The sequence below is a fragment of the Pedobacter sp. Bi27 genome (assembly GCF_918698255.1).
Taxonomy (GTDB): domain Bacteria; phylum Bacteroidota; class Bacteroidia; order Sphingobacteriales; family Sphingobacteriaceae; genus Pedobacter.
Genome location: NZ_CAKKMW010000001.1, coordinates 634386 through 692056, shown reverse-complemented (window position 1 = coordinate 692056; position 57671 = coordinate 634386). Strand labels below are relative to the sequence as shown.

The following is a 57671-nucleotide window of genomic DNA, read 5'->3' as shown; positions in this document are numbered from 1 at the left end:
TGTGGATAACAACCTTAACTATGATAAATCTTTGCGTAGCACGGCGATCAATAAAATGCCGAATATGTCTGATTATGAGTATGATGAATATGGAAATAAAACTTCAGCATATTTCTCGCCAATTTCCAATATCCAGGGTCGTTATAGTGCAACCTATAATCCTTTGGCCATGGCAAATGAAGGTGCAAGCCATTTAATAGGCGAGCGTATTACACCAAAATTTAATCTTCAATACGATATTTCTCCGGTTTTATTTTCTACGGTAGATGTTCAGTTTGACATTAACAATACCAAATCCAAAACCTTTTTACCTCAAATTGCCACCGGGCAACCAAGTACGGAACCAACCGTAAACCGGGCTTCTGATGCCGATGGGGATTCGTACAACATTCAGTCGAAAATTAACCTGATTTACCGTCCGCATTTAAGCGAAAAGCATAATCTTCAGGGTTTGATTTCTTTTCAAACCAACGATACCAAATCGGCCTCTTATACAGTTGCCACAGCAAATACGGCTTCTTCTGAATTTCAAGACCCATCCAATCCATCCATTACCAATGGATCTGGTTTGGGCTTAAACTCCAGTCAGGCGCAATCCAGAAGTGTTGGGGTGTTGTTGCAGGCACAATATGAATTTTTAGACCGCTACATTATCAACATGAATGGCAGGGTAGATGGTAACTCCAAGTTCTCGCCAGATAACCGTTTTGGTCTTTTTCCGGGGATTTCTACCCGATGGAGAATTTCGGGTGAACCATTTATGAAAAACCTCAAATTCATTGACGATTTAAGTTTACGCTTAAGTTATGGTGCGAGTGGAAAAGCACCAGGGAGCAACTATGCTTATTTTAACAATTATACGCCATTTTCATGGTCGTATGCCGGTCGTGCAGCAGTTTATCCCTCAAACATCGAACTTTCCAGGTTAAAATGGGAAACTGTAGTAGGTAAGAACCTGGGTTTCAATTTATGGCTGTTCGATAGTCGTGTTAAAATCGACGCAGAGATTTATCAGAACACCACTAAAAACATGTTTTACAATGACCTGAGGATTGCTGCTACTACCGGTTACAATGCCATTGACATGAACATTGGTACCATGAACAACAATGGTTGGGAAATCGGCATCAATACTACGCCTGTTAAAACTAAAAAATGGATTATAAACTTTGATTTCAATATTTCGAGGAATATTAATTCCATCCAATCCATTTCAGAGTTCTATCCAAGAGAAAGCTCCGTAGGACTTCCGGCGCAGGGATCTTATAAATCTTTCCTGATTATTGGTAATCCATTTGGCTCGTATTATGGCTTTAAGTACAAAGGGGTGTATAAAGATGCTGATGCGACCATTGCCAGAGATCAGAACGGGAAAGAAATTATTGGACCAAACGGTCAGACCATTTACATGCGTTACAATTACCCCACAGTTGATTATGTATTCCAACCGGGTGATGCGATGTATGAAGACATTAACCACGATGGAAATATTGATGAAAAAGATATGGTTTACCTCGGCAATTCGGTGCCAAAATTTACCGGTGGTTTTGGGCCAAGCGTAATCTTTAATGGCAACCTGAAAGTACAGGCATTTTTTAGTTATCGCTATGGTTACGATATCGTAAACACCGCTAAAATTACCACCACCAATATGTATGGTGTTAACAACCAAAGTACTGCAGTTTTAAGGCGCTGGAGAAACCCTGGCGATGTGACCGATATGCCACGTGCCTTATACGGCGTAGGTTACAATTGGTTAGGCTCAGATCGCTATGTAGAAGATGCCTCCTTTATCCGTTTAAGCTCGGTTACTGTACGCTACAACTTTACCCAGAATATGCTGAAAAGGGTCGGTGTAAAAAGTGCCAGCATTTATGTAACCGGACAAAATTTATATACCTGGACGAAATATACCGGACAAGATCCTGATGTAACCTCGGTAGGGAGCAGTAATCCTTTTTCTTATGCAGCTGATGGTTCGCTTACACCACCCTCCAAAACCTTTACAATGGGCTTAACCCTTGGACTCTAAATGATTAACCATGAACAGAAAAATTAAATATACGCTACTGGTTTTCGTTACACTGCTGAGTGTTTTTGGAACTTCGTGCAAAAAATGGCTGGATTTAAAACCTCAGGATGGTTTAATCCGCGATGAATACTGGCAAACCAAAGAACAGCTTGATGCTGCGGTGATGGGCTGTTATGCCTCGCTTTTAGGCGGAAGCAATATACCATTGGCCAAGTATCTTTTTATTTGGGGCGAGCTCCGTGCCGATATGGTGGTGCCCGGTTTAGAAATCTCTTCTGATGATGACGAATCGAAACTGAGTGGATTGCTGAGGGATGAATATGATATTATGCGTACCCAGATTGCCTCTACCAACACGCTGGTAAACTGGGAGGCCATTTACAAAACCATCAATTATTGCAATACGGTAATCAAATTTGCGCCTGAGGTAATCAATAGGGATAAAACTTTAACACAAACGGCTTTAAATGGTTATTTAGCTGAAGCCCATGCTTTACGCGGATTAATGTATTTCTATCTGCTGCGCTCGTTTGGCGAAGTGCCACTTAAACTCGAACCTACTTATAACGACTCGCAGATTGGCGCTATTGCCAAAAACACCCAACAGGAAGTGTACCTGCAGGTGATTAAAGATTTGTTGTTTGGCAGCGAAAACGGACAGGTAACCTATGGCAGTATGGCCGAAGATCGGGGCAGAATGACTAAATTCTCTGCTTACACCGCATTGGCCGATGCTTATTTATGGAATGAGGAATATCAAAAAAGTATCGATGCCTGCAATAAAGTAATCGAATCCGGTAAATACAGATTATTGCCAAATGGAACACAACAAACCGATTTTTACAATACGGTATACCTTAACGGGAATTCGGTGGAAGGCATTTTTGAGTTTCAGTTTGATAACCAAAAGCTCAATCCCTTTGCACCCATGTTCGGCATAACCGGAAGAGAGTTTAGGGCAGCCGATTGGATTGCAGAAGGTGGATTGTTCGGAACAGATCTGGCTAACCTGAGCAATAAAGATATCCGCGGAAATGGTACCTCGATGTTCGAAGCCAATTCTGCCATCTGCAAGTTTACCAATTTCAGAACGGCAGCTACTTCTTTCACCCATTGGTTTGCCTATCGTTATTCGGATGTTTTATTAATGAAAGCCGAAGCGCTAACCTGGCTGGCACCTGGCAACAGTGCTAATGGAACCCAGGCCATTGAATTGGTTGGTCAAATCAGGGCAGCCCGCAATGCACAAACTTTTGTAGCTGATAAATTTATCGAAATACCTGATCCTGCACTAACGGCCAATGTTTCGCAATATGTATTTGAAGAACGGGCACGCGAATTTGCTTTCGAAGGCAAACGCTGGTACGATATTCTGCGCAATGCCAAAAGAGGCAACTACGCAAACGAAAAACTCCTGATCGATATTGTTTCTGCCAGTGCCCAACCAAGTAAACAGCAAACGGTAATCAATAAATACCGCGATCACAGAAGTCATTATTTCCCGATCTATTCGTATGAGTTACAAACAAACAAGGCGCTTGTTCAAAATCCATTTTATCAATAATTGCTAACCAAAAAAATAAAGCTATGAAACAGAATGTTAAAATAGTGCTGCTGGGATTATGCAGTTTATTTATGTGTCTTTGGGCTTGCCGTAAAGACTCGGTAGTACAGGGAACATCAAATGTGGTAAATATGACCCAATATTTAACAAATCACCCTGAGCAGTTTTCAGAATTGTCAAAGATTCTCGAAATCTCCGAAACCGCTTCTTTTTTGAATGCTTATGGATCTTACACACTTTTTGCACCAACAAACGATGCCATTAAAGCCTATTTGCAAACTAAGGGGAAAAGTGCGGTAGCCGATATTTCCGCTGCGGATTGGAAGAGTTTTATCCGTTTGCATCTACTTGAAGATTCTATACCCACATCGAGGTTTACTGATGGTAAGCTATTCGATTTAACGATGTATGGTCAATATTTAACCACTTCTTCCGAGCTGATTTCGGGGGTAACAAAAATCCGTATCAACAGGCAGGCAAGTGTAATCCAGCCTAATATTTCAGTAGGAAATGGTTTGATCCACAGTATCGATCATGTATTAACCCCTGCTACTTTAACCGTTGCGCAAACCGTTGCCGCAAATCCTGATTATTCGATTTTTACCGAAGCGCTACGGGAAAGTGGCCTTTATGATAAACTGAACATCCTTCCTGCCAATAATCCAGATGAAAAGCAGAAATTTTTGACGGTAATTCCCGAAAGTAATGCCACCCTCGCAGCCGCAGGCATTAACAATTATGCGGCTTTAAAAGCTAAATATTCGGCTACGGGAAATGTAACACAGCCAACAGATGGTTTACAGCTTTTTTTAAACTATCATATTTTATATGGTGCCAAATATTTAGCTGATATTATTACCGCCAGTGCGCACAATACTTTAGCACCTTTGGAGGTTTTAACCTCAAAGCTTTCTGGCGAAACCGTGTTGATGAACGATGATACCTTTAATGGTGTTTACGAACCTGGTTTTTCACTCCTTCGCGATAAAAGTGATGTTACGGCCAGTAATGGTGTAGTACATCAGGCTTCTGCACATTTCGATATTAAAGTACGCGCACCATTCAGGGTAGATTTTGATGTTTGTGCTTTTCCCGAAATGTTGAAGAATACACAGTATTATAAGAAGAGCAATTATTTCTTTACGGGTGATGAGGCTGCGGCTTTAACCGAAATTAAATTCTCAGGTAGGGAAGAGGGAAAAGACCCAACCAAATCGCTGATTTATAGATACGGCAGTGCCGGAACCTCGACCAACTCGTACAACAAAGATATTTTGGTTATCCCGCTGGCTACTGGAGGAACGTCAAATACTTCGGAATGGGTAGAGTTTAGAACACCGCTGCTGATTAAAGGGAAATATAAAATCTGGGTATGTATTTATGCACAGGCCGAATCGAATACCACTACCGAGGTGCAGGCGAGTATCGGTTTGGATGGTACTACCGATAGGGCTCCTTTATCCAATTCGCGCATCTTAAACTTTACTGTAAAACGCCCTGGGATAAATAAAGTAGTAAATGGGGTAACGGTGATTGATGCCGATGCAGAAGAGGCTGTAGGTTTTAAAACCTATATGGCGAGCACGGCAGGCGCACAGATTGGAAAGTTAATGGGCATTGCAGATTTACCACAAACAGGCCGTTATTGGTTGCGTTTAAAAGCCATAAACGGCTCGCAGGCCACCAACAATGTCGATATGATCCATATTATTCCGGTTAACGACGACCAGCAATACTGGAAATACAATGTTGATGGATCTAAAATACTAAGGCCATAATTAATAACTAACCACAGATAAAAAGGATAGACACAGATCCAGTATTGAAAATCTGTGTTTATCTGTGTGCATCTGTGGTAAAAAAAGCGTGCAGTTAATAACATCGCCTCTTATTTAGGAGTGACTTAAATAAAAAATATACCAAAATGATGATTGATTTTAAACCAAGATATTTTGTTTTGCTATTTCTATGTACCTGTTTGGCCTTTGCTGGCTGTAAGGATGCATGGAAAGACCATACCGAGATTAATATCGAAAGATTAGACCGGACCCTTTTTGAGCAGATCAGTAACGATGCCAACCTGAGTACTTTTACTTCTTATGTGGTAAAAACAGGTTACGATGCTGTACTGAAATCGTCTAAATCTTTTACCGTATGGGCACCCAGTAATGAAGCATTGAAAAGTATCGACGCCATAGTAGTAAACGATACAGCTGCATTAAAGCGTCTTGTGGGGAACTATATTGCCAATCAGAGCTATTTCACCACATCACCGAAACCTTCTATGGTCATCAGGATGCTGAATGGCAAGAATACCATTTTCACCAAAACTACCTTCGAAGAAGCAAATATTAGTCAGGCTGATGTTTACGTGAAAAATGGCGTTTTGCATACCATAAATGCCGCATCAATGCCCAAAGCCAATGCCTGGGAGTTTTTGCAGAGTCTTGGTACTGCCAGTTTACAGAAAGATTTCATCAAAAGCCAGGAGCAGGAAGAGGTAGATACGAGCAAAGGTGTTTTGCTGTATAAAGATCCGGTGACAACTAAAGGCGTTTACCAGGAAGGTACAACCTTTAAAGTAATCAGGAACAGGTATTTTCAACGCATTTCCAATATCAGCAGCGAAGATAGTTTGATGACGTATATCATTTTAAATAATACCGCTTTTACCGCCGAGCAAAATAAACTGGCTGCCTATAACAAACATGCCAATGCGCTTTATGCCGATACCTTAACCAAGTGGAGTGTAGTGAGAGATCTTGTTGTAAATAAGGTATATGGATTAAATGAATTACCCGATTCGATGACTACCGTTACCGGGGTGAAAATCCACTTAGATAAAAGTGCAATTGTAGAAACCCGTTTGTTAAGCAATGGTATTGCCTATGTGGTAAATAGCATTGGTTACAAACTGATGGAGAATAAAATCCCAACGGTTATCATTCAGGGTGAAATGCCCGATTCGTTACGTGTACCTGCCAACCCACTGGCGCGGATTAAAAACGATCCACAAGGTAAACGTTTCACCGATCTGCAAACAGGAAGTATTACTTCTAGTCCGAGCCCACTTTACTACTATCGCTACAAATCGACCGTTCATTCAGTAAAGTACGAAGTGTATTGGAGGGCGATAAACGACATCCTGGTGGCGCCAATCAGTATGAAAGTGGATTTTAATACCAGCAGAAGTTTTGGTAGCGTACTTTTCCCGCTGGCAACTGTAGGTTACCGTTCCGTGCCATCCATAATTGGTTTGGCGCAGGGCAGTGATGCTTACCGCGATGCCTATAAAGATGTCTATTTAGGTACTTATACTGCTGATACTTATGGAACGCTGTATACTTTTCTGGCTTCATCTTTAGCCGCATCGAGTACGGCACCAACTGCCCTTTCTTTAGATTATATCAAACTAAAACCAGTTAACTAAGCCCTTAAAGAATTTATGTACAACTATACAAAAACGGTTATCAAAGGAATTTTACCGTGTTTATTGTTCTTTGCACTGAACAACTCTTTGTTGGCTCAGGAAAAAGATTCGGTAAGCACCACGGTAATCAAATTTAAAAGGCCCATCGGACCGCAGGTGAGCGGTGTGGTAATCGGCGCATCGAGCAAAAAGCCATTGCCGGGTATCAGTGTTTCGGTAGCAGGTTATGCTGCTGCACTTACAGATGAAAAGGGAAATTTTAAAATCGGTGTACCCAATTACAATGCCGTACTGGTGATTTCGGGCCAAGGTTACCAATCTAAAGAAGAAGCATTGAAGGGACGTAAAACGATCAGCAAAATTGCCTTGTTCGAAGAACGTTACGCTTCGGTATATGATGCTGCAGTATTGCCATTTGGCGCTGCTTTAAAGAACCGCACACCTTTCTCGGTTAGCACAGTAAACCTGAACGGAAGCTGGGAGCGAAGCAACGAAACGCCAGATTCTTATTTGCAGGGAAAAATTGCCGGATTAGAGGCGCTTAGAAGATCAGGCACGCCAGATATTGGCGCTGATCTTTACCTGCGAGGGTATAATTCTTTATATGCGGCTAACCAACCCCTAATAGTGGTTGATGGCGTAATTTATGATGTAAATACGTATGGAAGCTCCATTATTGCTGGTCATCAGAATAACCGCTTAGCCAATATCGACCTTAAAGATATTGACAATATTACCCTCATTAAAGATGGTGCATCGATATATGGAACCAAAGGTGCCAACGGAGTATTAATGATTACCACAGGCCGGGCTAAAGATGTAGCCACGAGATTGGATTTTTCAGCATACGGAGGTTATAATGGTACAGTAAGTCGGTTACCTGTAATGGAAGCCGATAATTACCGCATTTTCTTGTCTGATCTGCTTAAAACCAAACCGGGCATGACCGATGCGCTGATTAAAGCAGAACCTTATATGAACGATAATCCGAATCCAGATTATTACAATTATCACCAGAATACCAACTGGCAGGATCAGGTAATGAGCAGTGGCATCAGTCAGAATTATTACCTGAAAGTAACCGGAGGCGATGATATTGCTACTTATGCTCTATCTTTAGGTTATCTAAACAACGATGGTTTAACTGATAGTACCAATTTAACCCGTTACCAAACCCGTTTTAATGCCAATCTGAATCTTTCGGCTAAATTAAAATCGCAGGTTAACCTCGCCTTTACCCGTAGCGAGCAGAACTTAAGAGATCAGGGACAGGCTTATGCCACCAATCCACTATACCTGGCCTTGGTTAAAGCACCTTTTCTTTCTCCTTTTGAGCTGTCGGAAACTGGTGTTCAATCGCCAAACCTTGCCGATACCGATATATTTGGTACAAGTAACCCCAGCGCAGCGATTAAAAACATCCAGGCACTTAACCGCAGTTACCGTTTTTCAGGTTCTGTTGGTTTTAATTATGATTTTAATAAAGCTTTCAAAGCCAATACACTCGTTGGTATTACTTATGATAAAGTACGCGAAAATTATTTTACGCCCATGTTGGGTATTGCCCCGGTTTTATTGCCCACTGCAGTTGGATATAATAAGGCAGCAGCAGGTGTACAGCGTTTGTTTACTGTAAATACCGATACCTGGGTATCATACAACAAGGATTTAAATGAGGTAAGTAAATTAAGCGCAAACCTGGGTTTCAGGTTGCAGCACAGCAGTGCCGAAGTAGATAACGGTGCTAGTTTTAATACGGCCAGTGATGATTTCGTAACGCTGGGCGGTGCACAAAGTACGCTACGTATAGTAGGCGGATCTTTAGGCAAGTGGAACTGGTTGAACAACTATTTTAATGTGAATTACGAAGCTTACAACAAGTACTTCATATCGTTCAATATTGCCGCCGATGCTTCTTCGCGTTTTGGCAAAGATATACCGGATGTGATGAACTTTAATGGCGTAAAAATGGCTTTGATGCCGTCTGTTGCAGCTTCCTGGCTGATCTCATCAGAAAGTTTTATGGCTAATAACAACTTTATAGAAAGCCTGAAACTGCGGGCCAGTTATGGCTTAACCGGTAATGATGATATTGGCAATTATACCGCCAAATCGTACTATGTATCGCAAAATTTTTTAGGCAGACAAGGATTGGTTAGGGGAAATATTGGCAATACTGCCCTAAAATGGGAGCGTAATGCCAAATTAAATATTGGAGTGGATGCTTCCTTTTTGAAGGAAAGATTAAACATCAGCCTAGACCTTTACCGGAACAAGATTAGCGATATGCTGATTTACGAACCACTGCTAACGGCAACAGGTTTCAGCTATGCCCTAAGTAATGGCGGTACCATGACCAATAGGGGGCTGGAACTTTCCATAAACGGCAGATTGATAAACCAGACCGATCTGAAATGGGATATGGGCCTTACCTATAGCTTAAATAGGAACAAAATTAGCCAGTTGGGTGGTAATGATCAGTTACTTACACAATATAGCGGTGCTACGATTATCACTCAGATCGGCGATGCGGCTAATTTTTTCTATGGTTATAAAAGTAATGGAGTATATGCGTCAGATGCTGAAGCTGTTTCTTCAGGCCTGAGCAATAAAACAACCGATGGTGCTTTTATTCCTTTTCAGGGTGGAGATATGAAATTTGCAGACCTGAATGGAGATAAAGTTATTGATGAGCGTGATCGCCAGGTGATCGGCAATCCAAATCCTGATTTTGTTGGCGCTTACAGCAATAAACTAAGCTACAAACGCTGGTCGTTAGATGCGCTTTTCACTTTTAGTTATGGCAACGAAATATATAATAGTACACGTGCCATTTTAGAAAGCATGAACGGTTACAACAACCAAAGTCTTGCGGCGGTAAACCGTTGGCGTGTTGATGGGCAGGTAACCGATGTGCCGCGTGCATCCTGGGCCGACCCATCGCGCAATAGCCGCTTTTCCGACCGTTGGATCGAAGACGGTTCATACCTGAAACTAAGAACGGTATCATTAAGCTACAATGTGCCTATAAAAGCCAATTTTATCCGTTCGGCAACCGTTTATGCCATCGCCAATAATGTATTTACCGCAACTAATTATCTGGGTTACGACCCTGAGTTTAGTGCCGGAAACAGCGTATTTGCCAGAGGTGTAGATATAGGTTTAGAACCCAGCTTTAGATCGATGTTCCTGGGTGTTAGAATCGGTTTGTAACCTTTAAAGAAAAATATTGAGATGAATAAGAATTTATATATCACCATTGCCAGCTGTTTATTGTTCGTGCTGGTATTGAGCAGCATCTTGTCCTGCAAAAAGGCATTCGATATTGAGCCAGAAGATGCCTTAGAAGCTTCGCAAACCTATAGAAATGTGTACGATGCCGATGCAGCCGTGCTGGGCATTTATGGTAAATTTGTTAAGCTGGCCGATAAATACATGCTCTTGAACGAGTTGCGTGGCGATTTGCTGGATGTAACCTCCAATGCCAACAACTATTTAAAACAGCTGGGCACGCAGACCGTTGCAGCCGATAATCCTTATGCCGATCCGAAGCCTTTTTACGAAGTAATTATCAACTGTAATGATGCCCTGAAGAACTTCAACATCATGCGGGAGAAAAAGCTGTTGGATAATACCCAGTATTACCAGCGTTATACCGATATCCTGTTTCTGCGCAGTTGGTTATACCTGCAACTGGGCATCCATTATGGCACTGTTCCTTACGTAACCGATGCCTTAACCACCATTGCCGACCTGCAGGATGAAAGCAAGTTTCCTAAACTCGCTTTTGAAGATCTGTTAAGCCGTTTGATCGCTGAAACAGAAGCCACGCCAAGAGAATATTTAAATCAGAATACTTCAGCTGCCAGTCCAACGCTCATTTTGCCAATGGATGTGTATACCGTTAAAGATGGTGTTTTTAAATTTTTTATCCAGCGCCGCTCATTTTTAGGCGACCTGAACCTTTGGAAAGGGAACTACCTAAAGGCTGCAGGTTATTATAAAGATGTGATGGAAACAGGTACCAATTCGAGTACCGGCAGCGACCAGCAGATCGATTTGTACGATACCTATCGCGTAGGTGACGACAACTCACAGGATCACTCTTTAAAAACCACGGCTGTACTCAATCCATGGACCAAGATTTTTTCTGCACCATTGGCCGATCGTATTGCCAACTGGGAACGGATGTGGACATTGCCTTTTAGCAGCAACTTTTCGCCTGGTAATCCATTGTTTGCACTGTTTTCTAAATCAGGCGATTATCTGGTGAAACCATCCAGCTTATCAATCCGCAACTGGAACAACCAAATACGTACAGATGGAAGTTTAACCGATAGAAGAGGCTTGGATATGTCTTACCGTTTGGTGAATGGCATTGAGCCTGAGGTATTAAAATATTCGCAAAATTATAGCTTGAGTACGCCTTTTGATAAAACAGGGGTTTGGGTGATTTACCGTGCTGCTGTTTTACATCTGCGTTATGCAGAGGCGGCCAACCGGTTAGATCGACGGGTTTTGGCTGGTGCTTTGGTAAACAGTGGGATTAAAGCTGCTTTTGGTACCAAAGCATTATATAATGGCGTACCTGATAGCTATCCTTTTGATTTTAATGGCGATGGAGGAACCATCAGGGGCAACTGGTACCGTAATTCGGGCATCAGGGGGCGTGCTGTAAACCAGGATTACCCAATCACCGTAGCCAGTACAGTTTTAGAAGTAGAAGACCGGATTATGCAGGAAGAAGCCTTAGAGACCGCATTCGAAGGTTATCGCTGGCAAGATTTGTTGCGCATCGCTTTGCGCAGGCAGGCTACCGATCCCAATTATCTGGCCGATAAAATCGCAGCCAAGTTTGAAGCCGCAGGCGATGGCGCATCGGCCGCTTTGGTACGCTCACGCCTGGCCAATAAGGAAAACTGGTACCTGCCTTTCAAATTAAAATAAAATCCTACATCATCCTATTATATAATAGCAATTAAAATCTACCAAATGTTAAATAGAAAGAAACCCGATCAATTGATGATCAACCATAGTGTGAAAAAATATTTTAAAAGTTTAGTATGTATATTGTTTTTAGGCTTAACGGCGCATATTGCCCAAGCGCAGCAACTGGCTTTTCCTGGTGCGGAGGGCTTTGGCCGTTTTGCCATTGGCGGTCGAGGAGGCACGGTGTACCATGTAACCAACCTGAATGATACCGGTGCTGGCTCTTTTAGGGATGCGGTAAGTAAACCGGGCAGAACGGTTGTGTTTGATGTTTCAGGTGTCATCAAAATAGGTGGCAAAATTGCCGTATCACCAAGAATCACTATTGCAGGCCAAACCGCTCCAAAAGAAGGAATCACCATTTACGGAAATAGTGTTTCTTTTAAAGATTCGACCATTGTGCGTTACATCCGCTTTAGGGGCAGCATTAACATGTCTAAAGGTTCTTGTACCGTAGTTGCCGATGACCTGAACGATATTATATTCGACCATGTTTCAATCGAATGGGGGCGTTGGGATAACCTGCACATCAAAAAAAGTAAAAATGTAACGCTACAATATTGTGTGGTTGCCGAAAGTATCGATCCACAACGTTTTGGCGCTCTTTTAGAAGTGCCAGAATACGTAACGATGCATCATTGTCTGTTTGCGGGAAACCAGAGCCGTAATCCCAAAGCAAAGGCCAAAATCGAATTTATAAACAATGTGGTGTACAACTGGGGTAAAAGTGGTTTTGTAGGTGGACATTCGAGCGCTGATCATTATCAGGATCTCGTGGCTAATTATTTTATCTCCGGACCAAGTTCTACCGATAGTTTTTTAAGCATGTTCAGCAAAACAGATCATGTTTACCACCGGGATAATTATACCGACCTCAATAAGGACGGAAAACTAAATGGCCGTCTCATTACTGATGAAGACTTTATCAAGGAAACAGCCACGCTTCTCAAAGAACCTTCGCTTCTGCCAAAAAGCAGCGTTAAAATAAGCACGGCAGCAAAGGCTTATCAAACAGTTTTGGCAGAAGCGGGTTCTTCATTAAAAAGAGATGCAGTAGACCTCCGTATTATGGGCTATTTAAAAAGTATCGGCACAAAAGGTGCTATATTTAAAACCGAGGCCGATGCCGGCGGACAACCAGAGGCTAAGCTGGTTAAATTAAGCGTAAAGGATGCAGACCAAGACGGGATTCCAGATGCTTGGGAAAAATCAAAACGCTTAAACCCGACAGATGCTATGGATGCGCAGAAAATTAATGTAAATGGCTATAGCAACCTAGAGCAATATTTAAATGATTTAGTAAAATAAGCGGTATGTGTAGAATCAAAAACCAATTTAAGTGCTTGATGCTTTTTGTAATGCTTTTCATCTGCAATACTGTTTTTGCACAGATTGATCGGGAGGCATTGGTAACACGGCATACCGTTATCGTAAAAAAAATAGACTCCCTATCTTCCTTATCGGTAGGCAATGGTCGCTTTGCCTTTACGGTTGATGCTACAGGACTGCAAAGTTTTCCTGATCGCTATGCGAAAGGCGTTCCACTTGGTGCCCAATCGCAATGGGGATGGGGATCGTACAAAAATGAAGGTAAGTTTAACATCACCGAAGCCTATAAATATTACGATCAATACGGCCGCAAAGTACCCTATACCGTACAGTTAAATACACCACTTAGAGCTAAAGAGGCTACTAATTATTTTCGCCAGAATGTACACCGTTTACAATTGGGGAATATTGGTTTCGATCTGATTAAAAAGAACGGACAGCTGGCCAAAGCCAACGATATCAAAAACATTAACCAAAACTTAAACCCCTGGACGGGTGAAATTAAGAGTAGCTTTACCTTAGAAGGGATTCCTGTTGAGGTAACTACGGTTGGGCATCAGGATCTTGACCTGATCAGTGCATCGGTTTCGTCGCCTTTAATTGCAGCTGGAAGATTAAAAATCAGGGTTAGGTACCCCGTAGCTACTGGCGAATGGGCAGATGTAGGTAATAATTGGAGCAACAGCAGCAAGCATCATTCACAGTTGGTAGCACAAAGTGCCGATGGTGGGGTAATTAAGCGCCAGATCGATTCTGCGGTTTATTATACTTCCTTTTCGTGGAAGGGTAAGGCTCAGTTGACGGAGAAACAGGCACATTATTTTACCATTACACCCAATAAATTTAGTCAACAGTTCAGCTTCAGTTGTCTTTTTTCGCAGCAGCGAAGCACACAGGCTGTTCCTTCTTTTGCATTGAGCCTAGAAAATAGCCAGGAGCAGTGGAAAGCCTTTTGGATGAGTGGTGCTGCGGTAGATTTTAGTGGAAGTACTGATAAACGTGCATTTGAACTCGAACGCAGGATTATCCTTTCCGAATACCTCACCAAAATACAATGTTCGGGCGATTTCCCCCCACAAGAAACTGGTTTAACCTACAACAGCTGGTTTGGCAAACCGCACCTCGAAATGCATTGGTGGCATGGGGTCCATTTTGCATTATGGGGCAGGCCTGAATTGTTAAACCGAAGCACCGATTGGTATTTCACAGTGGCCAATAAAGCCAAAAAAATTGCACAGATACAAGGATTTGATGGCTTACGCTGGCAGAAAATGACCGACAATAAAGGGAACGAAAGTCCATCATCAATCGGTGCCATGTTGATCTGGCAACAGCCACATTTCATTACCTTCGCCGAACTGGAATACCGTGCACAGACAGATGAAAAAGTATTGCAAAAATACAAAGACCTTGTATTTAAAACAGCCGATTTTATGGCTTCATTTGCCCATTTCGACGCTGCAAAAGGATGTTATGTACTCGGACCCGGGCTAATTCCTGCACAAGAACGTTTTAAGGCCGAAACAACCTTTAACCCCACTTATGAGCTGGCTTATTGGGAATGGGGATTGAAAACCGCTCAGGAATGGCGTTTGCGTTTAGGTTTGCCACGAAACCCAAAATGGGATGATGTGATGGCTAAATTATCACCCCTGCCGATACAAAATGGCGTGTATCTGGCTGCAGAAAGTGCACCTGATTCTTACACCAATCCCGAATATAAAACCGATCACCCTTCTGTATTAGGGGCATTTGGTATGTTGCCGGAAACAAAGTTATTGGATAAAGCAACCATGCGTAAAACCTTTGATCTGGTTTGGAAAGACTGGAGCTGGAATGATACCTGGGGATGGGATTTCCCGATGACAGCCATGACAGCCACACGCTTAGGCATGCCCGACAAAGCGATTGATGCCTTGCTAATGCCCGTACAAACCAATACTTACCTGATTAACGGTCATAACTACCAGGATGATCGTCTTCGCATTTATTTGCCTGGAAACGGAGGTTTACTTACCGCTGTGGCTTTAATGTGTGCTGGCTGGGACGGAAATAATACCACAAATCCTGGCTTCCCTAAAGACGGAACCTGGAAGGTGCAATGGGAGGGCTTTAAGAAGATGATGTAGGAGGGAATGGAATCGGTAAGGCTATAGATTTTGATTCATAGCATTTCGGCCTGACATACTTACCGGAGTAATCACTTTTAGAAGTTTTTACTCCGGTTTTTTATGTTTAACATGTTGATTACTATGTTGTTATGTGTGTTTTTAAATTTTTATTGCCGGTTCGTGCAGGCTTGTCGGCAATTAGACCTATGCTGAAATCCTGATTTTTATCAAAAGCAGGCCTAAACTAATACAGGTTTTTCGGTTTTGCCGGTAGTGATTAGCTGGTAAAGACTTTGCTGGATGAGCAGCGCCCATGTCGCGCCCTTGAATTCTCCCGACCACCATTTTCTCGGATCTATTACCGCGTCAAAAACTTCTTTTGGTGTCTGATCTACCAGTATGGTAGTCGTAAAATTTGTTGTTTCCATAATAATTAATTTAATTAAAAAAGCTGTTCCTGGGGAGGCTTAATGCCTGCCAGGCGTAAGTAAACGGTAGTTTGTCCCCTGTGATGTGCCTGATGCTCCAAAACCTTAATTATTGCTATTCCTGTTGTCATTTCGAACTTTCCAAGCATTTGTATGCTTCTCTCCAATTGGGTGTCTGACATTTTTTTAAGACTATCGATGATAAAGTCATAACTGGCAGCAATCAGCTTGCTTACATTAGCTTTCGATTTATCGCTGCTTTTTTCGAGCTGACCAACAGAATAAGGACTTTTTATGCCCATAGCTGCCGAAGCCAGGCCAAAGTTTGCATCTGCAAGGTGTAAGAGCTGCTCAGCGAAAGAGCGCATCTCAGGTGTGGGCTTTAAGGCATAACTACTTTCCGGCATGATATTAATATATGCCTGGGTATAAGCTTTAGAGCGTTCCCATTCTTTTACCAGATCGGTTACTTTTTGCTGTGCTCTCACCAATTGAGCGGCCATGATGAGGCATATTGCCAGTACTAGATTTTTAAGTTTCATATTTTTAAATTATCGAAGTTTATCAATCGTTTTTCAAATTTAGGGTTAAAAGAGGTACCACCGGATAGGTGAAAATGGACATTATGGCGGGTTGATTTGGACAAGAGTTCTTTGTGCCATTATCTTAAGAACCATGAAACACTTAACTATAGATCAGGGGCGCTGTTTCCCAATGTTAAATGATTATTTTAAATTTTATTTAGTTGGGATATGGTATTTTTTTAGCTTATTGCAGGTCAAAAAGGGTCTCTGTGCAAAATTGCCTCCAGGGTAGCCACAAGAATAGTCTAGACGATGGTTTTATACTTTTTGTCGATAAAACACCGTCAATGTGCCTTATTAAATAAATTTCCTTATGAAAAGAGTTATGTTACTTTCAGCTTTTGCCTTTTCTACCATTATTGCCCTTGCGCAAAACGTAAACTGGGTTGAACGGAATGGCGCCTTAAAAGTTGTTGGTGGGAAAATCTTGAACCGAAAAAATATTGAACCACAGCTGCGTGGTGTAAGTTTGTCGTGGAGCATCTGGGGAGGCAAAAAGTATTATAACCAAGATGTTGTAAACTGGCTTAAATCTGATTTTAATATCAATTTATTGCGTGTGTCTATGGCGGTTCAGCCAGATAATGGTTATCTGCAGGATCCCCTTGGACAGGAAAAGCTCATAACCGAAACGATCGATGCGGCCATTAAGAAGAATCTGTATGTGGTGATTGACTGGCACGATCACCATGCAGATGAACATTTGGATCAATCAAAAATATTCTTTGCAAAAATGGCCAAAAGGTACGTCGGGAAACCGAATATTATTTATGAGATATTTAATGAGCCAGAAAAAATAGCATGGCAAACCGTTAAGGATTATGCGGTGCAGGTAATTGCCGAGATCAGGAAATACGATGCTGAAAATGTAATTGTTGTTGGTAGCCCGCATTGGGACCAGGATATAGACGTGGTTGCCAAAGATCCAATCAAGGGATTCAGCAACATTGCTTATTCTTTTCATTTTTATGCGTCTGAACCAAGCCATCAGGAAGTTTTAATGAGGCGGGCTGATAATGCAATTTCTGCTGGTCTGCCCATTTTTGTAACAGAGTGGGGTGTGGGCGAGGCTAATGGCGATGGTATATTCGATACCAGTAAAACCGATAAATGGTTTTCTTGGATGGAGAAAAACAAATTGAGCTGGGCAAACTGGAATATTACCGATAAAAAAGAAACAACTGCACTGTTAATGCCTGGTGCATCTCCAAAAGGAAAATGGAAGCCAGAAATGCTTAGTCCGGCAGGGAAATACATTAGGACGACGCTCAGGAGCCTGAACAAATAATATCAGATTTCCTGGCTTAAATAAATAATCCCGTTCCAGAAAAATTCCACGCGAACGGAAAATTATTCCAATCAGATAACTGCCAATTTCTCGTTGTGATTGTGCGTTTCCCTGATCATATCGATATCCCCTGAAGTGATTAACGCTATGCAACCAGTTCCTAAAGGAAGGTCGTGATTTACTATTCTTTTTACGTTATGGCCGTGGCTTCAGGTAGAATGAACTTTTTAATCCACTCAAAAAAAGTTTCATTACAAAACGATACTTGTTGTGGTGTTTTTATTTAATAAATCGTTTTAGATGGATGAAAAATAATATATTAGTGTCGTAGAACCAAAGATCCTTAATCTCCAGATAATATGAAAAATATAGGTTTACCAATCCTATTCCTGATAATACTATTGCAGGTATATGGTGAAAATGTTTGCGCCCAGACAGCAAAACTACCTACTAAATGGACTGAGCAGGCAATAGCGGCCCAAAATCCTTTTCCCGATTATCCCCGGCCCCAGATGGTACGCGGAGAATGGAAGTCGTTAAACGGCAAATGGGATTATATCGGTGGAAAAAATAAACTTAATGCACTCAATCCAAAAATGCCGATTGCATTTGCTGGAAAACCTGAACAGATACTTGTTCCATACTGCCCTGAATCGGTGATCTCGGGTATTGAGCGCAATCAGGAGGTTAACATGTGGTACCGCAGGCGTTTCGAAATCCCACAGAACTGGAAGGGTAAAAATATTTTAATCAATTTTGAGGCTGTTGATCATGATGCAACTGTTTTCGTTAACGGAAAAAAGGCAGGGTCTCATGCGGGTGGCTATGATGCCTTTTCGCTGGATATTACCCCATTGCTAAAATCTGGAAGTAATGAGCTAATTGTTGCCGCTCACGATTCCAATGATGGCAGAATGCCTTCGGGCAAAAATGGACCACGGGGAGATTATACTTTCAGCTCGGGTATCTGGCAGAGCGTATGGCTTGAACCGTTGGGCGCAGCTCACATCAAAAATATCAGGCTATTGCCCGATCTGGAAAATAACAGGCTCAAGGTAACTGTCGATGCAAATTCCTCCGCCATATCCGCGGTAGCACTTGATGGCAATAAGATCGTATCCCAGGCGCAGGGAAATAATGGAAAGACTTTTTATCTGCCAATCCCAAATCCAAAGTTATGGTCTCCCGATGAACCTTTTCTTTATGATCTTAAAATCACGCTCAAGGATCAGAACGGTGAAACCGTTGATGAGGTAAAGAGCTACTTCGGTATGCGCGATATCAGGTTGGGCAAGGTGTCTGGTATGATGCGTCCGCTGTTGAACGGAAAGTTCATCATGCAGGTTGGTCTTCTCGATCAGGGCTATTGGCCAGATGGAATTCTAACCGCTCCCACAGAGGAGGCGCTGAAATCTGATCTGGAATTTACAAAAAAGGCAGGTTTCAACCTCATCCGCAAACATATGAAAACCGAGCCGAAACGTTTTTACTATTGGGCAGATAAACTGGGTGTGCTGCTTTGGCAGGACATGCCCGCAATCTGGTACCAGAATGAGGATACCGCAAAAGTACGCTCCATTTTTCGTAAGGAGCTCAAGGCGGTAATGGATGAACATTACAACTCACCCTCAATTATTGCCTGGGTACCCTTTAATGAGAACTGGGGTGCTTTTGATGTGCCGGCGATTACGGACTGGGTAAAAAATTACGATCCCTCAAGACTGGTAAATGGAAATTCGGGATTTAACAACAATCCCGGTTATCAGAAAGCGGCCGGTGATCCAGGTAATGGAGACTTTGTGGATACCCATATTTATATAGGCCCTTATGATGCCTCCAGGCCGGACGATAAAAGGGCGGCATCTTTGGGAGAGTTCGGCGGTGTGGGGCTTTTTGTTAGGGGGCACATGTGGCCTGTGGAAAACAATGCATATGCCTATGAACCCACCAGTGCTGCGTTGACGGATAGGTATGTACTGCTGATGAGCCAGGTTGAACAGCTGATGAAGTACAAAGGCCTTAGTGTAGCGGTTTACACCCAGACAACCGATGTGGAGCATGAGGTTAACGGATTGCTGACCTATGACCGCGCGGTTGAAAAAATGGATATCAAGAGGGTAAATGAAATAAACAGGGCGGTGATAGCTGAGGGAAAAAGGTTAAATGCTCTGGGAGGACACTAGAATAGGTGGCAGGGCGGGTTATTGATAAAGACCTTTCATTTTAGCTACTGGGAAGATACAGCTGGTAAAGAATTAACACTGCTCTGTGATAAGGTTACCAGCATATTGCCTCTTTTAATCGCCCCCCTCTAAACAGACCTTGGTAGCTAGTATTTAGCCAAAAGCAAAGGAGCTGGATGACAGGTTTACAATGAATCGTCATCTCGACCGTAGTAGAGAGATCTTTTAATATTGTCCAAAGATCTTTCCTCTGAAGGAGTTCCTTTGGAACACTACACGTTGCTCCGGTCGAGATGACGCCGATTTTTTAGAATCTGTCATTGATAGCGATGACATCGATTACTCCCATTGGCACTTTATCTAAAAGTTCCGAATCGATGTTCTCTTCAGTTAATAAAACTCTAGGTTTGGTAGCATAAACTCCAGCCACTAAATTATCGTAAGCCCAGTTTATTTTTCAACAGCTCTATCCTTATCAACGGAGATAATTAAAAATATCACCCGGTTCAAAATCTTTTACTTCTCCGCTTACATCAAATGCTTTAGCTAAATCGGCGCCACTGTTTACTTTACTACCATTAAAGAAACCCCGGCCTGCTTTGTTAATCCTGGCAACATTAGCACTTGTACTTTGGCCGATAAAATATCTCCTGATGCACCAGTATAGTTGGCTAATATTGCTGTTCCGGTACCAATGTTAGGTATATGGTTAGTAGGACTGTCCCTGAATCTGTATTCTGCTCTTTTATTTAGAAAGTAGATAAAAAAATATTATGTTTGCGACTTTATTTTTAATAAGTCTAAATAATGTTTAATCCTTGTTTTATGAAGATAACCTTTATCCATTCGGCGCTATGTCTTTTTTTCTTTTTGTTTCTCTCATACAATGCTTCTGCGCAACAGACCGCAAAACTGCAGGGATATGTACGTGATGGTCAGGGAAACCCACTTCCCGGTGCTACCATCAGTGTTGAGAATACAAAATTAACTACCTCAACAAATAACAAAGGTTATTACAGGTTGCAAGTGAGCCAGGGCAAGCTAATTTTACATTTCAATTTCATTGGTTTTAGACAATCAGTCAAAACGATCGAAATCAGTGAGGATACAGATGAAAATGTTGTTCTGGCTGAATCAAATTCGGATCTTCAGCAGGTAGAAATTACCGGGCGTAAAGAAAAAGCCTATAAAACCAAGGCGACCTTTATTGGTAAGATTGAAAATGAACTCAAAGATATTCCTCAATCTGTTTCCTATGCCAGTAAGGAATTGATTGCCGATCAGGGCCTGATGCGCGTTGGTGAGGTAGTGAAAAACTTTAGCGGGGTAAATCAGTTCAGTTTTTATGATGACTTAACCATCCGTGGCTTTCGTGTAAATGGACAGAGCAATACCCAGTTGCTGAACGGACTAAGAACAAGTACAGGTTTCTGGAAACAGTCGCTCGCCAATTATCTGGAAAGGGTTGAAGTGCTAAAAGGTCCGTCTTCTGCACTTTTTGGAAATGCAAGTCCAGGTGGTGTGGTAAACCGGGTAACCAAAAAGCCGCTTGATGAAACCAGAAGATCCATTAGTATGACTATGGGAAGTTTCAATACATTCCGCGGGCTTGCCGATTTTACCGGCCCCGCATCAAAAGACAGTACCTTGCTTTACCGATTAAACCTTGGCTATGAAAATGCAGAAACTTTCAGGGATTTAATGTTTGATAGAAACTTTGTTATAGCCCCTTCGCTTACCTTCGTTCCATCCGAAAAAACGAGGATAAACTTTGATCTGGTATATACCGATTCGAAAAGCAGGCTTGACAGGGGGCAGCCGATTTTTGGTAGCTTCGATTTAAATTCGACTCCTCAGTCGCTATCCCTGAACACTACAAACGATTACCTGAACGAACTAACCTATAATGCAACGATCTCCATTACCCATAAGATCAGCGATGTATTGAGCCTGAACGCTTCATATCTAAAAACAGGATATTCGGAGGATCTTAACGAGCACCGTACTTCCAATTCTTATGGTGTTGATGGGAATGGAGCTGTGATCAATAATCTTGCTGGGATGAATGTCCAAATTAGAAAACGCAAGCGTTTTATCGATAACTTCTCCGGGTATATCAACTACACGCCTACAACCGGGCCGATATCACATAAGATCGTAGCAGGTTATGATTTTGGGAGTGAAAAAACGCCTGTAGGCGGTTCGCAGATGACAGCAAGTGGTTATAGAAATGCAGCGAACAACGGTTCTATCTCGACCTATGTGGTCGCCAATAAGAGCAGGTATCTCCTTGATGCTGCAGGAAACCCAGTACCCAATGTTCCGCACTTCAATCTTAACGACCCGCTTTCATCCCAGAGAATGCAGGATGATAGCAAACTTTTCTTTGCTCAATCTGTAGTGGCCCCAGCATATTATTATCTTAACTCAGGGTATATTCAGGATCAGTTAAAAATTGGCGGGCTGCAGGTTTTACTTGGAGTGCGTTATGAATATTATACTGATTTTGCCAATTATAAAACTCAAACCGAAGCGAAAGCAAATTCTCATGCCTGGTTGCCACGATTAGGCGCTGTTTATGCCATTAATTCAAATATCAACTTTTATGGAAGCTACGTTGAAGGATACAATCCTCAGACCTCCGCCACCATATCGAACCCAAATGCAGGTGGGCCATTTGATCCCTTGAAAAGCAATATGATCGAATTTGGTGCAAAAACCAGCTGGCTCAGGGATCAACTAAGCATTACCGCCGCCGTGTATCAGATCAAACAGACCGGAGCGCTGTATGCAACACCAGGCGTAATTGATGTACTAAGGCAGATAGGGGATGAGCAATCTAGAGGGGTCGAAGTTGATGTCGTTGGAAAAATTATGCCGAACTGGAATGTAATTGCATCGTATTCATACAACAGGGCGAAGATACTTGAAAGCGGTACAACGGGAGAGATTGGGATTCAAAAGCCGAACGCACCAAAAAACACAGCGAATCTGTGGACGCGCTATAACTTTATTGATGGTGCAGCCAAAGGTTTTGGTATAGCATTAGGGATAAATTATGTGGATAAAAGAAACCTGAACTATGATGCGAAGTTCTCGCCTGAAGATCAGATTACCTTACCATCATTCACGCTTCTTAATGCCGGGCTGTTCTATAATATCGGCAAACTCCAGCTTCAGCTAAATGCAAATAACATAGGAAATAAAAAACACTGGGTGGGCGGATACGATTATCTACGGTTATTTCCGGGGCAGCCAGAGAACTATATGCTAACGGTTGGATATTCATTTTAATGGCCAAAAGTAAATTCAAAAAGATTACTGGCTGGCTCCATCTTTGGATAGGGCTGATAACGGGAGTTGTTGTACTGATTGTATCCATCACGGGATGCATTTATGTATTCAATGGGGAGATATTTGATACCGTCCACCGGGATATTGTTTATGTTCAGAAAACCGGCCGGCCGAAGCCGGTTTCTGAATTGCTTGTCAATGCACAACAAGCGGTTGGCCCTGGTAAAGTCCTTTCAAATGTGAAGATTTCAGCAGACAACAAAAGCTATGTGTTTTCTGGTTTTAAGGTTAATAAAAAGGAAAAGATCAACCTTTGGTACTTTAGCCAATTTGAGTATTTAAATGATATTTATGTGGATCAGTACACAGGAAAGGTCCTGGGGATAATTGATGTGCGTTACGAATTTTTCAATATCGTTGAGCAGCTGCACAGACAGTTGTTATTGGTAAAACCTATCGGAAGTCTTATAGTAGGTTCCTGCATTCTTCTATTTCTTGTGATGCTCATCAGCGGTTTTATCCTTTGGCTGCCAAAAAACTACAAGCAGTTTAAAAAAAGTATTACAATCAAATGGAATGCAAAATGGAAACGGGTAAATTATGATCTGCATAATTCATTGGGGTTTTATGTTCTGCCGGTGGCAATGCTTATTGCCATTACAGGTTTGGTATGGTCTTTTAAATGGTGGGAAACCGGGATTTATAAACTTTTGGGAGACAAGGGGAAGGTCGGTTTTGCGAGGACATTGCCTACAATTAATGTTAGTGATTCGACATTAAACAAGATTGACCTCATCCATTATGACCTGGTAAAAAAACTAAATGGCGACTGGTCGCAGATCGGAATCGGCATCCCGACTGAAACCAATAAGGTTTCGACCTCATTTGTTAGTATTGAGAGCAATAAGGATGGCTGGCGGGGTGTTAGTTATTATTTTTATGATGGTAGGACCGGAAAAATAATCGACGTTTTACCGCATTCACAGAAAACGCTGGGCATGAAATGGAGAAATTCAAATCTTCCGATGCATACAGGTAGAATATATGGTATGGGTACACAGCTATTGGCTTTTTTTGCCTCTTTGATCTGTGCTTCCCTTCCGATTTCAGGGTTTCTGATCTGGTTGGGAAAAAGGAGGAAAAAGCCTAAGTCTTCCCTCAAGTTGGGTTTGAATGCTTAAAAATGGACATTAATTTTGATATTGAACTATGATATTTTTATCCAATATTTCAGATAGAAAAGATCGAGCTTTTTGACTTATGAGATGAGAGATGTCATTTCTTTTCGCAATGCCATATCCGTGAAATCTCGCTCTTGTGGCAGCATCGTTCAGAAATATCATATCGAGTTCCCTTAAGAACCGGATGAACACCTCCTTAAATATATGGGAGCTATTGTCATCTCTCGCAAAGACAGATTTTGAAACTAAATTTACATTTTCAGTCACGCATACCATTCTTAATAAACCCAGGTTGTCTAAAAACCCTATCCTTCTTAAGTAATCCGGGGAATGGTATAGCCGACTATGCTTTTCAAAAGTTAAACGCTTTATTTCAACCAATTCATCGATAAAATTGGATAGCGACTTATACCGTATACACTGCTTTTTGATCAAAATACGTTCTTCATTCATTATTTTTTCTAAAACACAGATCACCAGCTCGTCTTTGTTTTTAAAATACAAATATAGAGATGGAATACTCACCCTTAACGATTTGGCTATATCTTTAAGGGGAGTTTTTTCAATTCCAAAATGTGAAAAAAGCTGTATAGCGGCATCTATTATCGTACTTCGATTTAACATATCATATAAATTTCATAAGGATATTCGACAACACTAACTGAACTATTTTCATCTCTGACTTGCCAGCCCCTTTTTAATCTTCATCATAATTCCATCAGGAACAAAATTGGGAAGTTTAGCGTTAAACCAGTTTTGAAAACCAACTACTTTTTTTCCATTTCCTTCTAACAGATGCTTTACACCCTGTATTGCCACTTCTTTGGGAGTCATCGGCTTGGTTTTATGAAGGTTGGTAGTTTGCATCTCAGGTGTGGTAAATCCGGTATCCACAGTACCAGGATAAAGAGACGAAACGGTAACTCCGGTACCTTCCAATTCGGCAGCGAGTGTTTCACTAAATGCCTTTACGAAAGCCTTGGTGGCAGAATACACAGAAAAATAAGGCATCGGTAAAAATGCGACCACCGATGCTATGTTCATAATCCGGCCAGATTTGCGGCTGACCATATCTTGTGCAAAAAGTTTAGTCAATACAACCAAACTGGAAATATTTAATTGAATCATACTCAATTCTTCTTCCAATGGCGTTTCAGTAAAATTGCCATAATTGCCAACACCAGCATTATTTACCAGATGGGTCACCAATAGGTTTTCATCTTTCACCTTTTGGTAAAGGTTTTTAGCTGCATTCACATCAGAAAGATCTGTAGCGAAATATTGAGCCAGAATGCCAGACTTGTTTATTAGTTCTGATTGCATTTGCTGTAATTTGTTCTCTGTACGGGCAACCAAAATCAGGTTCTTTTTTTGTGCTGCCAATTGATTGGCCATTTCGTAGCCAATTCCGGATGATGCTCCAGTGATTAATATGTATTCTTTCATCTTTAGTAAAATTTATGTGGGTAATGCTTTAATTCGTTTTACAGGGTACTTCTAACCTTTATTTTCTATTTCAGGAAATCAGCGTTTTGATAAGCTGGGTTTGGATAAGTATAAAAACCTTCTCCTGTAGAAATACCGAGTTTATTTTGATCAATGAAGTTCTCTTTCATAAAGCCCTGTCTTTGCTTCCAGACCTCGTCTCCACTTGACTCTGCAATTGAGCTCACTACATTGTAGGCTGTATTCATTCCAACAAAGTCTAACATAGCCATTGGCCCCAGATCAACCCCCAGGCTTTTCATCCAGGTCTTGTCAATAGAGGCCACATCGGCAACACCATTTCGGTAGAGGTCGAACCCAGCTATCAATAAAGGCAATAAAAGCGAGTTCGTGATGTAGCCGGGCTGTTCTTTATAGATTGGTATGGATATCATCCCGATCGATTTAGTGAATTGAACTATCTGCTCAAAAATTTCGGGATCTGTACTGGGATGTCCCATAATTTCCGCCAAGTTATTCTTTAGCAGATTAGTGGCGAAGTGCAAAGCCAAAAACCGTTCAGGCCTGCCTGTTTCAGCCGCAAATTGGCTTGGCAACAATGTAGAAGTGTTGGTGCAGAAAATTGTTTTCTCCGGAGCCAAAGCACCCAGTCTGGAATAAAAATCTTTTTTTATCTGAATGTTTTCCGGAATCGCTTCAATCGTGAGATCGGCATCTTTTACGGATGCCGCCACATCTGTTGTAAAGTTTATGGTTGAGACTGCAATATCCAAATCGGCAGGTTTCGCGTTCAAATCCTGCTGATACGATTTTTTAAACTGCTCGAACTTCAGCTTTGCATTCGCCAATAGTTCTTCGTTGATATCGAACAAAGTCACATTATAGCCATGGTAAGCGGTCTGAAAGGCAATCTGCGCACCCAGTACGCCAGATCCAAATACGGTAACGTTTTTAATTTTCATCTTTTAATTTTTAAGTATGCGGTTAATCAGGTTAATCAAGAACAGTCTCAATTCCAGAAACAAGTCTTCCCATCTATTTTGACATATCATATCTTTTCGTGCAATTGTGGAGGTATAAGCTTGTACATTACCGGGGTAACAATCCTTGATAATATAGTAGAGCTGATCAGCCCCCCAATCAATACAATGGCAAGTGGCGCTATCTGCGGATTGGGATTCATGGCAATCGGGATGAGACCGCAAATGGCTGTAATAGAAGTAAGTACAACAGGAAGGAACCTGGTTTCCCCGGCAATATGGATCGCCTCATCTATGCTTTTTCCATCTTCCCGCAATTGGTTGGTAAAATCAACCAGTAACAACGAATTCTTTACCTGTATGCCCGATAAACCAATGAAACCGATGATCGATACCAGCGACATCGGATTTCCTGTCATCAGCAGAAATATCACCCCACCCAAAACGCCCAAAGGAATAATTGATAAAACGATAATGATCCCCTTAAATGTCTTAAATTGTAGCAGCAGCACAGCGATAAACAGGAATGTACTCAGGATGATCACTGAAAGGAAATTTCCGCCAAGCGCATCACCTTCCGATTCAGCCTCCCCAGACAGTTTATAATAATAGCCTTTGGGCATTTTTAATTTGTTGAGTTCGGGCACAATATCCTTGAGGATATCATTTGCCAAAACATTATCCTTGGTGAGGGAGGTAACCTTTGCAAACCGTGATTTATTGAAATGATTAATTGCAGTTGGAGAGGTTTCCAGCCCAATGGTTGCAATCTGATCGATCTGAATTGGTGCACCCTGGATATTGTTCACATAAAGGTTCTTTAATGCATTTAGATTTGAAAACTTATTACGTGGAATGGTGATTACAACATTCCTCGAATCACCCCTGTCATCAATGTAATCCCCAACAGTTAGTCCGGCAACAGCCAACCTGATCACCTTGTCAATGTCGCTGGTCAGTACGCCCAATGTCCGCGCCTTTGCCTTATCGATCTTGATCTTTACATCTGACTTATAGGCATTGAGTTCATTGTTGATGAAAAAAGTACCTGGATGTTTACGTAACAGCTCCTCCACTTTGAACGAGAGCGATCGCAGGGTATCCTGATTCTCTCCAAAAACCCTGACCACAATATTCGCCTCTATCGGTGTACCCTGTTCAAAATCCTTCACCTCTATTTTTGCATAGGGGAAATCAGTGAATTTGTTTCTAAGCGTTTTAATCAGTTCAGTTTTGTCATTTGGGCTTGTCTCTTCTTCCAATTGCACAAAAATCTGAGCAAAATCCGGTTTTATATCCTGCTGGTGCACGTTGTAATAGATCTGTGGATTACCTTTTCCTACATTTGAGGTGTAGTAAACGATTTCCTTATGCTTTTTCAGTTCCATTTCCACCAGCTTTGCAGCTTTATCGCTTTCTGGGATATTTGCCTGTAGCGGCATTTTAATATTGATCAGAAACATTGGCTTTTCTGAGGTTGGAAAAAGTTTAAACCCTGCCAGTGGGAAGAGTAAAAAGGCCAATACGCTTAATGCAATGGAAATACTAATGGTTACCTTTGGCCACTTTAGCGCCAATGGCATAATACCACGATACGACCAGGTTAAAAAGCCCTGCAATTTTTTTAAGAAATAATTTCCTTCTCCATGGGTATGGGTTTTCAGGATTTTGCTGCCGATAAAAGGCACGAGTGTAAGCGCTACGATCATAGAAGCCAGTACACTGGTAATAATAGCCATAGGCAGGCTTCGGATAAATTCTCCGGCCATATCAGGCAGAAAAGCCAATGGTAAAAATGCAATCACAAGCGTTGCGGTACAGCCTACAACAGCTGCCCCAATCTGCTTGGTGCCCTTTAAAATGGCATCCTTTCTGGAATGGCCTTCCCTTAACCACCTTTCTATATTCTCTACAACAACGATACTATCATCAACCAATAGCCCCAATGCTACCACAAGCCCAACAATACTGAGCTGGTTGAGTGAGAAGCCTAAAAGGTTCATTGCAATAAGACCCAGGGCCAGTGAGAGTGGAATGGAAATCATCACGATCAGCGATGGCCTGAAGCCCAAAGGCAATAGGGTAACCACTACTAATAGTATGGCCAATCCAAAATCAAAGCCCAGGTGTCCCAGCCGCTTTGATACCATGTCTGCCTGGTCAAAATTTTTGACCATTTTAATGTTTTGTGGTAAGGTTTGGGAAAATTGTTCCAATACCGGAGTGTACTCCTTCTTAACCTGACTGATATCCACGTTGTTCTTCATCGAAGAGGTAACCAATATACAGCGTTGTCCATTGATTCTGGTAATGTGGTTAATGGTGCCGTCCATATAGCTAACGTGGGCCACATCCTTCAGGTATATTATTTTTCCGTTGGAATTATAAATGATCGTATTGGCCACATCTTCAACATTTTTAAACTTGCCACTGGTTTTTACATTAAAGACCTTACTGTCTATATTTATACTTCCTCCTGGAATGTCGGCCGCCTCACTTTGCAGACTGCCTATAACCAGGTTCAATGGTATTTTTAGCTGGGCCAGTTTATCGAGTTGCATGTCGATACGGATTTCCTGCTCTGGCATCCCGGTATACTTTACCTCCCTCAGATTGGTGATCTTTTCCAGCTGGGTCTTCAATTTGTCTGCATTGTCGCGCAATATTTTGGACGAAGCGGTGTTTGAAATCAGTGCAACCTGAATAATCTTTACATCTGATGAGGCAATTTTTTCGGTTTTGATCTGATAAATGTCCTTTGGAAGTTCACCGTTTTTCAACGCATTGATTTCCGTTGATATTTCCTGGTATTTGTTATCCACATCAACCCCATACTTGAACTTGATCTGTATCGCTGCTACGCCATCTTCAACCGTGGTCAGGATCTTATCAATGTTCTCCAGGCCATAGATCTTATTTTCTATGGGCTTTACCACCTGTTCTTCCATGTCCTTCGGACTGGTGCCAGGGTAGATTACCGTTACCAGATATTGCGGAGGGTGGGTAGTAGGATCCTCCGAGCGGGGCATGGAAAAGAGCGTAAGCAGTCCCACCACTGCCACAAGCACAAATATGATCAGGGTAAACTGGTAGTTCTTTACAGCAAAATTTGTAATTTTCATCTCGTGGTTTTTATTTGATAATTTTTACGGTGGACTGTTCGTTGAGGTAGGCGCTATTAGAAATAACTATGCGATCTATTCCTTCCAGTTTATCTTTTAGGTAAACATTTTTATTGTCAAACTTCAGGATGGTTACAGGCACTTTTCTAACGCTGTTTGCATCCTTAGGGGTAAAGATGTAACCTGTCTCTCCATCTGCCTCTACAAGGGCACTAAATGGGATCACAGTCCTGTTTTCTGAAGCATTGGTTTCGATTGCCGCCTTCCCAAACATGCCAATTGCAGGTTTCAGATTGCCCAACTGAAGCTTCAGCTCTACCTGAAAAGATCCGATAGCGGCATCTGCCGATTGAAGTTTACGCAATACAGTTGCCTGGAATGGCTGTTCGGGATATCCATCAAGATAAACAACCGCCCGTTGCCCTGCACTGATTCCTGCCCACTCCAGGTCGGTTACCCCAACCTTTAACAGGTAGCTATCACTTTTTTGGGTTGAGCCCGTCATCAGCACCGGCATTCCGCCACCAATCACTTCCCCTACACTGGCAACCTTTTTGGTTACAAAACCATCAGAGGCAGCATAGATCCTGGCATAACGCTGATTGAAGGCGGTTGCCTCACTTGTTTTTTTTGCAACATCCAATGCCGTTTTGGTGTTCTGCAATTGTTCCAGCGTAAATACGCTGTCTTTGTAAAGGTTTACCGCCCTGGCATAGTCACGAGCGGCCTTATCTACACCAAGATTCGCTTGGGCCAGACCGGCTGCAATCTCGGTGGTGTTCAAGGTGGCCAGCAATTGCCCCTTTTTAAAAAATTGTCCCTCATCTACCAGGATGCTGCTGATTACCCCACCAATTTTGAAGGAATAATTCGCTTCATTTTCAGTGCCTACCAGTCCAGTAACCTGTATGGAGTTTGTTACCCCAAAAGAGGAAAGGGGCGCAACTTTTACAGAAATGATATCTGGCTGGCCAAGGGGATTTATACTTTTCGGTTTTTCTTTGCAGGCAAACAATAGTGATGTAAGCGCAATAAGTGTGAGTTGTGTCTTCTTCATGATATTTATTGTATGTTGAAACTGGCGTTGGCACGTTCGATAGCGGTAAGGGATATCCAGGTGTCGAATAGGGCAATGTTGGATTGAAGTTGGGCATCTACCCATTGGTTCTGGGCATCAAGTAGTTCTATATAAATGGCCATTCCCTCTTTATAGAGCTTGGTCATGTCATTATAATAGGTCTGACTGGTTTTTAGTTGTGATTGGGCCGCCCGGTACTGAGCTGAAGCACTTTGCAGGTTTGCCCTGCGCACATTCAGTTCGGTAAGTAGTTGCTGGGTTACATGATTGGTCTGCGCCGACACAGCCTGTTCACTGGCAATAGCCTGTTTTATCTTATAACTGTTTCTTCCTGAGGAAAACAGGTTCCATTCCAATGAAACGCCCAATAGATAATATCTGCTTTTCTGGTTAAACTTCCAGTCAAAGGACTGAGAACCCAGATCGAGGGAAGTACCAACTTTAGGTATGAGATAAGATTTGGCAAGGCCGGTAAGGTTTTTATTTATTCCTTTGGCAATCTCAAGCTTCGCCAGTTCCTCGCGGCCATTCACATCATTAAGCAATAAATTATCCTGGGCGGGCAGCAATGGAACATCGTCGACCAGAATGGGATCCGTTAATGGCCTGTTCAAAAGAAAATTGAAATAATAACGGGCAGATTCTTCTGTTTTTTGAGCAGCGGTAAGTGATGCGTTTATTTTTGATACCTCGTTCTGGCTGCGGATCACAGCCGTACGGTTGATTTTGTTGTTCTCAAAGAGTTTCCGGTTTACCCTTTCACCTTCTTCGAGCAGTTTCAGAAAGGATTGATAAATCCTTATTGCATTAGTGGCTTTAAGATAGTTGTAATATGCCGTTTTAATTTCTTTGACCAGTTCACGTTTATACATCTGTATTTCCGCTTTTTGCAAGTCTACCTGTTGTGCTTTGATCCGCTTGTTATATACGAGTTCGGCATTTAGGATGGGAAGACTGGTGCGGAACTTGGCATCGTAGAAGTTATCGGGATTAAGCAGTATGCTCTGGTTCTCGAGCTGGGGAAAAGAGTTACTTCCTGTGAGCTGGTTCAACGTGGAGTAGGCGGCGTTAAAAAGATCACCTGTAGGAAAATCAATTGTTCTGCCTCCGTCGGCTTTTGTGTAAGTTGTAGAAAAAGTTACGCTGGGCAGGAACATGCTTTTTGCCTCTTGAAGGGCATAGATGTTCTTTTGCAAAAGGAAGTTTTGCTCCTTGATGCTCTGATTTGACGCTAGCCCCTGTGCGATATAGTCGTCCAAACGATTTTGGGCATTTAGCCCCAATGGGAGTAAGATGACTGAGAGCTGTAAGACGGTCAGTCTGTAAATAGTAGGCAGATTTCGAATGTAATTAATCATTGTAATAAAATTAAACAGTGTTCAGTAAAATATTAAAAAAAAGGTTAGCCCTTCTCAAGTAGTGAAACAAAACATGCATAACCATTCTCCATAAGTTCCTTGTTGGTCTTGTGTTCGAAACTCATAGTTCTGTCCTTACAGAAAAGAGCGCAGATGCCATGGGTAGCAGATAGGATCATGAATGTAAGATACTCTGGATCCATGTCTTTAAAGCGGCCAGCCTGTTGGCATTCTAAGACCAAGTCATGTAGGTACCTTATTGCTTCTTTTGCAATCTGGAAACCGCTTTCTTCTGAATTTTTTAATGGTTCTTCCACCAGGAACATCAAGTTATAATAATCTTTATTCTCCTGGGCAAACTGGATGAATGCACGTCCAGAGGCTTTCAGGCGTTCAAATGGATCTATAACCGAATCAAGCACCCGAAGTTGTCTAAGAAGTAGGCTAAAGCCCTCTTTATGGAGCTCCTGAAAGATCTCACCTTTATCCTTAAAATGGAAATAAATCACCCCTGCACTATAACTGATTTCACTGGCGATGTTGCGCATACTGGTCTGCTCATAGCCATTCTGAAGAAATACTTTTCTGGCACCATTTAATATGCGCTGTCTCATTTCTTGCTTCTCTCTTTGCTTTCTTTCTGTAATGCCCATGGATAAAATAATTTGTAAAGATATAACCGGATTAAGGAAATAACTTTTTCATTTGCAACTTCTCATTTTAATTGAGGATACAAATATATTGAACGGTGTTCAATAATACAAATTTTTTTTTAAATGATTGTATAGTTTACTTAACCTTGATGATTTTGGTGAAAAGCCTATAATTTAAGATTCAGTATCTCTAACAATGTTTAGAGTCCCTTGTTGCAAGTCCCTCAACCGCGACTTGTTCAAAGGGGGGTAATTAATTATAACTTTAAGAACGCTACCTTATCAACGTTGCTATTAATTTAGAAAGTGGTCTTTAAATTGAGTGGGTGATGTTCCCACTTCTTTTTTAAACAGCCGGGAAAAATAGGTCGTGTTTTCAAAACCAAGTAAATGCGAAATCTCCGATACATTCAATTCGCCTTCGGCCAATAGATTTTTAGCTTTACCAATCAGGAAAAGATGGATTAGCTCTAATGCCGTTTTTCCTGTCTCTTCCTTTAGCAGATCGGTTAAATAGCGCGGAGATATATGCAGCTTTTCTGCCATTAGAGATACACTGGGAAGTCCAATATCTTTCGTTTTCCGCTCTTCAAAATTAGTTGCAAGTAATTCGTTAAACTTTGTTACCGTTGAGCCGGATAATTGTGTACGATTGATAAACTGTCTTTTATAAAAGCGCTGTGCATATTTGAGCATGGCGTCAAGATGACTAACAATGATGGCCTTGCTAAGTTCGTCTGTATTATTGTGATATTCTTTATCAATGCTGAAATACAAATTCCAGATGATTTCCTCCTCTGCAGGAGAGAGATGCAAAGCCTCATTCACCTCATAATCGAAATAGCCGTATTTCTTAATTTCGTGGTAAAGGATATTTCCGGGTAAAAAGTCTTCATGGATAATAATCAGAAAACCTTTCTCTTCCAGTTCGACATTTTTAAAGGCAACTTTCTGGTGGGGCTTTACAAAAGACATCGAGCCACGGTCGTGGTCATATTTTGTTTTCCCATATTGCATGCTGCCCGATTTCAGCTTCTTAAATCCTATGATGTAAAATTCCGAAGAAAATTCGAGTATATTATTTCCGTCACAGGTGCCCCGCTCACCATATGCCACACTAAAAAGCGGATGCTCCGGAGGGTTAACGCCAAGCGCTTCATGCAGCTCGCTTATTTTTTTAAAGTGATCCATTTTTCAGCAGTGATAAAAACAGAATCCAGCAAATCCGGATCCTGTAAAGTTAAACTTCCATTAGCCATGGGCTGCCACAGAAACATCCTGCCATGATTCCCATGTTTTCAGGCGCTCTTCGTAAGTATATTTTATCCAAGGGTAAGCAGTCTTACCCAGTAGCAACCTCAATGGCGGATTTTCTGTATCCACCAATTTTAGAACCGCTCCGATAGTTGCAATAGGATTGCCGGAATCTTGCTCTCCGGCATGCTCATAAAAATCTTTTCTCATCTTATCGTAAGCATTTACTGTTGCACTTAAGGCAAGCGAATTGGTACCAAAAAAATCTGTGGAGAAACCAGCCGGTTCCAGTATGGTTACCTTAATGCCAAAATCACTCACTTCGCCGGCCAATGTTTCTGTAAGGCCTTCGATTGCGAATTTCGATGCACTGTAAAGCCCCATTAATGATACCGTATTTAGTCCCAGCGCACTTGAAAGCTGAATGATGTGCCCCGATTTCTGTTCGCGCATAATAGGAACAACCGCTTGTATGGTCCACAATGAACCCAGTACATTCGTTTCAAATTGTGACCTTACCTCTTGCTCGCTTAGCTCTTCTACAGCTCCAATATGTCCGTAGCCCGCGTTATTGATTAAGACGTCGATGCGTCCAAAGTGTTTTTTTGCAATTTCGATCGATTCAAAACTCAACTCTCTATCGGTTACATCAAGTTCTAAGACCAATAGATTCGAAGGGAATTCCTTTGCGAGTTCAGCCAATGTTTCCGGGTTGCGCACAGCCGCAACAACATTATCGCCACGTTGTAAAAATGCTTCTGTCCAGATCCTGCCGAATCCGCGTGATGCGCCAGTTATAAAAATTGTTTTTGCCATTATATTATTCTTTAATATTTGATGATGACAAAGTTCAGTCAATTGTTAACAGCTATTGTGATACAAAAGTAGGCAATAATGAAACGTTTCTACGTTTGACCTATATTATGCTCTTTTACTTCAGTGCTTCACAAAAAAAAAGGACAATTCTTGCAGAACGGTTGCAAAATCTGTTTTGCCATATATGCTGTACTGGAAAGGAGCAGAGCTGCGGAATCGTGTTGAACACTTTTGAAGGTATTTTGATATGATTTACTTAACTGCTGCGAACAACAGTTAAGTGCATTACTCTTTTGTGATTACTTTCCTGTGGTTGATTCCCCAATCTTTTAGGGAGTATATTATCGGTGTTAAGGTATCTGCATAAGGTTGCAGGGTGTACAGGATTTTGACGGGGTAGCCATCTAAAACGGTACGCTTTAATAGTTTATGCTGTTCCAGGTCCTTGAGTTCTTTAGCCAGGACTTTAGGGGTTATCCCTGGAATGCTTTCCTGTATGTCTGTAAAACGGTCATTACCAACACCCACTGAAATAATGATGGGCAGTTTCCATTTGCCACTGATTACATCAAGCGCGTCCCTTACCGGCTTCACAGTATTCAAACAGTCACAGTGTTCTTTTTTCTTAGCCATAGTCTCATCCTTTGAACAAAAGTACTTTCCTTTGGGAAAGTACTATACAAAGGAAAGTAAAATATGGTAACTTTGCAATAATTATTTGGAATAGGCTGATTGATAAGGACTAATGAAACAATTGAATTTTTTATCTACTAATCAATATGATATGAAAAGACTTCAAGGAAAGGTTGCCATAATCTAATAGCACATTTATAAAGACAAATATTAATGATACTGAATATGAAAATAGGAATAATAGGTACAGGTGCTATTGGAGGTACAATCGCAAAAAAAATGGTTGCAGCAGGACATCAGGTTTTCGTAACCAATTCGGCTGAATTTGCTGAACTGGAAAAGCGGGCAAATGAATTAGGTGCATTACCTTCGCCCTTGGAGGATCTTGTTAAAGGTAAAGATGTGGTCATACTATCAGTGCCGACCATAGCTATTCCTGGCCTGTCAAAAACTTTATTTGACGAAATGCCACCAGATACCATTCTAGTGGATACGTCCAACTACTATCCATTCCGCGATGCTGATGTCGAGGAAATCAAAAAAGGTAAAGCGGAGAGCGTGTGGGTTGCTGAACAAATAGGGCGCCCTGTCATTAAAGCATTCAATAATCTGCTTGCAGAAAGCCTTGCGTCTGGGGGGACACCTAAAGGTGCACCCGGGCGTATAGCAATGGCTATATCAGGAGATGATCCAAAAGCAAAAGAAATTATATCCGGACTTATCAATCAAGCAGGCTTTGATGTGGTTGATGCTGGTAATTTGGAAAGTTCATGGAGGCATCAGCCAGGAACTCCGGCCTATTGTACAGAATTAAATGCAGTGGATCTGAAACAGGCACTCAATGATGGCGTGAGGGAAGTTGCTGCTCAAATTAGGGATTCTGTGATTAAACTATTCGCTGAACGTACTACTCAGCCCTCGCATGAGGAGATAGTGAAATTTAACCGCTCCCTATTTCCTAAAAATCCAAAATCGGAGTAATTAGGGGATACAACCATTAGCTAAAAATTAATTTGTCGCCGTAAACCTAAATTATATTGTTAGCATAGCCTATGGAGTCAATACCCCTCAGGGGTTTGAAGGGTATTTTTTTGGTTGATTTTAAATGGTTGCATATTGCAAATACACGACGATTTTTTGCTCATACTGTGCAAAGTCTTTAAAATTTTCAAGCTTAATAATTGACAATTTCTTAGTGAATAAGCACCTTTTACTTTTTTGGCAGTTTCATCTGCCCTTTGCGCATTTCTTGTGTGCAAAACCACCTGATGACCCATTGCTATTAATTGCGTCGCTGCCAATTTTCCAAGCCCATCTGCAGAACCTGTAACAAGTATTTTAGCCATTCATTACTTTAAATTTTTTTTAAAGAAACTATCCAATTTGTCAAAAGGGATTACATCTACTTTATCATACAAATCTACGTGAACTGCATTTGGAATAATAATCAATTCTTTCGGTTCATTCGCAATTTTGAAAATATCTTCACTGAAATATCTTGAATGTGCATTTTCTCCTGCAATCATTAGCATTGGTCTTGGCGAAATTTCTTTCACATAACTTAAAATTGGCATATTCATAAATGAAATTGGATTGGTAATCAGCCAGGCCCCGTTTGAATTAACTGAATTGACTTGGAAACCACGTGGCGTTCTATAATAGTCGAAATACTCTTTTACAAATTGTGGTTCATCGCCTTTCAATGTTTCCGGTAAATTTCTCGGACCATCTGCAGGTTTTCCGGCTTCGGCATCCTTCCAGCGTTGCTCGCTTAAATTTTCCAACGTTTTGGTTCTTTGCTCAGGCGTCACAACATCATTGTATCCCCTCGACATTACTCTGGTCATATCGTACAAACTTGTGGTGGCAACAGCTTTCACACGTTTGTCAATCGCAGTTGCATTCAACGCAAAACCTCCAAATCCACAAATCCCAATGATGCCGATTTTGTTTCTGTCTACATTTTTCTGTAATCCCAGAAAGTCAACTGCGGCACTGAAATCTTCGGTGTTGATTTCCGGTGAAGCTACATTTCTTGGTTCGCCACCACTTTCACCGGTGTAAGAAGGATCAAATGCCAAAGCAGCAAAGCCTCTTTCTGCCATTTGATTGGCATACAGTCCTGATGATTGTTGTTTTACTGCTCCAAAAGGTCCGCCGATTGCCAATGCCGATAATTTTTCGGTTCCTGTATTTTTTGGAAGGTATAAATCTCCGCTTAATGTAATGCCATATCGGTTTTTGAAGCTAACTTTTTGACGAGTTACTTTATCGCTGAGCTGGAATGTATAATGTTCTTTTGATGTATTCATTTTTTCTGAATTTGATTTTACTTTTTGTGCAAATAATTGTCCTGTTACCAGAAACAGTACAGCGATTGCTAATACTTTTCTCATTTTATTTTGATTTATTTTTTTTAATTGAATATTGTTCATCTGTTACGGCTTCGTTCCAGTTTACAATGCCTTTTTCTGTGTTTGGAACGATGTACAGCTGTTGCAAGCCCACATCAGCACTCGCTCCGTGCCAATGCCTTACATTTGGTGGGCATTTTACGACACTTCCTTTTTTGATGATTTCAACAGGCTGCCCTTCGATTTGATGATAGCCCACTCCGTCGGTAATAATGAGGATTTGGCCTGCAGGGTGACTGTGCCAATGGCTTCTGGCACCGGGTTCGAAATATACATTGCCAACTAATGTATTGTAAATGCTATCTGAAGCAACCAGGCTGGTAGGATAAGCACTCCCAGTAAAGGTCGCGCTCGAGCCTTTTTCTCCCTTAGGGAAAATTTCTGTTAGTGCGCTTTTATCATTTTTCATATTTTCTTTATTTTGATTGTTGCACGATAGTGCTGTCAGTGAGACAGATATCCATAACAAAGTGGATTTATAGCTACTTTTCATTTTATTCTAATTGTTTTCAAATTTTACGATCACATTTCCGGCACCCAATGCCTGGGCAAGCCCGGTAGGATTGTCAACATATCCAAGTTTTGTATAACTGTATGAGGTGTTGAAATTTTTATAAAAAAGCACCAAAACATTGTTTCCGTAAAGCATTAGGTCACCAACCTTTATATTACCTCCAACTATAGCATTTGTAGGCAGCAGGCTGGGAAAATCGTAGTATTTTTCATTGCCATTTAGCTCAGTCATATTTATAGTAAGTGGCAGCCGGGCTTTAAATGCCGTTGCACTTGGGTTGTTATATAATACTGCTGTAAAAACTGATGAGCCGATTGTAATTTTCATTTTGGTTGTATTTGTATCTGATGACGTATCCCGGGTTTCCGCTTGTTCAGGATTTTCATCCTTGGAACAGGCGTTAAGTTGCATAGCAATCATCAGAACCAGAATTATAGCTTTCATTTTCATCTTTAATCATCTTAAGGTTGAATAGTTTTAATGAACTTTGCCGGAATTCCACCCACAACTGTATTGTCAGGAACATCTTTTGAAACTACCGCTCCTGCTGCAATTACAGCATTTTCGCCAATGGTTACACCTGGTAAAATAGTAGCACTGGCGCCAATCCACGCATTTTTTTTGATGTGAATGGGCTTGCCTATCAGTCCGTTTCGCTCCTGAGGATTTAATGGATGATTTTCGGTAATGAGGCTGACTTTCGGGCCAATTAGAACATCATCTTCAATGGTTATTCCGCCCAATGCCAGGAAGGTGCAGTCGAAATTGATGAATACGTTTTTACCAATGTTGATGTGTTTGCCGTAATTGATGTATATCGGCGTGAAGACGGTTACATCCTGAATTTCTTTGTTTAAAATTCTGCTCAGTATTTCTGAGATTTCCTCAGGATTTGAGGAATTATTCATCTGAATAAGCAATTCTTTCACAGCGAATGCTTCTTCCCTCAATCTGCCTATTTGAGGATCGGTGGGAAGTATGGTTTCACTAGCCAAAAGCCGCTCAAAAATATCTTTTTGAGATGGCAAAAAACTAGGAATATGGTTTGCATCTGACATCGTATTTGGATTTGATTACCAAGTACAAAGTTAGCCCCGCCCTTAGGCAAGATAGTAACGATTATCAAACCAATGATTAAGAAAATCAAACTTCTGCTAAACGAAATGCAGTAGGATTGGTTCCAGTAACTTTTTTGAAGAAATTGTTGAAGTAGGTGGGATAGTCGAATCCTAACGCGTAGGCGATTTCTGAAATGCTCCAGTCGGTGTGTTGCAAAAGTGCTTTTGCTTCTGTGAGAATTCGCTCGGTAATATGGGTAGTTGTTGATCTTCCGGTTACTTCTTTTACTGCACGATTAAGGTAATTGATATGTACATTCAGATGCTGTGCATACTGTTGTGCAGTTCTCAGCTGAAGCGAATTTGCAGTAGTTTCAATCGGAAATTGTCTTTCCAGCAACTCCAGAAAAACGGAAGTTAATCTTGAGGAGGCATTTTTGTTTTTCTCGGAACCTTCCGAAGGTTCCATCTTTAGCGATTCGTGGATAATCAGGCTGATGTAATTGCGAATCAACTCATCTTTAAATACATAATCACTTTCTTGTTCAGTAATCATTTTCTGAAAAATGGTATTGAGGAATGTTCGTTGCGCTTCGGTTATTTTCAAAACCGGTGTTCCGCCGATTTTAAAAAAAGAAGATTGTTGCAGGCTTTCAGACCGTTCGGAATTTTTAAAGAATTCTTCCGAAAAAAGAATGGTATAGCCTACATAAGTTGTAGAAATCGTTTCCCAGGAGTAAGGGATATGCGGATTTCCAAAAAAGAGAATCGTTCCTTCCTGCTCGTAAGTTTTATCTGAATAGTGAATCCTGCTTTTTCCAGTCGTTAAGCAAATTTTATAGAACTCCTTTCGGCTATAGGTACGGGTATCAGTAGTGTCTTCTTCTATTTGAAATGCTTTAAAACCTTGCAGTTTCAGCTCATTGTTAAACTTTGAAATTGCTCTTGTTACCTTCTCTTTCATTTAACAAAATTAAGAAATTCAAATATATCTGTCGGAGTTTGCCGTTTATTTTTTATAAAGCCATATAAATGTATTAGCGATAATTTACGCTTATTAGTAAAGAGGCCATCGGGTTATGGCAGTTACAGCACTTTAATTTGGATTGTTGAACAATTAGCTGAAAAAGCAAGTGCTTATATACAACAACAGCTAGTTTTATGAATAGAATAATTTTTGCGCGTATAAATTGTTATGCCATCGTTGCCGGAAGTTGAAAAATTATCAAAGTCGTAAAATTTGTTAAATGTTTGTAGGGGATGTTAAGATAATATAATTTTGTCTACTAGTACTATAGATTTAATATATTATGATATCCAAAACAGTTACTTATCCCCTTATTCTGATCTCTGATACATCCTACAATAACTTTGGTTGCTGTTGTTGAACCTCTAGTTTTAGTCTTTTCCGAGTTTTTATTTTTTTTAATGACCATGTGGAAGGGAAATAATCAAACCTAAGTAGATCCGCTAAAGTTATGACCTCTGTATAATCTTAACATAATATGGCATTAAATAAAGAAGTGGCTAACTGGAATTGGAAGCGAAAATGTTCAATGGATAATCTAAAATCAATTATAAAACACAATACCCAAAGGTATAGAAAGGAGTTTGCAAAATAAGATAGTTACTGAATATAAATAAGGGGAAATGCAGAAATGCATTCTCCCCAGATTTCGACCATTGCCGGAGATCAATTGGCGTTGCATCCGGTCAGTTTATTCAATGATCATGTCAAAATTATGAATTCTGCACGGGAATTTTTCATATTCCCAAAGCTTGTTGCAGTTTCATGATTGGCATAAAACAATATAAATTATGAAAATAAGCGGAAAGTCCTGGAAGGACTCGCATAGTACATCTTTGTCAAAAATACTTTTATTACTCTGCCTGACAGGAATTCTTCTGATTTCCTCCGTTCTGCAGGCCAGGGCAAAAAGACGCGGCGAAGGAGAAAATATTAACCCCCTCTCTCATTCAAAGGTAGCCCTTGTGGCAAATTTGACAGCATATAATATTCCTAGTGGTTCTTTTAAGATTTCAAATAGTGAAGGTCTACGCTTGCGGACTGTTACAATTAAAGGAAAAGTAACCGATGAAAAGAACCTTCCTCTACCTGGCGTTAGTGTTAGGATTAAAGGAACTGCTCAGGTGGTATCAACCAATCCAGACGGCGAATTTCAATTGGTTACCGAGCTAAATCAGCCTACTTTGGTTTTTAGCTATGTAGGTTATAAAACACAGGAAGTGGTTTACAAAGGCCAGCCGCTCTCTATAAAACTTGATCCTGATCAAAGTAAGCTCGAAGAAGTACTTGTGGTAGGGTACGGTACGCAAAGAAAAAGTGATGTATTAGGCTCAGTAGCCACTTTTAATGCAAAAGCAGTAGAAGAAAAGCCGATATCAAGAGTTGAGCAGGCGCTTATCGGCCAGATGGCCGGCGTTCAGGTAAGGCAGCAAAGTAGCACGCCAGGAGCTGGTTTAAGTATCCAGGTACGTGGGGCTGGCTCAATAACGGCAGGTAATGAACCTCTTTACGTATTGGATGGCTTTCCTTTGGATGTAGCCAGTCAGAATGCCTCCGGAGGTATTTCAAACAGTCCACTAGATAACCTTAATCCAAACGATATCGAGAGTGTTCAGGTATTAAAAGATGCCGCTGCGGGCGCCATTTACGGTTCGCGTGCGGCAAATGGGGTAGTAATTATCACAACCAAAAAAGGTGTTGCGGGCAAACCAAGAATTAGCGTGAATGCGAATGCAGGTGTTAGTTCGGTAGCCAGAAAAATCGATATGCTGAGTGCTGATGAGTGGGTTGCCCAGGCAGCAGAACTGGCCAACACTGCATGGGTAGCCTCAGGTACAGGTAGAACGGCTGCCCAAACCAATGCTGAAAGAGCCGCTATTTTAGGCCTTGCTCCAGGTACCATTAACACCTCTTTTATGACCGATCCGAGATGGGCACAACCTGGCCACCCCGGACTTGATTATGTAGATTGGCAGGATGCTATCTTTACCAATGCACCTTATCAGAATTATGAGGTTTCAGCAAGCGGAGGGGCAGAAAATGTAACCTACTTTATTTCAGGTAACATACTTAACCAAAACGGAACTTTGATTAATTCCAATTTTAAAAACTATGGTTTAAGGGCCAATGTGGAGGCCAATGCGAGTAAGAAGCTTAAATTCGGAATCAACCTTGCGCCATCTTATTCTGTTAATAATGCACCTCCGGGGGAGGGTAAGGATAACCAGCTCATGAACGCTTTACAGATGGTGCCGGTAGTTGAAAGTTCAGCAGGCTTAAATTCTGGCGCTTACGGAAACAGTACCTATACCTGGGCGAGCCCAAGGTTAATTAGTCCGTATGCCTATTTGGAAACCGCAATAAACAAGGTAAAAACTTCAAGATTATTGGCTTCTATATATGCAGATTATCAAATAATTAAAGGCCTTTCAGTAAGGTCGAGTGTAAATTATGATAACGTTGATCGAAATACTTCAAAATATACATCCGATCAGGTAACCGTTGGTGCAGCATCGGCCTTGTTAACTAATCCAGGTCTTTACTCAACCGGCTCTTATGCGGTAACCAAGAAACAAAACTTTCTTAACGAAAATACCCTTAATTACACTACAACAATTGCTGGTGTCCACAAGATTTCTGCCATTGCGGGAGTGTCATACAACATAGTACATACCGAAGGGGTAAGCCTTGCAACGGCCGGAGGTTTTGCCAACGATATCATCAAAACCTTAAGTAACGCCATTGCCAACGCTGCAGGGGTAACCACTACAGGAACTTCAACTGCAGCTAATAACACCTTATTCTCTTATTACAGCAGATTACAGTATGCTTTTAAGGATAGATACCTTTTGTCTGGTACCATCAGAAGAGATGCCTCTTCTAAATTTGGATCTGAAAACCGCTGGGGAACCTTTCCTTCGGTATCTGCCGGATGGAAAGTTTCAGAAGAGTCTTTTCTTAGAGATGTTAAGGCCATTAGTGAGTTAAAACTAAGATTAAGCTGGGGTAAATCGGGCAACAATAATATTGGCGACTATAACGCCATAAGCACCCTGGTAAATTCGAATTACGTATTTGGTGGCAATTCACCAACAACTGCTACAGGGCAGGTGGTTTCTGGCCTTGCCAACAAAGCGCTGAAATGGGAAACATCCAACACCTATGATCTTGGTTTAGACCTCAGTCTTTTGGCCAACAGAATCAATTTCACCTTCGATGCCTATCATAAAAAGAATAGCGATCTTTTGTTAAACCTGCCGGTACTATCTGCAAGTGGTTTCAGTACAAGTTTACAAAATATAGGTGCCGTGGTGAACAAAGGACTGGAGTTCGGACTGAATACGGTAAACGTTAAAACAGCCAATTTCACCTGGACAATGAGTGCCAATATTGCCTTTAACAAAAATATCATAACCGATCTTGGCCCAACACATGCCGATATCGAAATTGCTTCTGCTTATAGCGGTAGCAATGCACCATATCTGCTGAGGGAAGGACTCCCTGCTTTTAGCTATTACATCACTAAAACCGATGGAATTTTAACGGCTGCTGATATTGCCAATCCGGCTGTGGCAAAAGTATCCGGACAGAAAGTTGGCGATGCGAAATACGTCGATACCAATGGCGATGGAAAAATCAGTGCAGCCGACAGGGTAGTTGGCGGACAGCCTTCTCCCAAATATACCTGGGGTTGGACGAACAATTTTAAATATGGGAATTTTGATCTTGGTATACAGCTGTATGGCCAGCGTGGAGGTTCGATACTTTCTTATCTGGGCCGTGCAATCGACTTTTCTGGAAGTACAACTGCAAATGTTCTTGGGGTATGGAGAGACCGCTGGACTGCAGCAGATCCCAATCCGGATGCACCAAGGGGTAAACTGGGCGCAACTTATACTTACCCAAATGTTACCTCTGATTGGTTTTACTCCAGCGATTTCTTTCGGGTGCAGAACATTACTTTGGGCTATAACCTGAAGGGATTGATCAAAGCCCCTGGTATTTCTTCGGCACGAATATTCGTAGCACTCGAAAACTATTTCTCTCATGATAAATATAAAGGGGGAGCGAATCCAGAAGCGCAGAATACGAACGTAAGTGGAGATGCCAGCTATGCAATATCAGGCGATTACGGTTCGGCACCATTAAGTAAAACAGCTTCAATTGGAATAAACATTGGCTTTTAACAGAATTAGATGAAAACGAAAATATACTTAACCCTGTTCTCCGCAATACTGCTGTTTGGCAGTTGCGAAAAACAATTAAATCAAACACCAGAGTCGAGTTTGGCTACAGCGAATTTTTTTACCAATAATAACGACTTTCTTCAGGCTGTAAATGGGGTGTATTCCCAGTTGAGCAATTATCCCAGTCAGGCATTATGGCTTGGTGAAATGCGTAGCGACAACTTAAATGCGACTTCGGATGGTAACCGTGATTGGGACGGGATCAATAATTTTACGCCGAGTATTACCACAACAGGATTTATCACTACTGCCTGGAAAGCCAATTTCAATGGTATTTACAATGCGAATACTGTTCTGGCAGCATTAGAAACCAATGGAAGTGTGCTTACTGCCGCAAATGCGACAAGGTATGCTGCAGAAGTCCGTTTCTTAAGGGCATTTTATTATTTTTCCCTGGTGCGGACTTTTGGCCAGGTGCCATTAATATCTACGGTAAAGAGCGCTGCGGAAGTCGCAAGCATTCCACGTAGTCCGGTAGCTGATGTTTATGCACTGATCGAATCCGATCTGCAGTATGCAGCAGCCAATCTGCCTACAGCTTTTACCAGAATTGATCTTGGAAGACCAACTTCCTATGCTGCAAAAGGGTTGCTGGGATTGGTTTATCTCACCAAATCGGGCCCAACATATGGTATAAACGGACCTGGCCTTAACAGCAATGAATATGATAAGGCTGCCGCTTTGTTCGATGCGGTGCTTACCGGGAGTCCCTATAGTTTTGCCTCCAATTATGCATCGATATTTTCTTACAACAACGAAAATAATAGTGAAGTGGTGTTTGATGTACAGTTTGCTTCGAGTTTAAACGGAGCAGGTTTTCCTTCCCATTTGGTGCCTGTAGCTTATTGGACCAGTAATGGGATTTCCAATAGTTTTGGAAATGGTTATGGAGCCAGTACTTTTCCGGTTTCTAAAAGTTTAGTGAGTTCTTACACCACCAATACGGTAAGCGGCACCGATGTGCGATATCCTTTCAATGTAGCGACTACCTATACGGCTGGTCCTTTTATCAAAAAATACATCGATGTGGCCAAAAAAGGCCTGTCGGGTAAAGATTGGCCGATTAATTTTATCGTACTGCGTTATACCGATATATTGCTCATGAAAGCCGAATGTATCCTTCATGGTGCAGCAGGCGCTCAAAGTGATGTAGACGTGGCTGTGAACAGGGTGAGGACCAGGGCTGGCATAGGTACATTATCGAATGTAAATATTCAGACCTTAATGCAGGAGCGGCAAAGGGAGTTTTTAGGCGAAGGGCTCCGCTGGAACGACCTTGTGCGCGAAGGCCTGGCCGTCTCGCAGATGAATGCCTGGAGAGTAGCCGATGCGATCACGAAAATTAATGAAATTGTGCCGAACTATGTCATTTATCCGGTGCCTGCGGCAGAAATTCAAACTGCACCCGGTCTTTATACTCAAAATCCGGGCTATAACTAGTATATTATGCGAAGAATAAGATTTCAATTCAATAAAATGATCAAAAGAAGTTTAATCATCATCGGTTTTTCGCTCCTTTATAGCGGTGTTATATTTGCCCAGCGAAAAGCTGGGCAAAAGCCCAATATTGTTTTTATTTTGGCCGATGACCTGGGTTATGGAGATGTTGGTGTTTACGGGCAAAAACAGATCCTCACGCCCAACATCGATAAGCTGGCCAATGAAGGAACACGCTTTACCGATTTTTATGCCGGTGCACCAGTATGTTCGCCATCACGGGGATCCATCCTTACAGGCCTCAACACGGGGCATGCTACAATTAGGGGCAATGCAACCGAACAAGGAGGGCTTGCAGGGAAAAAAGGGAAAAATGTAGTGTACCGGGCCAATCTTACCAAGGACGATTATACTATAGGAAACCTGATGCAGGATGCTGGTTATCATACTTCGCTGGTTGGAAAATGGCATGTGGATGGATATGATTCGCTCGCTACACCTTTACAAAGGGGCTTCGATAAATTTTCGGGATGGCTGATCAATATTCCCTCAACTTACGCAAGCACCTATTGGCCTGATCACCGTTATATTAATGGAAAACTCGTAACAGTTGAACCTAATACGAATGCAAAAAAGGGCTATTATGAAACCAATATCTGTACAGACGAAGCACTGGCTTATCTGGAAACCCAAAAAGATAACAAAAAGCCTTTCTTTTTAATGTTGAACTTTAATAATCCGCATTCACCGCTGGATGTTCCTGATCAAGCCGTCTACAAGAATAAAAACTGGCCTGAAGATATGAAGACGTATGCGGCCATGGTGTACTATTTAGACCAGTCGGTAGGTAAAATAAAAGATTACCTGATCAAAAGTGGCCTGTCTGAGAATACGATTGTGTTTTTTGCATCAGATAACGGCCCAAGGTCGGAGCCGACCAGTCAGCTTAAAGCGGTATCTGAATTCTTTGATTCGAACGGTAAACTTAAAGGATACAAAAGGGATATGTATGATGGAGGGATCAGAATTCCATTTATCGCATGGGCGCCCTTTATTAAAAATGCGCCGAAAACAAGTGAGGTACCAGGGTATTTCCCTGATATTATGCCAACTTTTGGAGAGATTGCCGGTAAAACTACTGGATTCCGTACAGACGGCACTAGTATATACCCGGTTATTAAGGGCGGCAAGGTTAAAACCGACCGCTTTCTATATTGGGAATTTTTCGAATTGGGCTTTGAGCAGGGGGTGCGTTATGGTCGGTGGAAAGGGGTGAAAAGACACCATAAACTCGAACTTTACGACCTTAAAACGGATATTGGCGAAACCAATGATGTGGCTGCTGCCCATCCTGATATTGTAAAGAAAATTGAGGAGTATCTTTTAACCGCCAGAACAGATTCGCCGTATTGGACGGTAAAATGAAGGCAGTATTTTCAGTTTATGTTCGATCTGGAACTAACGGTTTATCTGAGCGTAGTTGATTGCTTTTAATATATCGAAAAACGGGTCTTCGACTACGTTCTCCACAGGAGTCCTTTGGACAGACTGACATACTAATAATTTATAATAAAATTTAAACAGGCGCTAAGTCTGAAGGTAAAATGGAACCCATTTTTCTACTTTAGCTATTGCGTTGGAGATTGGTTTCTCTTAAACTCACTCGGCCTCATGCCATATTTCGACTTGAATACCGTCGAAAAGTAATTTGGTGAGGAGAATCCGACCATGTAGGTGATTTCTGCGATTGTATACCTTTCATTGATCAATAGAAATTTTGCCTTTTTTAGCCTTCTGTTTATGATGTAGTCGGTTACACTGCAATCGAGTAAGGCCTTTACTTTTCTGTATAGCTGCACCCTCGAAACCCCCAGGGCTTTACTGATCTCTTCTACACTGAAGTTTTCATTGCTTAGGTTCTGCTCTACGAGACCTGAAAAATCATTTACAAATTTTTTATCCAGGCTTTTTGAAATAGGTTGCCTGTTTCCAGAGCTGATGTCGCTTGTGTAATGAGACTTTAGCAGGAGTCTGTTTTTCATCAGGTTCCGCACAGTAGCCAGTAAATACTCATAATTGAAAGGTTTAACGATATAGGCATCTGCCATACTCTCGAAACCATTGATCTGCTGTTCTACACTGCCCTGTGCGGTGAGCAGGATGATGGGGATATGGGATGTACGGATGTCGGATTTGAGTTTCTCTGTAATTTTCTTCCCTGAAAGATCTGGCAGTACCACATCGCAGATGATCAGATCTGGTACCTGTTCGTAGGCAGATGTGATCCCGCTTTCTCCGGTATTTGCAATAAATACCTCGTATTCCTCATCAAGTTTCTCAGCCAGATAATGCAGCAGGTCTGCATTGTCTTCTATTATCAATACCGACCGTTCTTTTAGTTCACGCAACAAATCATGGTTCTTTTCTCTCTTCAGATGCTCTAGTTCGCTCGTATAGATTTTTGCATTTTCATAAAGCTCTTCTCTTTCCGCTTGTTGGGTGTGCTTCTCTTCTTCCCGAAGGTGTGCTGACCCAAGGGGTAGGGTAACGGTAAAGATAGTACCCTGCCATTTCCGGCTTTCTACCGTTAGGTCGCCATGTAAAAGATTCATCAGTTCTTTCGAAAGAGAAAGGCCCAATCCAGATCCTTTTCTAGCATTCGAGTCTGCTTGATAAAAATGTTCAAATATATGGAGGATTTCTTCCCGATCCATTCCAGGTCCATTGTCCTCCACTTTAATAGAGATATGAGCATCGTCTTTACTCACTGTAATGTGAACTGTTCCATTGGCTGGCGTAAATTTTAGTGCGTTAGATATCAGGTTGAAGATTACCTTGTCGAACATGTTCACGTCAAACCATACTGTTATATCCGATTCTTTAGTGAAGAGTCTGAGGTCTATGTTCTGTTTTTTTGCAGCGAGCTGAAAGGTCTCAATGATGTCTGCAATGAAATCTATAATATTGTTCGATGTCGATCTTATGCGCATCTTACCATACTCAATTTTCCTGTACTCAATGAGCTGGTTGATCAGGCGCAGCAGGCGAAAAACATTTTTATTGATCAGTTTTAGGTTTTTTCCTGCAAGGGCGTTGATTTTTTCGTTATTAAGCAGATCTTCCAGGGGAGAGAGTATCAGGGTAAGAGGGGTGCGGAATTCATGAGATATATTGGTGAAGAAGTTCAGTTTGGCCTCCGTCGCCTCTTTAGCCTTTTCAGACATCTCAATAAGCTTATTACGCTGGTTAAGGATTTCCAGGTTATTCGCCTCCAGGTTTTTGTTGATTTTCCTGTTTTCCAGTAGGGAGAAAAAAGCCAGTCCCCCGAAAACCACAGAGAGCACCAGGGTTACTACGGTGATGTTTAATGTAAGCTGTTGGTTGTCAAACAAAGAACGTTGTTCAGCCAGGAGTGATTGCTGCCGTTCGATATCTCTCTGCTGGCTGCTAAATTTGCTCCACTGCAGTTTCATGAGCTGAACATTTGATGAATCTATGACCACAGACTGAAGGATATTTTCTTTGAGGATGGATTCTTTTCCAAGGATACGGAATGCTGTGGAAATCGCCTCTTTGCCTCCCGTTGGATAGAGCATGCTGGCATCTATCACTTTGCCATCAATCATCTGGAGGCCACCCCCTTGCCCGGGTAGTGCATCTATTCCAATAATGGTCACCTTCTTTTTTATTCCGAGTTTATCCAGCGCTTCTCTGGCTGCTGAAGCCATCTGGTCATTGTGTGCAAAAATTAGGTCTGTGCTACGCAATGCCTCCTTCATTTTCAGCAGTTCATCAATAGCGTGCGATTTTAACCAATCGCCATAGATCTGATTCGAGATTCTAATATTAGCGGATTTTTGGAGCCCTTCGGCGAATCCTCTCTGGCGCTCTATTGTGGGAGAGGAGCCGGGAAGTCCCATGATTTCCATAATATTTCCTTTCCCTTTAAGCAGACCGGATACATACTGCCCGGCCATCTTGCCAATCTGATAATTGTCTGCACCCACATAAGCGGTATAAGCCGAAGATGATGTTTTCCTATCGATAATGACCACAGGAATGCCACTATTATAAGCTTGTTCAACGATTGGAGTGAGCGGCCTGGCCTCGTTAGGAGATATAATCAACAGGTCAATATTCATTTTTAATAGTTCCCCTACCTGTGAGATTTGTTTGCTATTGCTGTTGTTTGCATCCCTATATACCAATGTGGCACCCGGATGCAACGAAAGTTCCATTTTCATCTCTTCCAGCATGGTTTTCCGCCACAAATCCGAGCCAACGCATTGTGAAAATCCGATAACATATTTTGCTTCCTTTTTCTTGTCGCTACAGCCACAAAGAATAGCCGTTAGGATGACCAGTATAAGTATCCTATGAAGGAAGTGAAGTCTTGCGGTCATATTTATCATTTTAATAAGGGCAGTGCCTGGCACCTCTTGTATCTGGTTAGGATCCTGTTTGTAAGAAAATAATTCTAAAGATAATCAAATTTGAAACTTTAAGGAATTGGCGCTCCGCCGCGAGTGGGAGGATGAAAGGTACAGATGCATCAAAACCTTAATGTTGATGTTTCAAAAGTGTAACCACATCAGATCGGATAAAAATAATAAATTTTAATTATCTGTTAATCAGTTATTTAGGTAATGTGTCAAGATTGTATTTTTTTGGAACAGATTTGTTATCCTCCCTTCCTGTTTTTGACCAACTTGCAATCCTCAACCAATAAATAAACCCTTATGAAAAAACATTCCGTCCTGGCTTGGTCCATGGTCGTAGCCCTAGGCGGCTTTCTGTTTGGATTCGATACAGCCGTTATATCAGGTGCTGAAAAATCCATTCAACAGTTTTGGAACCTCTCAGCATTTTCGCATGGACTTACCATATCTATTGCACTTATCGGTACGGTAATCGGCTCTCTGGTAGGATCCCGCCCCTCTGATTATTTCGGAAGAAAAAATACACTTTATTTCGTCGCTGCGGCATACTTACTTTCCTCACTTGGTACCGCACTGGCAGATAATTGGTATATCTTTTTAGCATTCCGCTTTTTAGGTGGTTTAGGTGTGGGGATATCTTCCGTTACTGCACCCATTTATATTTCAGAGGTGTCTCCGGCACATAGAAGGGGCCGGCTTGTTGGGCTTTTCCAGTTCAATGTGGTACTGGGAATATTGATCTCCTATCTTTCAAACTATTTGCTAAGCCAGGGAGGAGAGGCATCCTGGAGATGGATGCTTGGTGTTCAGGCATTTCCATCTATAATATTCCTTGTGCTAATCTACTTTATTCCTGAAAGTCCAAGATGGCTTATACTTAAGCGTGGTGCATACGATAAAGCATTGGAAATCCTGCGCATTATAAATCCGTTAAACTGTGATGAAGAGCTTGCCGCTATACAGAAATCCGGAAAGGATATGCAGCGGGATAAATCTTCAGATGGACTTTTTTCAGGAAAGTACAACAAGCCTATTATCCTGGCCGTGCTGTTTGCTTTCTTCAATCAGGTATCTGGCATAAATGCCATTATCTATTATGCACCAAGAATTTTTGAAATGGCAGGGCTTGGTGCGCATTCTTCACTTTTATCAACTGTTGGTATCGGAATGGTCAATTTTATATTTACGCTTCTTGCGATCAATATTATAGATAAAGTTGGTAGAAAAACACTGATGCTGATCGGCTCTTTCGGATTGATTATTTCTCTTGGGCTTGTAGCAGTTGCATTTCTTAGCGGTTCGTCCGGCGGGTTTGAGATCCCGATTTATGTAATGCTCTTTATTGCTTTTTTTGCTTTTTCGCAAGGGGCGGTTATCTGGGTATTCATTTCAGAGATTTTCCCAAATCAGGTCAGGGCAAAGGGGCAAACACTCGGAAGTTCTACCCATTGGGTAATGGCAGCACTGATTGCATTCTGCTTTCCCTATCTGGCAGAGTCATTTGGAGGTGCAAACATATTTTTCTTTTTCTGTGCCATGATGGTATTGCAGCTGGTGTTCGTTTGGAAGATGATGCCTGAGACAAAGGGGAAATCTCTGGAGCAGATAGAGACCGGAATTGTAATGCACTAAATAAAAAGAAAGACAAGAATATGATCACACCTGCTATATGCTTTGGCGAAATATTATGGGATGTGCTGCCTGATGGGCGCATGCCAGGTGGTGCACCGCTAAATGTTGCCTATCACCTCAATAAGCTTGGCCTGTCCAGTAGTATCATCAGTAGAATCGGAGATGATGAAAACGGAGTGAAACTGGAACGTTTGCTTGATGGTTGGCAAATTAATAAAAGCCTCCTTCAACGCGATACGATCCATCCTACCAGTGAAGTAATTGCCCGCGTGGGCAGCAAAAATGAGGTTTCTTATGAAATCGTGTTTCCCGTGGCATGGGATTTTATAGATCATCAGTCCATTATCGATAGCGCACTGATATCATCCACATATTTTGTATACGGAAGCCTGGCCTCCAGAAATACGCTTTCCAGAGAAACGCTGTTCAAATTCCTGGAAAGCGATGCGATAAAGGTGTTTGACATCAATCTTCGCCCTCCTTTTTTTGATAAGAGCCTATTGGCAAATCTGATGGAACGGGCAGATATCATAAAATTTAACGAGTCGGAGCTACACATGGCCCAGATTCTTTTCGGGGGAAGGTTCATAAATGAGAGAGAGCAGGTCCGTTTTATACAGGAACGCTTCAGTGTTCCAGAGGTAATCGTAACCAAAGGCGAATTTGGAGCTTCCTATTATAAAATGGATCAATCCTTCCATGCCTGGGGATCTGAGGTGAAGGTTAACGATACCATCGGGAGTGGAGATTCATTTCTGGCAGCCTTCATTGCCAATCATCAATTGGGGCTGGCACCAAAAACCATTATAAAAAATGCGATCGGAATGGGTGCTTTTATCGCTACCAAAAAGGGGGGCTGTCCGGAATATGAGATTGAAGAATACAAAAAGTTTATTGACGAAATATTTTAACTGAACATTAATAAATACTAACCAAATCTGAATTTTTATGAGAAAAATTTTCCTTACCTGGCTTTTTGCCTGTATGGTAATGGGCCTGGCATTTGGCCAGACCAGGGTAATCAGTGGCGTTGTCACTGACAATGAGTCCATCCCTCTGGAGGCTGTAACCATAGTGATCGTAGGTACCCAAAAAACGGTAACCACAGATGCTAATGGTAGTTTTAAAATTGAAGCTTCTGCCGGTCAGTCGCTTAGGTTCATTTATATTGGAGCTGAACCATTAACCATTCCCATAACCGCAGAATCAGCCAATCTTAAGGTCAAACTCGACATCGCGATCAATAAGCTCAACGAGGTCGTGGTAACAGGTTATCAGAAGGAACGCAAGAAAGACATTACCGGAGCAGTCAATGTGGTTGATGTTTCAAAGATCAGGGATATCCCTTCTGGTAATGCTGTAAAGTCTCTTCAGGGAAGGGTACCAGGGGTACTGATTACCACCGACGGTTCTCCAACCGGTCAGGCAACAGTAAGAATCCGCGGTATTGGAACCCTGGGCAATAACGACCCGCTTTATGTAATCGATGGCGTGCCAACCAAAAACGGGTTGGAACAGTTAAACCAGAACGACATTGAATCTATTCAGGTGCTTAAAGATGCCTCTTCGGCTACTATTTATGGCTCACGTGCAGCGAATGGGGTAATCATCATCACTACAAAAAAAGCCAAAAAAGGCTATTCAAAGATCGACTTCAATGCCTCTACATCCATTCAGAATTATGCCACCAAACTTAAAACGCTTAATGCCGAGCAAAGAGGCCGTGCCTATTGGCAGGCGGCGGTAAACGATAAAGCCAACCCCAATAATAACCAGATCTATCAGTACGACTGGAACAATAACTTTAACAATCCGGTGCTTAACCGTGTGATCTTTCCGGAGTACATCGATGCGGCAAAGACCATGAAGCCCGCAGATACCTACTGGTTTGATGAGATTGCACAAAATTCGATTATCCAGTCCTATGACGCAGCCCTTTCCAATGGCGGTGAAAAGGGAAACAGTCTTTTTTCGGTGGGTTATTATGATAATAAGGGTATCGTAAAAGAGTCAAGAAGCCGGAAATATACGGCAAGATTCAATTCTGATTACAATTATCTGGACGGTAAGTTAAAGATTGGGGAGAATTTTTCAGCAAGCTACATTAAGAATGCCCAGATCCCGACAAGCGATATCCTTTTTGCCTCGCTCGTACAGCAGCCCATTGTGCCGGTACATACCACAAGCGGAGGCTGGGGAGGTCCTGCTGCAGGAATGACGGATAGACAGAACCCAGTTAGGCTAATAGAAGACAATAAGCAGAATACTTACAATTTTTATAGGCTCTTTGGAAATGCATATGCAGATTACCAGATCTTTCCTGGACTAAACTTCAGGACAAATTTTGGTGTAGATTATAACGGTAGCTATCAGCGCCTGTTAAAGAAATCATATGTTTCAGGTTTTTTGGCAGATCCAGCAAATCAGGTTAGCAATGCACAGACCTATCAGGGTAATATCATCTGGCAGAATACCCTTAACTATAAGGTTACCAAGGATAAACATAACCTGGAAATACTTGCCGGTCAGGAATACATAAAGAACATCAGTCAGGAGTTTTCTGCAAGCAGACAAGGGCTTGCGATAGAAAATATTGATTATGCCTACCTTAATGCAGGTAGCTCAAATACCCTCAACGGGGGAAGTGGAGCAGGAAACAAACTGTTGTCTTATTTCGGTAAGGTTAACTATAGTTACAACGACCGTTATATCGCCTCTGTAACTTTAAGAAGAGATGGCTCTTCGCGTTTTGGTAAAGATAACCGGTACGGTACTTTCCCAGCTTTCTCACTTGGTTGGAGAATGAGTGAAGAAAAGTTTATAAAGAATCTGGGTCTGTTTTCTGATCTGAAGCTTAGGTACGGCTGGGGCCGGTCTGGAAACCAGGAAATCCCCAACAATGCCACACGCTCGCTATACGCTGCTATTTATGGGATTGACCCGACATGGGACTTTGATAAAGGTACTGCATATGATATCACAGGCGCAGGCACGGGTCAGCTGCCCTCTGGTTTTACCCTTATCCAACAGGGCAACGACAACCTGAAATGGGAATCGCTAAGAGAATCGAATTTTGGTTTAGACTTTGGTTTATGGAACAATAAGCTTACCGGTTCTGTTGATTATTTTATTAAGAAAACCTCAGATATCCTAATCAGTCCCGCTTACCTGGCGGTGCTTGGAGATGGGGGGAACAGCTACAGTAATGGGGCTTCGCTTCAGAACAAAGGGCTTGATGCGATTCTTACGTATGAAGATAAGATTGGTGATGATTTTAGCTTCAGCCTGACGGGTAACTTTTCACTCTACAGGAACAAGGTGACCTATCTGCCTAAAGATGTACTGGCTTCCTATCCCGGCAATGGCACCGACAAAAACGTGCTCGGAAGGCCCATAAACTCCTACTTTGGATATGTTGCAGATGGCCTCTTTACTTCACAGGCAGAAGTGGATGCTTATGCCAGTCAGCCTGGAAAAGGATTGGGTAGGATTAAATATAAGGATATAAACAATGATGGAGTGATTAACGATCTGGACCGCGACTTTATAGGCGACAATAGCCCTAAGTTCGCCTATGGATTGAATGTTTCCCTTAGCTATAAGAACTTCGATATGAGTGTTTTCCTACAGGCCATCAATGTAGATGTGGTGAACGACTTTAAAACCTATACCGATTTTTCTTCGCTTTGGACAGGTACGAACTGGGGCAGCAGGACGCTTGATGCCTGGAGTCCTTCAAATCCAGGCTCTACCATTCCAGCGCTCACGCTTGTAGACCGCAATAATGAAGGAAGGTTCTCTACTTATTTTATTGAAAACGGATCTTACCTCAAGCTGCGCAACCTGCAGGTTGGTTATAACCTTAAAAAGGCACTGAATATGAAAATACAGAACTTCAGGATATTCGTTCAGGGCAGTAACCTGTTTACCATAAAGAGTAAATCTTTTACCGGTACTGATCCTGAGATTCCCAATTATGGATTTCCTGTGCCAGTTGTTGGTACCCTTGGGGTAAATATTACATTGTAAAATTAGATATATCAAAAGATGAAAAAATTAATATATACACTGGCATTCTTCGCTACCCTATTCTTCTCATGCGAAAAAGCACTTGATGAGCCAGCACAGGGCGTGGTTTCCGGCGATGATCTGAATACTCCGGAGAATATTGATAAAATGGTCATTGCAGCTTATTCTGCACTTGGAAATGATCACTATACTTCTCCATATTCCAGTATGTGGCCGTATGGAAGCGTTCGTGGAGGAGACACCTATAAAGGAGGGGATGGGCCTGGAGACCTTTCAGAGTTCCATTTGTTTGAGACATTTTCCCTTAACAGACCTGATAATGCACTCATCGACCAGCTTTGGTTCAGACTGTATGTTGGTGTCGGTCGAGCTAATGATGCGTTGAGAAGAGTTAATGCCATGCCTGCCACAGACTATCCAAACAAGGTTCAACGCCAGGGAGAACTTCGCTTTTTAAGAGGACATTTTTATTTTCTGCTAAAGATTCTTTTCAAATACGTTCCCTTTATCGATGAGAATATGGCAAAGGCCGACTATCCGTCCATTTCCAACAAGGCCTTGAGTAATGATGCGCTTTGGACGAAGATTGCAGATGATTTCAGAGCGGCCGTTACAGCGCTACCGACAGATCAGAACGATAAGGGCAGGGTAAACAAAAATACTGCGAAAGCTTATTTAGCCAAAGTGCTATTGTACCAGGCCTATACCCAAAGCGAAAATAACGCGGTGAGCGGTATTGATGCTGCTAAATTAAACGAAATAAATACATTATGTGATGAGATCATCGCATCGGGCAAATTCAGCCTGAGTACGGATTATGCCAGCAACTTTTTATCTGCTTCTGATAACGGCCTGGAATCTGTTTTTGCTATCCAGTATTCAAAAGATGATGGTACACCAAAGGGGAGGCTGGATTATGGGCATGCGCTTAACTATCCGATGAACCAGGAATATGGATGCTGCGGTTTTAATGTGCCCAGCCATGACCTGATCAATGCTTTTAAAACAGGAACCGACGGATTGCCTCTTTTTTCCACCTACAACAATACAGATGCGGCGGCTTCTCTCGACTTTCAGAGCAGTTCATTCGATCCACGACTTGATCATACTGTGGCCAAGCC

39 protein-coding genes (2 of these 39 cut by a window edge) are annotated in these 57671 nt (G+C 41.7%); 20 read left to right on the top strand and 19 right to left on the bottom strand.

Going from position 1 to position 57671, the window contains the following annotated elements; all coding sequences use genetic code 11:
* The 8 genes from LQ227_RS02515 to LQ227_RS02480 form a co-directional block, all read left to right on the top strand.
* Nucleotides 1-2032 carry the 3' portion of a SusC/RagA family TonB-linked outer membrane protein gene (locus tag LQ227_RS02515; RefSeq protein ID WP_230148133.1) on the top strand. 1193 nt of this gene lie to the left of the window's left edge, so only the last 2032 of its 3225 coding nucleotides appear in the window; the start codon falls outside the window, past its left edge; its stop codon occupies nucleotides 2030-2032.
* A 10-nt stretch (nucleotides 2033-2042) separates the two neighbouring features.
* Nucleotides 2043-3596 carry a RagB/SusD family nutrient uptake outer membrane protein gene (locus LQ227_RS02510; protein ID WP_230148131.1) on the top strand — a complete coding sequence of 518 codons (1554 nt, stop codon included), beginning with the start codon at nucleotides 2043-2045 and terminating at the stop codon, nucleotides 3594-3596.
* 23 nt (nucleotides 3597-3619) lie between these two features.
* Entirely contained in the window at nucleotides 3620-5374 is a 1755-nt protein-coding gene (locus LQ227_RS02505; protein WP_230143736.1) for a fasciclin domain-containing protein, read from the top strand.
* Between the two features lie 146 nt (nucleotides 5375-5520).
* Nucleotides 5521-7026: a fasciclin domain-containing protein gene (locus LQ227_RS02500; protein WP_230143737.1), complete on the top strand. Its 1506-nt coding sequence runs from the start codon at nucleotides 5521-5523 to the stop codon at nucleotides 7024-7026.
* Between the two features lie 15 nt (nucleotides 7027-7041).
* The gene (locus LQ227_RS02495) at nucleotides 7042-10239 is read left to right on the top strand and encodes a SusC/RagA family TonB-linked outer membrane protein (protein ID WP_230148130.1); all 3198 of its coding nucleotides are present in this window, start codon (nucleotides 7042-7044) and stop codon (nucleotides 10237-10239) included.
* A gap of 21 nt (nucleotides 10240-10260) precedes the next feature.
* Nucleotides 10261-11973, top strand: coding sequence for a RagB/SusD family nutrient uptake outer membrane protein (locus LQ227_RS02490; protein ID WP_230143741.1), 1713 nt, complete (start codon nucleotides 10261-10263; stop codon nucleotides 11971-11973).
* 45 nt (nucleotides 11974-12018) lie between these two features.
* A complete protein-coding gene (locus tag LQ227_RS02485) occupies nucleotides 12019-13323 on the top strand; it encodes a polysaccharide lyase family 1 protein (RefSeq protein WP_230143743.1) in 1305 nt (434 codons plus the stop codon).
* A 5-nt stretch (nucleotides 13324-13328) separates the two neighbouring features.
* Nucleotides 13329-15473, top strand: coding sequence for a hypothetical protein (locus tag LQ227_RS02480; protein ID WP_230143745.1), 2145 nt, complete (start codon nucleotides 13329-13331; stop codon nucleotides 15471-15473).
* A gap of 221 nt (nucleotides 15474-15694) precedes the next feature.
* Here LQ227_RS02480 and LQ227_RS02475 read toward each other — a convergent pair whose 3' ends face one another.
* Entirely contained in the window at nucleotides 15695-15883 is a 189-nt protein-coding gene (locus LQ227_RS02475; RefSeq protein ID WP_230148127.1) for a hypothetical protein, read from the bottom strand.
* A gap of 14 nt (nucleotides 15884-15897) precedes the next feature.
* Nucleotides 15898-16425 (bottom strand): DinB family protein, encoded by a 528-nt coding sequence (locus tag LQ227_RS02470; RefSeq protein WP_230148124.1) that lies wholly within the window; start codon nucleotides 16423-16425, stop codon nucleotides 15898-15900.
* Nucleotides 16426-16780: 355 nt separating this feature from the next.
* Here LQ227_RS02470 and LQ227_RS02465 point away from each other — a divergent pair, with 355 nt between their 5' ends.
* From LQ227_RS02465 to LQ227_RS02450, 4 genes are all read left to right on the top strand, one after another.
* A complete protein-coding gene (locus tag LQ227_RS02465) occupies nucleotides 16781-17755 on the top strand; it encodes a glycoside hydrolase family 5 protein (protein ID WP_230148122.1) in 975 nt (324 codons plus the stop codon).
* Between the two features lie 359 nt (nucleotides 17756-18114).
* Nucleotides 18115-19938 carry a glycoside hydrolase family 2 protein gene (locus tag LQ227_RS02460; RefSeq protein ID WP_230148120.1) on the top strand — a complete coding sequence of 608 codons (1824 nt, stop codon included), beginning with the start codon at nucleotides 18115-18117 and terminating at the stop codon, nucleotides 19936-19938.
* 825 nt (nucleotides 19939-20763) lie between these two features.
* A complete protein-coding gene (locus tag LQ227_RS02455; RefSeq protein WP_230148119.1) occupies nucleotides 20764-23232 on the top strand; it encodes a TonB-dependent receptor in 2469 nt (822 codons plus the stop codon).
* Nucleotides 23232-24413 carry a PepSY domain-containing protein gene (locus tag LQ227_RS02450; protein WP_230148118.1) on the top strand — a complete coding sequence of 394 codons (1182 nt, stop codon included), beginning with the start codon at nucleotides 23232-23234 and terminating at the stop codon, nucleotides 24411-24413. Before LQ227_RS02455 ends, LQ227_RS02450 begins: the two co-directional genes overlap by 1 nt.
* Nucleotides 24414-24422: 9 nt before the next feature.
* Here LQ227_RS02450 and LQ227_RS02445 read toward each other — a convergent pair whose 3' ends face one another.
* From LQ227_RS02445 to LQ227_RS02400, 10 genes are all read right to left on the bottom strand, one after another.
* Nucleotides 24423-25037 (bottom strand): TetR/AcrR family transcriptional regulator, encoded by a 615-nt coding sequence (locus tag LQ227_RS02445; RefSeq protein WP_230148117.1) that lies wholly within the window; start codon nucleotides 25035-25037, stop codon nucleotides 24423-24425.
* 48 nt (nucleotides 25038-25085) lie between these two features.
* Nucleotides 25086-25859 carry an SDR family oxidoreductase gene (locus LQ227_RS02440; protein ID WP_230148116.1) on the bottom strand — a complete coding sequence of 258 codons (774 nt, stop codon included), beginning with the start codon at nucleotides 25857-25859 and terminating at the stop codon, nucleotides 25086-25088.
* A 65-nt stretch (nucleotides 25860-25924) separates the two neighbouring features.
* Nucleotides 25925-26821 carry a 3-hydroxyacyl-CoA dehydrogenase gene (locus LQ227_RS02435; protein WP_230148114.1) on the bottom strand — a complete coding sequence of 299 codons (897 nt, stop codon included), beginning with the start codon at nucleotides 26819-26821 and terminating at the stop codon, nucleotides 25925-25927.
* Nucleotides 26822-26907: 86 nt separating this feature from the next.
* Entirely contained in the window at nucleotides 26908-29961 is a 3054-nt protein-coding gene (locus LQ227_RS02430) for an efflux RND transporter permease subunit (protein ID WP_230148112.1), read from the bottom strand.
* A 10-nt stretch (nucleotides 29962-29971) separates the two neighbouring features.
* Nucleotides 29972-31018, bottom strand: a complete 1047-nt coding sequence (locus LQ227_RS02425) for an efflux RND transporter periplasmic adaptor subunit (protein ID WP_230148109.1) — start codon at nucleotides 31016-31018, stop codon at nucleotides 29972-29974.
* 5 nt (nucleotides 31019-31023) lie between these two features.
* Nucleotides 31024-32397 (bottom strand): TolC family protein, encoded by a 1374-nt coding sequence (locus LQ227_RS02420; protein ID WP_230148107.1) that lies wholly within the window; start codon nucleotides 32395-32397, stop codon nucleotides 31024-31026.
* Between the two features lie 44 nt (nucleotides 32398-32441).
* Nucleotides 32442-33050 carry a TetR/AcrR family transcriptional regulator gene (locus tag LQ227_RS02415; RefSeq protein ID WP_230148105.1) on the bottom strand — a complete coding sequence of 203 codons (609 nt, stop codon included), beginning with the start codon at nucleotides 33048-33050 and terminating at the stop codon, nucleotides 32442-32444.
* Between the two features lie 294 nt (nucleotides 33051-33344).
* The gene (locus LQ227_RS02410; RefSeq protein WP_230148103.1) at nucleotides 33345-34241 is read right to left on the bottom strand and encodes an AraC family transcriptional regulator; all 897 of its coding nucleotides are present in this window, start codon (nucleotides 34239-34241) and stop codon (nucleotides 33345-33347) included.
* 60 nt (nucleotides 34242-34301) lie between these two features.
* Nucleotides 34302-35120 (bottom strand): SDR family NAD(P)-dependent oxidoreductase, encoded by an 819-nt coding sequence (locus LQ227_RS02405; RefSeq protein ID WP_230148101.1) that lies wholly within the window; start codon nucleotides 35118-35120, stop codon nucleotides 34302-34304.
* A 285-nt stretch (nucleotides 35121-35405) separates the two neighbouring features.
* Complete coding sequence (locus LQ227_RS02400; protein ID WP_230148099.1) at nucleotides 35406-35753, bottom strand: helix-turn-helix domain-containing protein; 348 nt, start codon at nucleotides 35751-35753, stop codon at nucleotides 35406-35408.
* 225 nt (nucleotides 35754-35978) lie between these two features.
* Here LQ227_RS02400 and LQ227_RS02395 point away from each other — a divergent pair, with 225 nt between their 5' ends.
* Entirely contained in the window at nucleotides 35979-36734 is a 756-nt protein-coding gene (locus LQ227_RS02395) for an NADPH-dependent F420 reductase (protein WP_230148097.1), read from the top strand.
* Between the two features lie 77 nt (nucleotides 36735-36811).
* On the opposite strand, the gene LQ227_RS02390 is transcribed toward LQ227_RS02395, so the two are convergent.
* From LQ227_RS02390 to LQ227_RS02365, 6 genes are all read right to left on the bottom strand, one after another.
* The gene (locus tag LQ227_RS02390) at nucleotides 36812-37099 is read right to left on the bottom strand and encodes an SDR family NAD(P)-dependent oxidoreductase (protein WP_230148095.1); all 288 of its coding nucleotides are present in this window, start codon (nucleotides 37097-37099) and stop codon (nucleotides 36812-36814) included.
* A gap of 3 nt (nucleotides 37100-37102) precedes the next feature.
* Nucleotides 37103-38149: an alpha/beta hydrolase gene (locus tag LQ227_RS02385; RefSeq protein ID WP_230148093.1), complete on the bottom strand. Its 1047-nt coding sequence runs from the start codon at nucleotides 38147-38149 to the stop codon at nucleotides 37103-37105.
* A gap of 1 nt (nucleotide 38150) precedes the next feature.
* Nucleotides 38151-38576, bottom strand: a complete 426-nt coding sequence (locus LQ227_RS02380; protein WP_230143778.1) for a cupin domain-containing protein — start codon at nucleotides 38574-38576, stop codon at nucleotides 38151-38153.
* A gap of 90 nt (nucleotides 38577-38666) precedes the next feature.
* Complete coding sequence (locus LQ227_RS02375; protein ID WP_230146591.1) at nucleotides 38667-39125, bottom strand: cyclophilin-like fold protein; 459 nt, start codon at nucleotides 39123-39125, stop codon at nucleotides 38667-38669.
* A gap of 17 nt (nucleotides 39126-39142) precedes the next feature.
* The gene (locus LQ227_RS02370; protein WP_230143782.1) at nucleotides 39143-39739 is read right to left on the bottom strand and encodes a sugar O-acetyltransferase; all 597 of its coding nucleotides are present in this window, start codon (nucleotides 39737-39739) and stop codon (nucleotides 39143-39145) included.
* Nucleotides 39740-39824: 85 nt separating this feature from the next.
* Complete coding sequence (locus tag LQ227_RS02365) at nucleotides 39825-40703, bottom strand: AraC family transcriptional regulator (RefSeq protein WP_230143783.1); 879 nt, start codon at nucleotides 40701-40703, stop codon at nucleotides 39825-39827.
* Nucleotides 40704-41800: 1097 nt separating this feature from the next.
* On the opposite strand from LQ227_RS02365, the gene LQ227_RS02360 reads away from it, so the two are divergent.
* The 3 genes from LQ227_RS02360 to LQ227_RS02350 are packed head-to-tail and all read left to right on the top strand — an operon-like array spanning nucleotide 41801 to nucleotide 47875.
* The gene (locus tag LQ227_RS02360) at nucleotides 41801-44953 is read left to right on the top strand and encodes a TonB-dependent receptor (RefSeq protein ID WP_230148091.1); all 3153 of its coding nucleotides are present in this window, start codon (nucleotides 41801-41803) and stop codon (nucleotides 44951-44953) included.
* A 9-nt stretch (nucleotides 44954-44962) separates the two neighbouring features.
* Nucleotides 44963-46453: a RagB/SusD family nutrient uptake outer membrane protein gene (locus LQ227_RS02355; RefSeq protein ID WP_230148089.1), complete on the top strand. Its 1491-nt coding sequence runs from the start codon at nucleotides 44963-44965 to the stop codon at nucleotides 46451-46453.
* A 6-nt stretch (nucleotides 46454-46459) separates the two neighbouring features.
* Nucleotides 46460-47875 carry an arylsulfatase gene (locus LQ227_RS02350; RefSeq protein ID WP_230146590.1) on the top strand — a complete coding sequence of 472 codons (1416 nt, stop codon included), beginning with the start codon at nucleotides 46460-46462 and terminating at the stop codon, nucleotides 47873-47875.
* 203 nt (nucleotides 47876-48078) lie between these two features.
* Here the strand turns inward: LQ227_RS02350 and LQ227_RS02345 are convergent, their stop codons facing one another.
* Complete coding sequence (locus LQ227_RS02345) at nucleotides 48079-50853, bottom strand: substrate-binding domain-containing protein (RefSeq protein ID WP_230148086.1); 2775 nt, start codon at nucleotides 50851-50853, stop codon at nucleotides 48079-48081.
* A 336-nt stretch (nucleotides 50854-51189) separates the two neighbouring features.
* Between LQ227_RS02345 and LQ227_RS02340 the strand changes: the two genes are divergently transcribed.
* The 4 genes in view from LQ227_RS02340 to LQ227_RS02325 are tightly spaced (at most 37 nt apart) and all read left to right on the top strand, a layout consistent with a single transcriptional unit that may run on beyond the window.
* Nucleotides 51190-52521 (top strand): sugar porter family MFS transporter, encoded by a 1332-nt coding sequence (locus tag LQ227_RS02340; RefSeq protein ID WP_230143793.1) that lies wholly within the window; start codon nucleotides 51190-51192, stop codon nucleotides 52519-52521.
* Nucleotides 52522-52541: 20 nt separating this feature from the next.
* Complete coding sequence (locus LQ227_RS02335; RefSeq protein ID WP_230143794.1) at nucleotides 52542-53432, top strand: carbohydrate kinase; 891 nt, start codon at nucleotides 52542-52544, stop codon at nucleotides 53430-53432.
* A 37-nt stretch (nucleotides 53433-53469) separates the two neighbouring features.
* Complete coding sequence (locus LQ227_RS02330; protein WP_230148084.1) at nucleotides 53470-56550, top strand: TonB-dependent receptor; 3081 nt, start codon at nucleotides 53470-53472, stop codon at nucleotides 56548-56550.
* Between the two features lie 18 nt (nucleotides 56551-56568).
* Nucleotides 56569-57671 carry the 5' portion of a RagB/SusD family nutrient uptake outer membrane protein gene (locus LQ227_RS02325; protein WP_230148082.1) on the top strand. 616 nt of this gene lie beyond the right edge of the window, so the window shows 1103 of its 1719 coding nt (coding positions 1-1103); the start codon lies at nucleotides 56569-56571; its stop codon lies beyond the right edge, outside the window.

Bases quoted from the DNA above. Each gene is read 5' to 3' on its own strand.
- LQ227_RS02510 (WP_230148131.1), top strand. From the start codon at position 2,043: ATGAACAGAAAAATTAAATATACGCTACTGGTTTTCGTTACACTGCTG.
- LQ227_RS02505 (WP_230143736.1), top strand. From the start codon at position 3,620: ATGAAACAGAATGTTAAAATAGTGCTGCTGGGATTATGCAGTTTATTT.
- LQ227_RS02500 (WP_230143737.1), top strand. From the start codon at position 5,521: ATGATGATTGATTTTAAACCAAGATATTTTGTTTTGCTATTTCTATGT.
- LQ227_RS02495 (WP_230148130.1), top strand. From the start codon at position 7,042: ATGTACAACTATACAAAAACGGTTATCAAAGGAATTTTACCGTGTTTA.
- LQ227_RS02490 (WP_230143741.1), top strand. From the start codon at position 10,261: ATGAATAAGAATTTATATATCACCATTGCCAGCTGTTTATTGTTCGTG.
- LQ227_RS02485 (WP_230143743.1), top strand. From the start codon at position 12,019: ATGTTAAATAGAAAGAAACCCGATCAATTGATGATCAACCATAGTGTG.
- LQ227_RS02480 (WP_230143745.1), top strand. From the start codon at position 13,329: ATGTGTAGAATCAAAAACCAATTTAAGTGCTTGATGCTTTTTGTAATG.
- LQ227_RS02475 (WP_230148127.1), bottom strand. From the start codon at position 15,883: ATGGAAACAACAAATTTTACGACTACCATACTGGTAGATCAGACACCA.
- LQ227_RS02470 (WP_230148124.1), bottom strand. From the start codon at position 16,425: ATGAAACTTAAAAATCTAGTACTGGCAATATGCCTCATCATGGCCGCT.
- LQ227_RS02465 (WP_230148122.1), top strand. From the start codon at position 16,781: ATGAAAAGAGTTATGTTACTTTCAGCTTTTGCCTTTTCTACCATTATT.
- LQ227_RS02460 (WP_230148120.1), top strand. From the start codon at position 18,115: ATGAAAAATATAGGTTTACCAATCCTATTCCTGATAATACTATTGCAG.
- LQ227_RS02455 (WP_230148119.1), top strand. From the start codon at position 20,764: ATGAAGATAACCTTTATCCATTCGGCGCTATGTCTTTTTTTCTTTTTG.
- LQ227_RS02450 (WP_230148118.1), top strand. From the start codon at position 23,232: ATGGCCAAAAGTAAATTCAAAAAGATTACTGGCTGGCTCCATCTTTGG.
- LQ227_RS02445 (WP_230148117.1), bottom strand. From the start codon at position 25,037: ATGTTAAATCGAAGTACGATAATAGATGCCGCTATACAGCTTTTTTCA.
- LQ227_RS02440 (WP_230148116.1), bottom strand. From the start codon at position 25,859: ATGAAAGAATACATATTAATCACTGGAGCATCATCCGGAATTGGCTAC.
- LQ227_RS02435 (WP_230148114.1), bottom strand. From the start codon at position 26,821: ATGAAAATTAAAAACGTTACCGTATTTGGATCTGGCGTACTGGGTGCG.
- LQ227_RS02430 (WP_230148112.1), bottom strand. From the start codon at position 29,961: ATGAAAATTACAAATTTTGCTGTAAAGAACTACCAGTTTACCCTGATC.
- LQ227_RS02425 (WP_230148109.1), bottom strand. From the start codon at position 31,018: ATGAAGAAGACACAACTCACACTTATTGCGCTTACATCACTATTGTTT.
- LQ227_RS02420 (WP_230148107.1), bottom strand. From the start codon at position 32,397: ATGATTAATTACATTCGAAATCTGCCTACTATTTACAGACTGACCGTC.
- LQ227_RS02415 (WP_230148105.1), bottom strand. From the start codon at position 33,050: ATGGGCATTACAGAAAGAAAGCAAAGAGAGAAGCAAGAAATGAGACAG.
- LQ227_RS02410 (WP_230148103.1), bottom strand. From the start codon at position 34,241: ATGGATCACTTTAAAAAAATAAGCGAGCTGCATGAAGCGCTTGGCGTT.
- LQ227_RS02405 (WP_230148101.1), bottom strand. From the start codon at position 35,120: ATGGCAAAAACAATTTTTATAACTGGCGCATCACGCGGATTCGGCAGG.
- LQ227_RS02400 (WP_230148099.1), bottom strand. From the start codon at position 35,753: ATGGCTAAGAAAAAAGAACACTGTGACTGTTTGAATACTGTGAAGCCG.
- LQ227_RS02395 (WP_230148097.1), top strand. From the start codon at position 35,979: ATGAAAATAGGAATAATAGGTACAGGTGCTATTGGAGGTACAATCGCA.
- LQ227_RS02390 (WP_230148095.1), bottom strand. From the start codon at position 37,099: ATGGCTAAAATACTTGTTACAGGTTCTGCAGATGGGCTTGGAAAATTG.
- LQ227_RS02385 (WP_230148093.1), bottom strand. From the start codon at position 38,149: ATGAGAAAAGTATTAGCAATCGCTGTACTGTTTCTGGTAACAGGACAA.
- LQ227_RS02380 (WP_230143778.1), bottom strand. From the start codon at position 38,576: ATGAAAAATGATAAAAGCGCACTAACAGAAATTTTCCCTAAGGGAGAA.
- LQ227_RS02375 (WP_230146591.1), bottom strand. From the start codon at position 39,125: ATGAAAGCTATAATTCTGGTTCTGATGATTGCTATGCAACTTAACGCC.
- LQ227_RS02370 (WP_230143782.1), bottom strand. From the start codon at position 39,739: ATGTCAGATGCAAACCATATTCCTAGTTTTTTGCCATCTCAAAAAGAT.
- LQ227_RS02365 (WP_230143783.1), bottom strand. From the start codon at position 40,703: ATGAAAGAGAAGGTAACAAGAGCAATTTCAAAGTTTAACAATGAGCTG.
- LQ227_RS02355 (WP_230148089.1), top strand. From the start codon at position 44,963: ATGAAAACGAAAATATACTTAACCCTGTTCTCCGCAATACTGCTGTTT.
- LQ227_RS02350 (WP_230146590.1), top strand. From the start codon at position 46,460: ATGCGAAGAATAAGATTTCAATTCAATAAAATGATCAAAAGAAGTTTA.
- LQ227_RS02345 (WP_230148086.1), bottom strand. From the start codon at position 50,853: ATGACCGCAAGACTTCACTTCCTTCATAGGATACTTATACTGGTCATC.
- LQ227_RS02340 (WP_230143793.1), top strand. From the start codon at position 51,190: ATGAAAAAACATTCCGTCCTGGCTTGGTCCATGGTCGTAGCCCTAGGC.
- LQ227_RS02335 (WP_230143794.1), top strand. From the start codon at position 52,542: ATGATCACACCTGCTATATGCTTTGGCGAAATATTATGGGATGTGCTG.
- LQ227_RS02330 (WP_230148084.1), top strand. From the start codon at position 53,470: ATGAGAAAAATTTTCCTTACCTGGCTTTTTGCCTGTATGGTAATGGGC.